The organism is Trichocoleus sp. DQ-A2, assembly GCF_039961915.1.
Taxonomy (GTDB): domain Bacteria; phylum Cyanobacteriota; class Cyanobacteriia; order Cyanobacteriales; family FACHB-T130; genus FACHB-T130.
Genome location: NZ_JAMPKD010000010.1, coordinates 57,672 through 115,342 on the forward strand (window position 1 = coordinate 57,672; position 57,671 = coordinate 115,342).

Here is a 57,671-nt window from a genome sequence, read left to right on the forward strand (position 1 = left end):
CGCCATCAAGTTCATGCCAGTTTTACCGGCATTGAGATCGAGAAATTATCAGTTATTTTTTGCCGGTCAGGGGCTTTCACTCGTTGGAACTTGGATGACGCAAATCGCCACGATTTGGCTAGTTTATAGTCTCACGAATTCAGCCTTGTTACTGGGTGTAGTTGGGTTTGCAGGGCAATTTCCCAGTTTTATACTGACTCCATTTGGTGGGGTTGTAGTCGATCGAGTCTCTCGTCATCGGCTCTTAGTCATTACTCAAAGCCTCGCCATGCTCCAGTCCTTAGCGCTAGCTTTTGTAGCGCTAACCGGAATCGCCCAAGTCTGGCATCTAATTGTTTTGAGTATATTTCAAGGAATCATTAACGCCTTTGATGCCCCCGCTCGTCAAGCTTTCGTACCAGAAATTATCGAACAAAAAGATGATTTAGCGAATGCGATCGCGCTGAATTCTTCCATGTTTAATGGGGCGCGATTGATTGGCCCTGCCATTGGAGGATTGCTTGTTGCCTCAGTTGGAGCGGGTTACTGTTTTTTAATTGATGGTCTCAGCTATATTGCCGTCATTACTGCTTTATTAGCAATGAAGGTAAAGCCCAGTAAAATAGCAGTCTCTCACGCTCATCCTTGGCAAAGATTGAAAGAAGGATTTGTGTATACCTTTGGCTTTCCACCAATTCGTTCTATCATCTTGCTGCTAGCGTTAGTTAGTTTTATGGGAATGCAATATACCGTTCTCACACCAATATTTGCCACGCAAATTCTTCATGGCAACGCTGAAACCCTGGGCTTTCTGATGGCGGCGGCGGGAGTAGGAGCGTTAATTGGTGCAGTTCATTTAAGTACGCGGAAAAATGTTTTAGGCTTAGGCAGATTGATTGCTTATTCTCCGGCTTTCATGGGGATGGGATTGATTGGTTTTTCTTTGTCTCGCGTGCTGGGACTTTCTTTACTAATGATGTTACTAGTTGGCTTGAGTTTTACTTTGCAATTTACATCTAGTAATACAGTTCTCCAAACGATTGTTGAGGATGATAAGCGTGGCAGGGTAATGAGCATCTACACGATGGCTTTTTTTGGCGTCGTTCCCTTAGGAAATTTATTTGCGGGTTCTTTAGCAAGTCAAATCGGTGCGCCCAATACGTTAATGATGGGGGGAATCTTTTGTATTCTCGGTTCTTTCCTATTTACAAAACAGCTTCCTGGCATAAGACGCTTGGTTCGCCCTATTTATACGAAAATTGGCATTCTTCCCCAGCGTTCTTAAAAAGAGTGTTATTGAACTGCAAAGGCGCGTTGGCGTAGCCTGCGCGTTAGCACTTAGTACACGAAAGAAAGAAAGAAAACTGGAGGAAACCAGTGGCTGAACCTGATGCAGTTCGTTGGAACAACGTCATGCACCTCTCGCCCGATCTGCCTTGTCGAGTCTTCAATCCAATCAAGTATCCCTAAAAAACTGGATTGGCGTTTTTGGAACCATCTTGTGCAAGGTGCGAAATCTCGGCGGTTCGATTGGGATTGCCGCGATCGCTACCTTAGTCACCCAGCGAGAACAATTTCACTCAAATCGTTTAGGGGAGGCGTTTTCGCTCTATAACCCGGCAACGCAGCAGCGACTGGAACAGCGGACTCAATTTTTTGTCAGTCGGGGTGCGGATCTGAGTACCGCTCAAAATCAAGCGCTCGCTACGATTACGAATACCGTCCGCCGAGAAGCTTATGTGATGGCTTTCAATTAGCTCCAAGTGAATCGGAACGTTGCTCCAGCGCCTGCTGCGGACTCCACCCACACCCGTCCACCGCGACTTTCGACGATTTTCTTAACCACCGATAGACCGATGCCAGTGCCTTCAACTTTGTCCCTCGCTTCCAGTCTTTGGAAGATGCCCCAAATCTTCTGATGGTATTTGGGTTCGATTCCTTGCCCGTTATCAGCGACTGAGAACTCGTAGTATGTTCCCAGTTCCCGAACACTAACCTGAATACACACATCCGAGCGATTTGCGTACTTGATGGCGTTGCCGATCAAGTTCATAAACACCTGCTGTAGTGGCACCCGTTCGGTTTGCAACGTTGGCATAGACTCTACAAGAATCGCCACTTCCGGCGGTGGATCGAGCAGTTCGATGACTTCCGATAGCAAGGAGGACACATTCACCGCCTCTATCTGTTGTTGTACCCTACCCGCCCGCGAATATTGCAGAATGCCGTTAATTAAAGCTTCCATACGGTGAACTCGTCCCCGCAATAAATTCAGATGTTCGCGGGAGTCTTCAGTCAGTTTATCTGCGAGGTCTTCTTCAATCCATTCTGAAAGCGTAGCGATCGCTCTTAGGGGTGCTTTTAAGTCATGGGATGCAATGTAAGCAAACTGGTCTAAATCCCGGTTACTGCGTTCTAGCGCCTGGGTCATTTGAACCAGTTCTTCCGCCTTTTTCTCAATTTCCTGACGCGATCGCACTTGTTCTGTCACTTCCACGGCGTGGGTCATAATGCCGTTGACTTTACCATTAGCATCTACTAAGGGTTGGTAGACGAAATTCCAAAAACTCTCCTCCAGAATGCCATCGCTGTTGCGGTCGAACATCGCCCGCATCTCATTGCCGACAAAAGGTTCGCCACTGGTATAAACCTGGTCTAACAACTCGAAAAAGCCTTGCCCTTGCAAGTCCCAGAACGCCTCGCGCACGGGTTTACCGACGATATCCCGCTTTTCCACAATCTGCATATACAGTGGGTTCACCGTTTCCGTGACATGGTTCGAGCCACGGGTGATGGCAATTGCCGCCGGTGCTTGCATGAAGACTCGCTGTAGTTCAGCACGCGCTGCTTGGGCTTCGGCTAAAGCGCGATCGCGAATCTCCCGCTCTTGCTTGCGTTCGCTGATGTCGCGAGAAACCCCTACAATCTCCACAACGTTGCCGTTGGTATCGAAAATTGGGGATTTAATCGTGTGGAAGAAGCGAGTTTCACCGTCAGCGCGGACATTCGGCTCTTCCAGAACTTCGATTGGCTGACCTGTTGTGAAGACTTGCAGATCGTCTTGCAGGTACTGCTGAGTGTAATCGAGTTGATTGTAGGGGACATCCGTGATGCCGTGCAGCTGCTCAAGGGTCATTCCATAATATTCGCAGGCAGCTTTGTTGGCATACACCACAACTGAGCCGGGAGCCTTGCAGAACACCATATCCTGCACGGAATCGAGAATCTGGGCATAGCGGTGTTCGCTCTGTTTAAGCGCTTCCTCGGCACTTTTGCGATCGCTAATATCGGTGTGAACGCCAATCCATTCCCGAATGCTGCCGTCCGCTTCAAATACGGGGACGGCGCGCACGCTCATATATTTATAAATACCGTCGGAACGCCGCAGACGATGCTCGATTTGGTAAAGGGTGCCATTGGCAACCGCATTCGACCACTCTTGCACGGTATGCGCTTGGTCATCTGGGTGAACGGCATTGAGCCACCCCCAGCCTTTTAGCTGTTCGTAGGATTGCCCGGTAAACGCACTCCAACCCGGCTGTGGAGTGACAAATTCTCCCTCAGCTTTGGTGTCCCAGATAATTTGAGCTGTGGCTTCTACAAGCGAACGGTAGCGTTCTTCACTCTTGCGGAGTGCTTCTTGCACCGTTTCCACCTCGATTCGTGCTGCCTGTTCGCGCAATAAAAGCTGAGTTTTTTCCTCAGCTTCCTTCTCCTTGGTGATATCGACCATTACGCCGCGCAGCAACTTGGGGCAACCTTGTTCATCGCACACTACACGCACCACATCTTTGAGCCAGACAAGGCGACCATCCGATGCGATCGCGCGATACTGGAATTCGTGGTCTTTTGCTTGATTGGTTGCACTCACGCAAAAATTAACGCACCAGTCGCGGTCTTCCGGATGCAGCAAGTAATCCTGCCAAAACGTCGGCTCATCTAACCACTGACCGATCGGATAGCCGAGAATATCTTGAGCGCGATCGCTAACAAACGTGAATTTCCACGTCACAGCGTCCATTTCCCAGACAATCGCATCCAGTCCTTGCACTAGCTCGACAAAGCGTCGATGTGCCTCTGCTGCACTTCGTGCCGCTACTTCCTGCTCAGCTGCTTCGCTAATGCTAACAGCCAGCGCTGTTGCTGATGCCTCAGCCTCTCGGTGTGCCGCTTCTAACTCCGTCTCACTCATCCTCAAGTCTTCTTTTCAGTACGACCAGCTCAAGATGCCCGACTGTTTGCCCAGGCTCCAAACGTTCCAGCAGCTTACTTTTGAGTAAATTCCGGGGCAATCCGATCTGTCTTTGCCGCCATTATAAAATCGTTCCGGTGCAAACCAGAAATCGCGTGAGTCCACCAGCTCACCGTCACCTTCCCCCACTCCGTCAGCAACGCCGGGTGATGCCCTTCCGCTTCCGCCGCTTCGCCCACTTTATTGGTGAACGCTAGCGCCGTCTGAAAATCTGCAAACTTGTAGGTGCGCTTGAGCCGCGATTCTCCCTCCTCTTCCACAATGTTCCAATCTGGAATCTCTGGTTTGAGTTCTGCGATATCCGCCTCAGTAACGCGCGGCGCATCTTTATGACAGGCAATACACTTTTCTTGTGTCAGATTTGCCATATTTCCCTATTTTCGGCACTTAAGTTGTCCGATTTTACCCAAGTGTCTGTTTTTGCACGTCTGCCGTAATGCGGATTTTGAAGGGAAGGATAGGTGGGTGCGATCGCGCTAAGCCGTCTTTAACCACTTCAGCAAGGCGCTTTAATAGCATTGATGTAAAAAAACTGGTTGGATTCTTCAATGTTGCCAATCACCAGAAAGCCAGCGTTCATAATCTGAGCAAGCAAATCCGACTGTTTCTCTAGCCAGCGGTTTATAGGTTCAGAAATTTTCAATAAACCACCGAACTTAAGCACGCGATAGGCTTCCTTAAGATAATCTGGATAGTTGATGCCCATTAGAGAAAGAGAAAAGACAGCAACATCAAGTTTTTCGTCTTCTAAGGGAGTGTGAGCAATATCGCAGGCGATCACGGTTTCATTGATGGCAATGTGATCGAACGAGTAAACCTTGTTCGGCACAGATTCAGCAAGTTTGGCTTCACCGCAACCAAAGTCACCTACAACCCAGTCAGGACGTTTTTCAAGGGACTTAGCGATCTTTTCGTAGGGGATTTCAGACCAAGTTTTTCGCGCCTCACGGTAGAGTGTGTGATACAAGTACCATTCCTCTGGATTCTGATTTAGTCGTTCATGGGTAGTTTGGCTGTAGGCGCTGTTGAAGCGACTGTTCATCATAGAGAAATCGCCAAACCGACGCAGAGCAATTTGTGTCTCGAATTCTGGCAAGGGGACTTTTAACTGGGTACGCTCGAAGACGAAAACCCCATCTTTTTCCACCCGCGAAATCCACGCTTGTAGAGCCTCATTTGCCTTCTTTTGCATGGTTTCGGGTGATGCCAGTTCCCCTCCAGGAATAACCCCATCTATAGCAGCATCAGCGAGAGTTTTTTTCCACTGAATTCGATGCCACCGCATTTTATCCCAAGACCAGATATCATCTTTGTACGAGAGAACAACCTGCGGGATGATTACCTCAACTTTCTCGAAGGCTGAGCCTTGTCGGTAGAGTCGTCCAATGAGTTGTTCGTACTCGGCGCTAGTCCAAGGCAAACTGACAACAATTAAGCGGTTACAAACATATTGCAGTCCATCAACGCCAGTGCCAACAGGCGCGGTTCCAATTAAGACATCAACATTCTTTTTGATGAACTGCTCTAATTGAAATTGACGTTGTTCGTTATTCTCATTGCCTGTGAATAAGCCAACAGTAAAGCCAGCATTTTGAATGGCTTGACGCAGAGGTTCAACCAGTTCAGTTACGTAATGGGTGTAAACGAGGGTTCCTTTTCGCAATGCGCCAATAATTGTGTCGATTTTGGCATTGAGTAAAACCCGTTCTTTATCGAGTAGGCTACCTTGAAATGCTTTTACCAATTGGGGAAGACATGACTCGCCAGGGATTTCAGGACGAGTTGTTTCAATATCCTGTTTATAGTTCGGTTTGTAGCGAATGCCATAAAGAATTAGCTTTTCGTGCATGGTGATCGCATTCGCAATACTACTAAATGTCTTGAGTTCGCTAAACTCCACACCCTTAATCATCTCTAGCAGTGCTTTGGCTTCGTAGAGGTTGTTAATTACAGGTGTGGCACTCATGCCAAGAACACACAAATCGGGGTTTTTCTGGCTTGCCTCACACAGTAGACCATTGACTACTTGCCGCCGTTTGCTTTCTTCTTTGGGAATGCGCTGTTTAACGTTCTGGATTTCGTCCAAAACGATGAAGTCAATTTGATGGTTATCGACCAGTTTCCGTGCCATCTTGTCTGAATTTAGCTGCTGGAAGGTTTCAAAGTTCAGAATCAGGTAAGTATGCTTTTCTGGATTAACTTGGATATCGCCACGCTCTTTGACGATAACGATACTGTCCGGATAGACGGATGCGATCGCGTCTTTCCACCCTTTGACGGTACTGTTGAAGGCGATAATAATTGTCAAACGCGCATCAATCACGCGGCTTGTGAGGATGGCGGATATGGTCTTACCTGCGCCAACACCTGACCAGTTGCCAACTCGTCGTTCTGTGAGTACGCGATAGGCGGTGAGCTTCTGCATCAGCTTGGGTGGTGCATGGAAGCTGTAGCCAGGGGGAATTGGAAGATTATTTGCTCCGTCGTACTGGCTTAAGAAGCGGCTGCGGATTTCGTTGAAGTAGGCTCCACCTGTTTCGGTACGGAGGCGATCGAGGTCAAATTTAGGGTCATTATTTAGGCAAGCTTGCCAGAGTTCGCTGACTCGGTTACAGACAAGAAATTCTAGGGTTTCCTCATCTGAGGTAATTCCTGCATCAACTAAGAGGTCAACTGCTTTGAGTGCTGCAAAGGAGCGAAGTGTAGGTAGTTGATCAGTCGTTTCTTCCTGGCTAGGAACTACATCGGAGGCTATTTCCTCATCATTGCTAAGTTCTTCGTTATCAACTGCGGCGTTTTGCTCTTCAATTCCAGCAACAAGCTTCTCAAAATCAGCTTCAGGATTAGGTGAGGAGCATAAGTTTTGAATGCTCTTGATGAGGTGAGCATTGCTGTTTCTTCTGTCGCTCAGTGAGCAATTAACCATGCCATTCTGGCGCATGATAGCGTAAAGTTCCGCAGGTTGAAGCTGTGGCAGAATAGGTTCAATGCTACGTAGGAAACTCAGAACACCATTTCGGTTCCATACGTTAAGGACGCCTAGCCAATCACCCCAACCTATCCAACCTTTGGTTTTATAAATTTGGTTTGGATTAAAAGGAATATCACTAGGTCTGGCATCACTTTTAGCCCATGCTTGCCATTTAGCTGTGCTTTTCAATCCCAAACTGCGAACGTAGTCACGAGCTTCCTCAAAAAGTCGATAAGACTGCTTTTGAGAGGCAATTGTCCCAGTTCCTAACCAATCTCCCCAGTCAACCCAACCCTTGTTTTTATAAGTCCTATCAGGATTTGCCGGAATATCATCTGGTTTGGCATTGCTCTTAACCCAGGTTCGCCATTTACTCGCACTCTTTAAGCCCAAACTACGAACGTAATCACGGGCTTGCTCAAACGGTCGATAGATTAAGTTAAAGTTAGCGATGGTTCCAGTTCCTAACCAGTCTCCCCAGTTAACCCAGCCTTGATTTTGGTAGACTTCGTTTGGATATATCGGAATTTCATTTAACTTGGCGTTGCTTTTAGCCCAGAGATGCCATTCAGAGCTGCTCTTTAATCCCAGACTGCGGACAAAATTACGAGCTACATCAAAAGGTCGATAAATTCGATTCTGATTAGTTGCAGCTCCTGTTCCTAACCAATGACCCCAATTAACCCAACCGTTGTTTCTATATATTTCATTAGGATGTGCCGGAACGTCATCCGGTTTAGCATTATTCTTGAGCCAATTTCGCCATTCAGCAACACTCTTCAATTCAAGGCTGAGGGCAAAAGTGTGGGCTTCCTCAAAAGGTCGCCAGTTAGCTCGGAGTTTTTTCTTAGCGTATCTCATTCTATGGGTATGTCCCTTGCCTAAAAACCTTCTGGCAGTGGATACATTGATTCATATTCTTCTAAATTAAGTAACCTATATTTTCCTCTATGAAGAGACTGGTATACTTCAATAGCTTTATTGGAAACAGATGAGCTTTCTGGTCGCGCAATAACGTAACCTTGATGGCAACTTATTATCATGACTATAAACATCCCAATTGAACTAGCGAGTTGACCGTTCCTGATTTCAATTCTTTGACAAACTTGGAGGCTGCTGTTAAAGTCGGCAACTTTAAGATAAAGGCGTGGTGATTTGTGCGGCTCTATTGGTGTTAACGGAAGAGCTAAATGTATTTCTGTCATGACAAGTTTGGGCGTAGTTCCAGTTATTGGTACAAATATACTGTCTAAGAATAAGGACTGCAACTTAGCTCGTGATGTCATCTCATCTGGCATATTTCAGGTGATTGACATCCGCCTCAGCTTCTCCTAAAACACTATTCAGTTATACTGACCGCTCCCACTCCTTCAATAAATAACTGGTTTGTGATACTTAGCGCGATCTCATTCTTCCAAACACAACAAGCGCGATCGCATCTCCCAGCCTCGCCTCCAATTAACAAAGCTCACCGCTAGCTATAATCGAACCATCAAAGTGTTTTTGAATCCAAATGACAATACCTCTTCCTCCACAACTTCGTAGCCTACCAAATAGCCTGCCAGTAGAAGGTGCTGTCCGAATCGAACTGGAAGAAGGAGTACCTATTTTTCGGGCTTCAAGTTTTGTGCAAACTCGAATAGAAGAGTTACTGTCCAAACAACAAGATTCCCTTCTTAGTACAGCAGAAGAACAAGAACTTGATAGCTACGAAGAAATTGATGATTATCTAAGTTTTCTTAATCGTACTGTTCGGAATCTTTTTCTAGTTCAAAATCAAGGAAATCTATAAAGTTGCCTCCTCATCGTAAGATAAGCGAAGTTGTTCGGCAGCAGGTACGTCAGCGAGCCAGGAGTTTGTGCGAGTATTGTCACGCATCAGAACAATGGCAATACGTGCAATTCACAGTAGATCATGTAATTCCAATTGCTCAAGGCGGAGCGGATACTATTGAAAACTTGGCTTTAGCTTGTTTTCATTGCAATCGAAGAAAAGCCGATAAAATAACAGCGATAGATCCTCAGTTTGATCTACAAGTTCTACTGTTTAACCCCAAACAAGATATTTGGAAGGATCATTTCATTTGGTCTGCTGATGTACTCTCAATCGTTGGTATAACACCCACTGGCAGGGCTACAGTCGTTGCATTAGGATTAAATCGCGAATGGGTTATAAATATTCGTGCCGCCGATCGAGCAATCGGGCGGCATCCACCAATAGGCGATCCAATTCAGCAAGCCGAGTAAATGATAAACGCGATCGCATTCTTCCCAACATAATGAGCGCGATCGCATTCTTCTAATTTTTTCTCTAATTCCTTGATACCTTTAGATCGCAAACCCCAAAACCACATTTAAACTAAAGCGAATCTGTTCCCAATATTCTTCCTCCAGCACACCCACTAAACCCAAAACGCGACGATGATCGACAGCACGAATTTGCCCGACATCAATAAAATGGTCTTGGTCTAATCCATTGGAGGGTGTTGCTTTGACATTTACAACGTAGGGGGCTTCCTTCTTTCCCGGTCGAAACGGCATCACAATTGTCAGAAGCCCATATTGGTTCATAATGTCATTTTGCACAATCAAGCAAGCGCGGGTTTTTTGCGCCTCAGCCCCTACGGTTGGATCGAGTGTGACCCAACGGATTTCTCCCCGCCGATAAGTTAAATTACTCGCTGGCATTCATGCCATCCCCAGCGACACTATCCCAAGCTGCAATTTCAGCTTGGTACTCTGGATCTTTAGCATCCTGTTGGAGGGCAGTGATCATTTGTGCTTCCAGAATACGGCGGCGGTGTTCTGCCAGCAGTTCGTTAATATAGGCGCTGCGGTTGCCTTTTGCCTGCAAATCTACAAATCGTAGGATGTCATCTTCTAAAGAGATTGTGACTTTTTGCATTAGTATGACTTCTGGGTATGGTAATTTTATCATACTCAAAATTCTCCCAGTTCATTTCAGGCATCGTGTGTGAAGCGAACAAATTAAATCCAGTAAATCGCACTCTTCGTGAATACAAAGCGCGAGCGCTTATGTTCGCCACTGGTTCAGCCAGCGTACTTGCCCGATCCACTCAGATGCGTGTGTCTCTGACAGCAGGCGATCTAGAGCAGCAATTAAATCCGAGAGTGTCCAACTGCTTTGAGCCGCCAGGATAATGCCGCCATGTTGGGGGTATTCGGCTAAAATCAAAAAATCGCGGATGTTAAAGGTAAAGATACACCGTCCTTGTGCCGTAGCCCCTAATAACTGAGCCTCATCGCTGGCATCTAAAGGCATCCAATCAGTTGGTGTTCGGGTGACATCGTGACCGCGAGAAATTAAGGCTTGATGTAGGGCTTTAATAGATGTATCGGCATCAAGGTGCAACAGCGGTTTAGACATTTGCCGCTTCAAGAGTTTCTTCAGATGCGATCGCCATCTCTATTTCCGCCGCGTGCGCTCCAAAGTAAGCTAGAGCCTGCTTCACCTGAGCCTCACTCAACCCATACTCAGCAGAAATTTCCTTCGGGGATAAACCCCAAAGTTTCGCAGCAACTACCACTGTCTGCACGCGCAAGCCAGTCCCGCGCAGAAAAGGCATTGGCTGACCGCTAGCGCCGCGACGGTATGTAATTTCAGGAAATGCCGGATCGTCGAGTTGCTGGCTTAGCGCCCCTACCTTCTCTGCCACAGCCCACAAAATGAATTGATTTAGCGAAACACCTTGGGAAGCTGCATATTTTTCGGCATCTTGCTTTAACTGAGTTGGTAAGTTCAAGGAGTAACGTGCCATTGATTCTTCCTCAGCGTGCCAATATTATAACACATCATATATTACGTCGTATGATATGTCATTTAATCCACAAGCGTCGTCAAGACAACTGTTTGGCTATCCTAATTTGTATCGGCACACGATCGCATCCTCGCTCCGTCACAGCCAAAGCGATCGCATTCTCCCCAGCAAAAGAAACGCCATCGCGCTTTATCGGGTCGGTTAACCATACTGGGGGATTCGCGAGTTCTATGAGCAAAGTAAGAATAAGGAGATCGAGTAGTAAGAGGTAAAAATGCAATCAACCATTGAGCGATCGGCAACCCAACTACCGCCGCTGATTCCCCGTGAGATTCTTTTCGGCAACCCAGAACGTACCAGTCCGCGACTTTCACCGGATGGTAAGTATCTGGCGTACATCGCCCCCGACGAGAAGAATGTCTTGCAGGTGTGGTTGCGGACAGTCGGACAGGAAGACGACCGCCAACTCACCGCCGATAAGAAGCGCGGTATCCGGATTTTCTTCTGGACTTATAACGCCGACCAGCTGATGTATATGCAAGACTCAGATGGCGACGAAAACTTTCACCTCTATGCAGTCAATATTCACTCCAATATTGTCCGCGACTTAACGCCATTCCAAGGGGTGAAAGCACAGCCAGTGGATCTTGACCCCAAGTTTCCCGATCAAGTGTTGGTGGGGATGAACTTGAAGGACTTACAAAAGTTTGATGTTTACCGCATTAACCTGGCAAACGGTGCGGTTGACTTATACGCCGAAAACCCAGGCAACGTAGTTAGCTGGACAGTGGACGCCCAATTCCAGGTACGTGCCGCTACCGCAGCAACTCCTGATGGGGGTTCTGACCTGTTATTCCGGGAAACAACCCAAAGCGATTGGGAAACGCTGCGTCACTGGGGACCAGATGATGAAGGCGGTGCCGTTAGCTTCTCGGAAGATGGCAAAACCCTTTATATCAGCGGCAGTCACGATGCCAACGCCAGTCGCCTGATTGCTTTCGATGTCACTACTCGCGAAGAAACAGTCATTGCCGAAGATCCGCAATACGATCTAGGCGGTATCGTCATTCACCCGATTACGCGAGTTATCCAGGCAGTTTCCTTCTACAAAGAGAAACAAGAATGGCAGGTACTTGACCAAAGTATCGCCGCAGATTTTGAAGCGATCGCCCAAATTCGTCCCGGAGAATTCGGCATTTCTTCTCGCGACCTTGCCGACAAAAATTGGCTAGTTGCTTTCCTCACCGATGATGGCCCAGTCTACTACTACGCCTATAATCGAGATTCCAAGACCAGCACCCTCCTGTTCAGCAACAAACCCGTATTAGAAGGGTTGTCGCTGGCATCCATGCAACCAATTTCCTACCAAGCCCAAGACGGCTTGACGGTTCACGGCTACCTGACAACACCTGTAGGAATCACCGCCCAAAATTTACCGACCGTGTTGTTGGTTCACGGTGGCCCTTGGGCGCGAGATACTTGGGGTTACGACCCGCAAGCGCAGTGGCTAGCGAACCGGGGTTATGCCGTCCTGCAAGTAAATTTCCGGGGTTCCACCGGCTACGGCAAAGCCTTTGTCAACGCTGGCAACCGGGAATGGGCAGGGAAGATGCACGACGATCTCATTGATGCCGTCAACTGGCTGGTGCAGCAAGGCATCTCCGACCCGCAAAAAATTGCTATCATGGGCGGTTCCTACGGTGGTTACGCAACCCTAGTCGGATTAACTTTCACGCCGGATGTGTTTGCCTGCGGTGTAGATATCGTGGGTCCCAGTAACTTGATTACGCTAATGCAAAGTATCCCACCCTACTGGGAACCGCTGAAGGCAAACTTCTACTATCGGGTTGGCAACTTGGAGACGGAAGAAGAATTTCTCAAATCGCGATCGCCCTTATTTTTCGTTGACCGGATTACCAAACCACTGCTAATCGCCCAAGGTGCTAACGATCCACGGGTGAAGCAGGCGGAAAGCGAACAAATCGTCGAGGCGATGCAAAAGGCAAATAAACCTGTAGAATATGCCCTTTACACGGACGAAGGACACGGTTTCGCCCGTCCCGAAAACCGATTGCACTTTTACGCGATCGCAGAAGAGTTTCTCTCTAAATACTTGGGTGGACGCTGTGAACCGCTAGGAGACATCCCCGGACATTCCGGCGTACTAAACCCATAGTCCCCATCCTCACCAATCAAGGTACGCAAAGAAAGTCTAAACTTTGCGTACCTCTGCGCGTACCTTTGCGTTGAAAACCGAACCTTTTGCACAGAAAAGCAGTATTCTAAAACAAACCAAATTGTTGACAATCAAACTGTTATGGACGACTTTATCAAAGACGCGATCGCCGAAGCTAAACAGGGGCTCAGCGAGGGGGGAATTCCCATTGGTTCAGTTCTAGTTAAAGATGGGCAAATTGTCGGGAGAGGACATAATAAGCGCGTCCAAGACAACGACCCTGTTACCCACGCAGAAATCGATTGCTTACGCAATTCTGGCAGAATCGGCAGCTACAAAGATACAACGCTTTATTCTACCTTGATGCCTTGTTACCTCTGTGCGGGTGCTGTTGTCCAATTTGGGATTAAAAAAGTCATCGTCGGTGAATCTGCAACTTTCTCCGGTGCCAAGGAATTCATGGAATCTCACGGCGTTGAAGTGATTGATTTAAACCTGGATGATTGCAAGCAGTTAATGAGCGATTTCATCCAGAATAATCCCCAGTTGTGGAATGAGGATATTGGCAAGTAATTTCCAAATAAATTACTTCTAAATTTAACTCTACAGGGAATTTTTTTTGTTTTACCCACTAGAAGTTATTAATTTTTTTTGATATAATAAATTTGATAAGGAAGAACTAAGCTTTAATATTTATTTGAGATAGATTTCCATTTTTTAAGTATACCTTGAAAAGGTGGAATTCTTGTTACCAAATACGCCATTTCTCATAAAAATCTAGTTATTCTATTCCCCTGTTCCACTTAGAGATAGAATCCCTCGTTCTCTGAGAAATGTGTCGAACGTCTCTCTATCGGGCAAAGAAGGCTGGGCACCGGCAATAGTTGCCGAAATCGCACCAGTGGCAGCACCCCAGACTACTGCCTCCCGCAGAGGACGCCCAGAAGCCAAAGCTGCTGCCAATCCCCCATTAAACGCATCCCCAGCCGCAACAGTATCAACTGTCTGAACGGGAAAAGCGGGGACGAAGAATGTTTCCTCCGGTGTGGCACAGAAGACACCGCGATCGCCTAGTTTCACAATTGCAGTACCGACGCCCTGTTGACGTAAAGCTGCGGCTGCTTTGGCAGCGGTTTCTTGCCCATCCACCGCAAAACCCACCAATTGCCCCGCCTCAATTTCGTTGGGGGTGATAATGTCAACCAACGGATATAAAACAGACGCAAAATCTCCCATCTCGATAGCAGGTGCGGGATCGAGAATCACCTGGACACCGGCTTGTCGGGCTGCCCTAGCCGCGGCTACAACGGCTGGCATCGGAATCTCGAATTGAAGGAGCAATGCAGCAGCACCGGGTAACAAATCGCTAAGGCGTCCGACATCCTCCTGGTTCACGCGCCCATTGGCACCGGGGACGATGATAATGTGATTTTCTCCCCTCCCACCCACAGCGATCGCTGCGACGCCAGAATGAGCCGCCTCATCCACCAAGACAGCCCCAGTCTCGACACCAGACGCTTGAAGATTGGCGAGGAGTTCGCGTCCAAAATTGTCGGCACCCAGACGCCCAACGAGCTGAGTCGGAATCCCCAGCCGCGCCACTGCTACCGCTTGATTCGCCCCTTTTCCACCCGCAGCGGTAAAAAAGTCATGACCCCGCAGCGTTTCACCAGCAACTGGCAATCGAGGCGATCGCGCCACGAGATCCATGTTAATGCTGCCGAAGATGATAACTTTGGTCATTGGTCGCTCTTGAAAGTTTTGAATTTTGAGTTTTGAATGAAAGGGATTCCTAACTCAGAACTCAACATTCACTACGCTTCGGACTCGCTTACTGCACCGTAACCGCCGGTTCTAAACCCAAAGTCGCCATTAACCGCTCAATATCGAAGTTTTCAGCCATCATCTGGCGAACGCACTCGACCTTAATCGGTTCGTGGAGCCGCACTTGACCAAAGGCACGGTCAATAATTCCTACAGTCGTCAGCGTATCCAGGTCAACCGACAAAATCGGAATCTCTAAATCTTCAGCGCGGCTGAGGATAAAATGTTGTGGCGGCAATTGTCCAGTCAAGATCAGGCACTGAGTAGAAGTTTCCAAGGCGGCTAGCTGGATATCCGTGCGATCGCCTCCCGTCACCACCGCCATGTTCGTTCCCTTACGGAAATACTTCAGCGCAGAATTTACATTCATTGCGCCAATTGTCAAGCTTTGTACCATTAAATCCAGCCGATCTGGACGGCACAGAACTTCTGCTTTCAACTGGCTGACCAGTTCCCGAACGCTGACACTCCGCAGCAACTCGCTTCTTGGCAACATTCCCAACACAGGAATCCCCTGCCGCTCTAGAAAAGGTCGTACGAGCGTCTCAGCGGCTTCCAGATTAGCTGCGGGAATATCGTTTATCAAAACACCCGTTAAGCGATCGCCCAGCCGCTTTTTGGCTGACAACAGCGCATCCACCAATAGAACCGAGTGAAAACGAGCCACCAGTAAAACAGCCGCATCAACCGCCTCAGCAACCTGTCCCAGAGACAAGTCGAATAAGCTGCCTTCTTCCAAAGTTCCTGGCCCTTCTAATAAAACCATTGGGGCACCAGGCACCCGTCGATACTGCTCCAGAGACAGACGGTAATCCGTCTGGTCTTCTCCAGAAAGGCGTCTTTGAATCGTCTCTTCATCCAGAGACAGCAGAGTCGGTCTGATTCGATTTTCTGGTAATTTCAATACCTGAGCGAGTAACCGGACATCCTCCTCCATCGCATCTGTTTGCGATTCACTTAAACAGGTGCCCAGCGGTTTCCCATAGGCGATATCCAGCCCCTTTTCTTTCAGCTGATGGGCAATCCCCAAGATCGTTGCTGACTTGCCACTGTAAGCTTCTGTTGACCCGATAAGCAAATATTTAGCCGCTTTTGGCACACCCTCACTCCTCATTTCTACAGTGTTCAACCATCTGCTCGTAGCAGCTTACGATAGAACGCGTGGGAAAAGTCGATTGTGCGAGTGCGCTTGAAATTCATAATTACATCGATTAAAAAATCGACTAACTCTGAATTTGCCATCATCACTTCGTAACTCAGTTCCGCATTTCCATCAAACTGCAACCGACAACGGGTCAAATCCAATGGGAGCCTAGACACATACCAGGTGGCAACAAAAGGAATGCTATCGCCGCCTTCTATTTTGCGATTCCCTTCTAAAGACCCTTTTTGATACAGGCTAATTGCCAAGGGCAACATATTCCGCTTATTGCCCTGGTAGTAGGGCATGTAGACACTGACATCCCCTTGGTTTGCAGGCTGAAGTTGGTCAATTGACATTGTCTTAAATCTTCCTCAATTTCCGTCTGACTGGCAGTAGGGCGTTGTCCCTAATTTTCTGCGCTCTGACAGCCGATTGGGAACACAATAGCTTAGAGTTCTAGCCTTGGACGGTGGAGCTAATGGTGATTCTACCTTAATATACAGGTTCCCGCGTCCTCCCCAGGATAAATTCATTCATTAAAGGAATTAAGGACTATGTGGGAGGGAGAAAGAGCAGGAAAGAGTAGTAGAGAAATTTTCGTTTTCCTTCCCCTTTTTTCCCTTTGTAGCGAATTTTTTTCCCCTTTTCCCCGATTCCTGAGTAAAACTTCCTATCTGTTGCCGATTAGTTTACGCTGACTGAATAAAGTTAGGGAATTATTCACGCGAGAAATCTATGCCTCCTTTAGTTGCTAATTACTACTTAACTTATCGCTGCAACGCCCGATGTCATTTTTGTAACATCTGGGCATTAGAGCCACCCCAAGAAGCTGACTTTGCCACGATTCAACACAACTTAAAGGACTTGCGCCGGTTGGGTCTGAAGTATATAGACTTTACGGGTGGCGAACCCCTGCTACGTGCAGATGTTGGTCAGATTTACGCTGAAGCCAAAAAGCAGGGATTCTGGACCAGCATGACGACGAATACAATTCTTTACCCGAAAAAAGCCAAAGAAATTCAAGGATTAGTTGACTTCTTGAATTTCTCGCTAGATGGTGCAGATGCTGAAACCCACGACCATTCGCGGGGAGTGAAAATTTTTGACACCCTGGTTGAGTCGGTTGCTCTAGCACAAGAACTCGGCGAACAACCCGTTCTCAACCACACCGTCACCGCCCAAAATTATCAGCACATTAACGAAGTCGCAGAACTCGGTCTGCGCCTAGGCGTCAGGGTATGGCTCAACCCAGCTTTCACCGCCCACGACCACTACAATTCCAACAAGAATCCCACCCCAGACATGGTGGCAGCAATTCAAGCCGCCGCCAAGAAATATAAGAATGTCGGATACAATAAGGCTGCACTGGCGTTCATTGAAGCTGGGGGGAATGATACGAAAAATCCCCGCTGTAAAGCGGTAGATGCAGTAATTGCGATTTCTCCCGACGACAAGCTACTCCTACCTTGCTATCACTTTGCCCAAACCGGCGTTCCCATTAACGGTAAGCTTTACGACCTCTATCGCCAGTCAGAGGAAGTAGAATCCTACCGCCAATCTCAGGGCAAGCTGTCCGTGTGCGAAGGATGTACGGTATGGTGTTACCTGATCCCCAGCTTCTTTATGGGTGTAGATAAGTATTGGTGGTTGAATCAAGTAACCTATGCCGGAGAATTCCTGGCCCGAAAAAGATTCTTACAACGAGCTTGAACCGCTCGATTCTCTGTTGTCTGAATGTAGAGACGCAATCAATGAAGTTTCTACAGAAGAATTTGAGAGCGACTTTTTTCAGGGACTGGCAGGACGCCGACGCAAAGCGGCGTTCGCCTTAACGGTGATTTGGGGCAGCATCATTGCCCTACATCTGTTTGTTTGGGGTTCGTGGTTAGTCCTAGGACTGACCGGACTGTTGGTGATTCAAGCGTTCCGCGTCGTATTCGCGCGACCCCGACCAGTCCCAGCGCCGTTGTCGGAAGCAACAAAAGACCAATGGCCTTCTGTTTCCCTACTGGTGGCAGCTAAAAATGAGGAAGCTGTTATTGGCAACCTGGTGAAAATGCTGTGTAATCAGGACTACCCAGTAGATCGGTATGAAGTTTGGGTGATTGACGACCACAGCACCGATCGAACCCCCCTCGTGTTAGAGCATCTGGCGAAGGAATATCGCCAGTTAAAAGTCCTGCGCCGAGGTGCGAATGGGGTTGGCGGCAAATCGGGAGCGCTGAATCAAGTGTTGTCCCTGACGCGAGGAGAAATTGTCGGGGTATTTGATGCCGACGCCCAAGTGCCACCAGATATGCTGCGTCGGGTTTGCCCAAGTTTTGAGCGGCAACAGGTGGGAGCCGTGCAGATGCGAAAAGCGATCGCAAACCCATCGTTGAATTTCTGGACTCGCGGTCAGATGGCAGAAATGGCACTGGACTCCTATTTCCAGGAGCAGCGCATTGCCATTGGCGGCATCGGGGAACTTCGAGGCAACGGTCAATTTGTCCGCAGAGCTGCCTTGGAGCATTGCGGTGGGTGGAATGAGGAAACCATCACGGACGACTTGGATTTAACGATCCGCTTACACCTGGATCGGTGGGATATCGAATTTCTGATCTTTCCCCCCGTATATGAGGAAGGCGTCACCAGTGCTAGGGCACTGTGGCATCAGCGCAATCGATGGGCAGAAGGGGGATTCCAGCGCTATCTGGACTACTGGCGTCTCCTGGTGTCAAACCGGATGGGCACCCTCAAAAGCATTGATGCGTTCTCGTTTTTGCTCACCCAGTATATTCTCCCCGCCGCTGCCGTGCCCGACTGCCTAATGGCGATCGCGCGGAATCGTCTGCCGATTCTCAGCCCCATCACCGGAATGACGTTCATTCTGTTTCTGATGGGGATGTTCGTCGGTCTGCGCCGCACCCATAAAGAAGAGAAATTGACTGCATCGGTCTTTTTCGTCACCCTGTTGCAAACCTTACGGGGTGTCCTTTATATGTTGCACTGGATGGTAATCATCGCGGCTACTACCGCCCGGATGTCCGTGCGACCGAAGCGGCTGAAATGGATTAAAACGGTGCATCAAGGCAATAGCGAGGAAAGTTTTGAGTTTTAAGTTTTGAGTTTAAAAAAAAGGGACACGGTACTGCCGTGTCCCTTTTTTTAAATAGGACGCAGCACTGCCGTGTTCTTACTCTAAAACCCTACATCATCATCTTCTTGCCACTCATTGAGTAGCTCGTCGGCAGAATGAATCATCTCTTCGAGTGGCAAGCGCGTCGGCATCTCGGAAAGAGACGGTAAATCTAAAGTCTCCAGATTTTCCTCTCGCTCATCAGCCAGCTTGACAATTTCCCCTTTAAAAAAGTCCGCGAGGCGTTTGGCAGCGATCGCGACTTCATCGTCCCACTCTAAATCGGGCGGTGCGGGTGGTTGGGCAGTAGCGGCTGGAGTTCGTGAAGCTGTAGAACTGCCGTTCTTCACCTCATGCTTCGCCTGCGGTGGCATCTTTGACGGCGGCGGGCTGGTTGAAGGGGGTGCTAAATCGTTACTAGCGCCATTCCCTGTCTTGCCTTCCCCAGAAGGCTGTACGGGCGGTGCTTGAGGAGTCGGTATCCCAGATGCGATCGCTCCTACGGAATTTTTACTGGGCAATGTTCCTAAAGAATCAGACCTTTCAGCGTTTGGCGGTTTTGAGGCAGGATGAGACTTCACCTCAGCCCCCCCGCTAACTTGAAAGCTGACTTTTACCTTAGATTGAAAGGTTTTTGAAAAAGCTGCTTCCACATCTGGCAATTTTGTCTGGGCTAACTTTAACAAACCCGTTGAACTGACACTCAGGATGGCTTCCCGACCATTAAAGTTTAGTAAGCGACATCGTTGACGCAAAAATTCTTGCGTCCCAAATAGCTGGACGTGATTAATCACCTGTTGCCAAACTCGATCGAGTTCGACACTTCGATCCGTAGCCTCTTCCGGCTGAGAAACTGGCGCATGAGGTTCGGTCGATTCTCTCGGTTCTGGTGGTGGTGCCGCCGCGGAGGGCGTCTTTGGTGGCGCTTCCTGCTGAATCTGCGGAACGCTAGGGAGAACGGGTTCAATGACTGGCTTAGCGGGTTGGGCAGGGGTTGAGTGTTGAGTGTTGGGTGTGGATGCCCGATCGACTCTTGCCTCTTGCGGCTCGACACGCGGGCGACTCAGATTCACACTACCCGCTCCCTGGGTCTGCTGACCGCTATTGGCTAATGGCAACAAGCCTAACAGCGTCACTTCTAACCACAGGCGCGGCTGAGTCGTATTTCTAATTTGAACTTCGCTGTCCTTAAGGTGCTTTTGCCCCTGCAAAATTGTCGGGATGTCCAGATCCTCAAATTCGCACAACTGAGTCCAGGTAGGCGCGGTCACGGCTACCAAATCCGGGCGTTTGGGGGCAGTTTTGGCGATCAGTAAATCGCGGTAGAAACTGGCAAGATTTTGGAGGACAATCAGCGGTTCTCTGCCTCTGTCCATGAGGTGACGACCTTTTTCCAGAACTGCTTCGGGATCGGAATGAGCGATCGCCTTCAACAACTCCATTAAATCTCGTTCTGGCACCGCTCCCACTAAATCCCAGACCGCCTCTACCGTCACTTGACCGGATAATAGGCTGAGCTGGTCGAGCAGGCTTTCCGCATCCCGCAAGCCTCCCTGAGCCACTTGAGACACCAAGGTAATCGCCTCGGAAGTAATGTTGATATTTTCCAACTGGGCAATTTTTCCCAGATGCTCCACCATCGCCTCTAAGGGAATGCGGCGAAAATCAAAGCGTTGACAGCGAGAAATAATTGTCGGTAACACCCGCTGCGGATCGGTGGTCGCCAGGACAAAGACAACGTGCTTGGGTGGCTCCTCTAGCGTCTTCAGCAAGGCATTGAACGCAGCTGAACTGAGACTATGAACTTCGTCAATCACATACACTTTGTAGCGGCACTGAACGGGGGCATATTGGGCGCGTTCGATGATCTCCCGGATATTGTCCACGCCGGTGTTGCTAGCGGCGTCGATTTCAATTACATCCAGCGCTGAACCTTTGGCGATTCCTTGGCAAACAGGACAAACACCACAAGGTTGTTCTGTCGGCTGACTATTCTGAAGACAGTTCAGCGACTTTGCCAGAATCCGGGCGCTGGAGGTTTTGCCCGTTCCTCTGGAACCCGTGAATAAATAAGCGGGGGCAATCCGTTCGGTACGGATGGCGTTGCGGAGTGTGTGGGCGATCGCTTCTTGTCCCACCAAATCCGCGAACGTCTGAGGGCGATACTTGTGATGTAGGGGTTCGTAGGTCACGGCAGGGTTTCGTCAGACAGATAAGCGACAGAGGTGTCGATAAAAGTGTAACGTGTTGCTCTAGTCGAACCGGATGCGATCGCCTTCTGGTTGTCTTTAGAGAATTGGTGTGGTTTTCTGGAAAGCAAACATTACGGTTAACCGATCAAAAGCTCATAATAGCCAGTAAACTGTTCAAGCCCGTTAGATAAAATCTGAGAAAGTAAGGGCGGGGGGACTCTAGCAAATGCTCAAGCAACTATGGCGATCGCTGGTAAGGTGGTTTCAGCGTTTATTTGGAACGGGCGGCAGGCGAAACCCAACACCCGCCTCGGTTCGCTCGGAACCCCCTAAACCCCTGACGGATACAGATTATGAATTTTTGTACAGCCAACTGCTCGAAGGTGTCGCACATGGCTGGCAGCAAGACCGGGTTTTACGGTTTTTTGAATCTCTGGGCGATCGCGGTCAATCATCCCTCTGGGTGGGGTGGCTGAACCGCTTTGGGGAAAGATTATTGGCTTCACCCGCCCCTAATAATGAGTTAGCGGCACGAATGGTACAGCTCGGTCAGGTGGGCTGCGGAGAAATCGGGGAAGTTTCTTATGATATTGGGATGCAACTGCTGACGAGAAACGCTCCGGCACGAGCAGTAAACCCCCCACCCGTCTCTTCTATCTATGAATACGAGGAGTTCGACACGCCGGAGGAGGAAGTCCCCGCAGTTAGTGAGGAAGGGGAGGAAGGCGGAGAACTCAAAACAGTCACCCTGGATGAGTTGTTGGTAATGTTGCAGCAGGATAGCGGTTTACTTCAGCAAATTTCCGAGCAACTGCAAATTGAGACGACCGATCCACAAGTCATTGTGCAAGCATTGATGAATCAATTCAATGCGGCAAATCCATCCAGTGCCGAGGAAGCAGAAAATCCATCGAGTGCAGAGGAAGCCGAAGCTTGGTTTAATCAAGGCAATCAGCAAGCCAGTGCTGGAGAATTGTCAGATGCGATCGCTAGCTACGATCGTTGCTTGGCGATTAGCCCAGATAACTATATCGCCTGGAACAACCGAGGCGTGATGCAGAAAAATTTAGGACATCTGCAAGATGCGATCGCCAGCTTTAGCAGGGCGATAGAAATTAAACCCGACTTTTACGAAGCTTGGAACAACCAAGGCAATACTTTCCAGGACTTAGACCGTTTAGAAGAAGCGATCGCTAGCTTTGACAAGGCAGTAGAAATTAAAGCAAACGACCCAGAAGCCTTCTACAATCGGGGATTAGCGCTAGAAAACTTGAACCGCTATGAGGAAGCGCTGGCGAGTTTTGACCGGGTTCTGCAACTCCAACCCAACTATTCAGAAGTCTGGATGGTAAGAGGCGAGACCCTACACCGCTTAGCTCGATATGAGGAAGCGATCGCCAGCTACGACCAAGCTTTGCAACTCAAACTGGATGACTGGGACTCCTGGATCGGTCGCGGCAAGTCGGCGCTTCTTTCAGCGAGTTTGGACCCCCTACTGAGTTCCTTAAGTAAGGTCGCTCAAAATAATCCCGCCTTGAACCAGCGCGGCGATGAAGGGCAATTGGCAAGCTATGAGGAAGGGTTGAAGTACGTTTCTCAAGACACTCACCCAGAAGGTTGGGGTAGATTGCATCAGGCAATCGGCAATGCTTACTATGAGCGATCGCAAGTGAATCCAGAACCCAATCCGTTGCGCCAAAAAGCCATAATCGAGTACGAACAGGTGCTATCAAGCCTCCCCGAAGCCGATTTTCCAGAGTTGCATCAAGAGATTTTGCAAGACCTTCTGCAACTCCAGCAATCTTTAGGACAACCCTCTGAAGAATCCTGAATAATCTGACAGGGCAGCTTTTCCTCGCTTGGGGCTGCCCGTTTTTTGTACAATAACCATTCAACCTCGCAAAACCACTTTCATGCCCTTGACTCGGACAATCCAAAGTATCTATACCGATGGTGCCTGCGTCGGCAACCCAGGTCCTGGAGGCTGGGGTGTTGTTGTCTATTTCACCGATGGTTCGGTCTATGAAATGGGCGACGCCGATCCGGCAACCACTAATAATCGAATGGAAATGCAAGCCGCAATCGGCGCATTGAAACTCGTGAACGGCCTCGGACAACAAGAACCCATCACCCTCTACACCGATAGTGAATACCTGAAAAACGGTGTTACCAAATGGGTGAAAGGTTGGAAAAAGAAGGGTTGGAAGACAGCAGAAGGGAAACCCGTCCTCAACCAAGATCTCTGGGAAATACTCGATGAACTCAATCTTCCCCGGATCGAGTGGCGGTATGTCCGGGGTCACGCAGGAAATGAGGGGAATGAGCGCTGCGATGCGATCGCGCGGGCTTTTGCGACGGGGAAGACTCCTTCGCTGCAACAACCCATAGCAGAAGAGTCAATTGTTTCACGCGCCACTAATTCTATTGATAACAAAACGATACAATCGAGTGACTTATCTTCTGACCCTCCTAACCTCGGCCTAGTCATGGTAGATTCTACTACTCCATCTGCTCTTGATTCTCAGGACAATCTGCCCCGTGAGGTGAGAGTCGCCCAGCTGCGTAATCTGATAGAAACTCTCCACGTGGCTGACGAAATTGCTGCTAAAGGCTACCTAATTACTAGCTCTGAATTAGCTGACTTGATGGATGTCAATGCCAGCGCTGTCACCAGTCGCGGAGACCACTGGGGGTGGCGTAACTGGATTGTGTCGCGGGTTCGCCGTGAGGGCAATCAAATTCTTTGGCAGCTAGAACGGGTAGATGCCGTCAACAGTAATTTCGATTCTTAAACGAGTTTTAGTTTTGGGGAATTGGGAAAAAGTTTTGAGTTTTGAATTAAAGAACTCTCTGATAACTCAAAATCCAAAACTCATCGCTCTCATTCCCCGTTTGCTTGAAAACTCAAAACTATCCATAACTCCGACCGCGCCACTGCTTAGGAGTACGGATAGCAGACAGAAAAATCCGCAGCACGGCGAAAGGATCTGCCAGAGGGGAAAGATAAAAGTAAACAGGTAAAAGTAAAAAGTCAAAGTTCCTTTCCCGTTTACCTGTTTCCGATCCCCGAAAGCCGGGGGATTGTACTTTGCTTTCATAAGACGGCGCGATCGCGAGTAGCAATGCAAACCGAATCAATAGCAGAAATAAATTTAACCCGACAGTAGCCACCACTGGGAGTGTCGAAGTTCCCATCACCAGCCAGCTGAGTAAAACCAAGGACGCGGGTAGAGGTAAACCCTGAACGGCGAATAGCAGCCACAAGTCCCCCCATATCTGACCCCTGGAAGCAGCGTCTTTTAGGTCAAGCGATCGCCCCCACTCTTTCCAAGTTTCGGCTGCCCCCTCATACATCCGCACCTTCAAAACCTTGGCTCCATCCAGAAAGCCCACCTTGAACCCACGGGAGGCAATATTGCGGGCAAGGGTCACATCGTCGCAAAAAGAACTCCGGGCGCTGGTATAACCCCCTACAGCCTCCAAAACAGAGCGACGGCACAGGAAACACTGACCGTTCGCCATCACCCGCTCCGGATCTTGAGTATTTGTACCCGCCGGATCGAATCGGTAAAGCAGGGTCATCAAGAGTGCTGGTTGCAGCCACCACTCGCCTGGATATTTCAAGATAAACTGCGGCGACAGGGAAATCAGGTCATAACCCTCTTCTTTCGCTGTCCTGAGCAAACCGGCAACTAAACCGGGAATCGCCTGAGTATCGGCATCCATTCCCAAAATCCACTCGCTCTGTTCGCTACTGTGCAAAAATCCGGTATGTAAAGCCCAAGGACGCCCCACCCAGCTAGGCGGTAAAGGATCGTCCGTCATTAAGCGAAACCGGGGATCTTGCTGCTGTGCCGCTTTAACTAACTCTGGAGTTCCATCCCGGGAACGACTATCAACAACGATAATTTCACGGACTTCGTAGCTTTGGCGGGTTAGCCCAGCCAGCGCTGGGCTAATTCGCTCCGCTTCATTTAAAGTCGGAACCACGACACTGACAGCACCTAAGAGTTCGGGCGTGGCAGTATCGGGTTGAACGGGCGATCGCCGAGACGGCCCTTTCAATAGACGCGAGAGCAGGATCGCTACTGCTGGTGCCTGAACGAGTAGCAGCAGTAGCGATAGTGCGCTCTGGAGTGTTAACCAATCGACGTTCACTTCACCGCCACTTTGACTTGAGTCACTGGAATTTCTGGCTTCAAACTCGCAGGAGTTTCCGTTGTGGATTCGCGAATCTCTGCGGGTTGTGCCATTTGCCAGAGGGTCAAAGTTGGAATGACACCGACCAGAACGCCCAAGGAGACGGGTATCCAATACCCAGCTGCCAAGCTCAATCCGGCTGCATAACCAAAGTTACTTAGATAGATGATGAGCGGGAAACCTAGCCCAGAACGATCCAATAAAATTGGCGTCTTTCTCCACAATATTCCTCCCACACCGATAAAGAGCGAGCTAGTGCCAAACCAACCGGCATAGTTTCCGTAAGGTGTGCCAAAGAAGGCTCCTGGCTGTTCCCAATACCAAAAAGGTACCATTGTTTGACTCATCGCTGGCTCCAGCGCAAAGTCCCAAGAGGTGAACATCATAGCAGCTACAGCGATCGCACCTACATAGCGAACCAAGCTCGGATTTTGCCGAGTTTTTAGACCCGCGCAGGCAATTAAATAAGAAACCAATCCCATATAAAACCAGGACAAGGGAATGGTAAAAGGTACCAGTCCACCAATCTTATACCCCAAGCCGTTCAGGTAGCTGTAGTCCCCAAATGGAAAGCCTGTACTGGTTCCCAGCAATTCGCTTCCCAAGGACAGGCACACCGCAGGCAACATGAAAGTCAGCCAGTGCCACAGTCCTAACTTTCTATAGGCATAAATGGCAACGGCGACCGTTCCCAAGACGATATTCACCACTCCACCCCAAGCCATACTCCACTGGAATGCAGTCTGCCCAGTCTCCCCTAAACTCATAATTATTTCAGGATGGGGTACGACCAGCACCAGCCCCGCCAGTCCAAAAACCATCGTTACAATATGACCAATCAGGCAGAAACGCTCGACAGTGACAAGTTGCTTCATTGCAGAATTCTTACTTCTGTATGTTCTTAATAGTAGTTTACAAATGTTTGTCAAATAACCCCATGCTTGTGCGGCTGTCGTCGTTAGTCGTGGCTTAAGAGTCCAAATTTAGTTGGAAGTCTCCCAATCTCGTGTCAGAAGTCCAATTCACCCGTTAGCACAGCGACCTCGATCAACCTTTGGAATATTCCGAAGTTCAAGGCTGCTGCTGGACTCCAGACTTCCAGAGAAGGACTTAGAAAGAAAAAAACGACAATTAAATAAATTCTTCGCCAGTCGGCTTTTGGCTCTTCCTGGTCGGCGGTCAGTAGGGGAAAGCAGTTAAGATATTGGCAGCAACACTTAAAAGGCTTTTTCACTAAAAACCTATTGGTTGCGTTTTTAAGCTGGGCTTGCTCTCCAAGAGCAGCTCGCTCGACCCTATCGGCTTCATGGCGCATGTACTTAACATGACTTCATTTCTGCCTAAAGAAACCAAAATTGCGATCCGTCCCGTTCAATACCGCGATCTAGATGCGCTGGAACGGCTAGCCGCAGAAGATTTTGACGCAGGAGACCAAATTTACTCAACGGACAATCTGGGTAGAAAAGTTCATCAAATTCGACCCTGGTTTGGCCCGCTGAAGTTCTTGAGCTGGTTTCCCAATCCTTGTCAGCACACTTTTTGCGTTTATGTCGCGGAGCAGGATAACCAAGTTCGCGGTACGATCCAGGTTTCACCGTTCAACCGCACGCGCAGCACTTGGCGGGTTGAGCAGGTAGTTTTGGAGACAGGGGTACCGGCGGAAGTTGGCTCGCAGCTTTTACGTTATTGCTTCGAGTCAATCTTGGAAGCGCGTACCTGGGTGTTGGAAGTCAATGTTAACAACAAAGCAACACTGGCTCTCTACCGCCAGAATGGGTTTCAACCTTTGGCTCAGCTGACTTATTGGGCGATCGATCCAGAGCTGCTTTCGTCACTGCAAGAGCGCGAACCGGATTTACCCAATCTTCTCCCAGTCAGCAATGCTGATGCCCAGTTACTCTACCAACTCGATACGGTGTCAATGCCGCCGCTGCTACGCCAAGTTTATGACCGTCACATCCATGACTTCAAAACTAGCTTCGCTGGCGGGTTTCTCACCAGCTTGAAGCAATGGATTGGCAAGACAGTTAGCGTTAGTGGTTACGTATTTGAACCGCAGCGCAAGGCAGCAATTGGCTATTTTCAAATTTTTCTGTCCCGCGATGGCTCCCAACCCCATGTCGCTGAGTTGACCGTACACCCAGCCTACACTTGGTTATATCCGGAGCTACTTTCCCAAATGGCTCGGATGGCTAAGGATTACCCTTCCCAGTCCTTACAACTGGCTTCAGCCGACTATCAGCCAGAACGAGAAGAATATTTGGAACAATTGGGGGCAGAACGAATTTCCCACTCGCTCCTGATGTCTCGTTCTGTGTGGCACAAGCTACGGGAGGCAAAGCCCATTTCCCTAGAAGGGCTACAGTTGGCGGAAATGCTTCAGGGTCTCCAACCCGCTCGCAAAGCAGTACCGGGGCGGATGTCTTGGCTGAAGTCAAAGCATAAGAAGCCGCAGGTAGAACCGCAGAAGGATTTATCGTCCTCTGTAGCGTTGCCTCCAAAAGGGGGAATCGTGCTAAATTCCCAATCCCTTGATGCCACGAAAGCTAGCCGCACAGAGCGGGGAGAAGAGAATGGAGAGAATCTCGGCACTGGGTTTGGATGTCGGTAAAAAGCGGGTTGGGGTAGCTGGTTGCGATGGCACTGGATTGATTGCCACCGGAATCGCTACGATCGAACGCACTTCCTTTGAGCGGGATATGGAGCAACTGCGACGCCTGGTTGAGGAGCGACAAGTGCAAGTTCTGGTCGTCGGCTTACCCTATGCGATGGATGGAACCCTAGGATTTCAGGCGCAGCAGGTGCAGAAATTTGCGACAAGAGTGGCAGCGGCTCTCCAGTTACCGCTGGAATATATGGATGAGCGGCTCACGTCTTATGAGGCAGAGGAACTGCTGAAAACAGAAAGGCGATCGCTCTCCCAAAATAAACCTCTAATTGACCGCAAGGCGGCAGCTTTGATTTTGCAACGCTGGTTAGATGAACGTCGAGCCGCAAACAAAGTCGCAAAGCAACTTGTAGAAACAACCTATATCGCGTCTGGCGCACAGATACAGACACAGGCAGAGACATCGGAAATTCCCAATTGATTCGCAATTCCCGATTCTCCATCACCGATTTCCAAATCAGATGATAATATGAGAGATTGCTGCATTCTAAAAATAGACTTTATCCATGACTCTGCCGCAACAGCGTAAACACGAAATTATGACGGAGTATCAGGTTCACGAAACTGATACTGGCTCGACGGATCTCCAAATTGCGATGCTGACAGAACGCATCAATCGTCTCAGCACTCACCTCAAAGCCAACAAGAAGGATCATGCTTCCCGGCGAGGTTTGTTGACAATGATTGGTACCAGAAAGCGTCTCCTGTCTTACCTGCAAAAGGAAGATAGACCCCGCTATCAAGCCTTGATTGGTCGCCTGGGTATTCGCGGTTAAACCGCCGATAAACTTATGTCTTCAGAAGAATCCCAACGGAATCGCTTACCGTTTGAACCCGCTAAGAAGAATCGCAAAAAACCAGCGAAAAACCAACCAACAGCCCCAAGCACTGCCAAAGCGGAAGGTCAAGCGCCTTCTCCAAGAAAGCTCGAATCTTCGGCAGTCCCAGAGGTGGTGAGCAAACGCATGGCTCGCCGGATGGCTCTTTTTTGTGGGATTCCTAGCGCTTTAGGCATTTTGACTTTTATTGTCAGTTATGTCGTGGTTAGCCAGCACTGCTTCAAGTTGCCCAACGCCGCAGTTGTACTTGTGAGTATGGGCTTCTTTGGGTTGGGCGTTCTGGGATTAAGTTACGGGGTTCTCTCAGCCTCCTGGGACGAAGAGAGACCGGGTAGTAAAATCGGCTGGAACGAGTTCACCACGAACTGGGGACGGATGACAGCAGCATGGCGCTCTGCTGGGCAAAAGGATTCATAAATCCCGCGCAAATACCAGCAGTTCAAAGGTGAGTTTTACTTATAAGTTGTTTAGAGAACGATTGCCATCGGTCTCGCTCTTTCCTGGGGTTTGAACCCCAGGCTATTTTCATTTTTTGCTGGAGAGATAAACTCGGCGGTCTATCTAGGCAAAGCTAGAGAAGTATTATCTCTGGTGACTTTTGAAAAAGGAGATATTCGGCAGATAAACAACCGAATTATGGATTTGGAAAAATGATTGTAGTCATGAAAGCTGGCACTCCAGAGGTTGAGATTGAGCGCGTTAGCGCCGAACTCGGTACTTGGGGACTGACACCAGAAAAAATAGTTGGGAAGCACAAGGTGGTATTAGGTCTGGTTGGTGAGACGGCTGACTTAGATCCCCTCCAGATGCAAGAAATTAGCCCTTGGGTTGAACAGGTTCTGCGAGTTGAGCAGCCCTTTAAACGGGCAAGCCGCGATTATCGTCACGGTGAAGCTAGTGACGTTGTGGTATCAACGCCTAACGGTAATGTCACTTTTGGCGAACACCATCCTTTAGTGGTTGTGGCTGGCCCTTGTTCGGTCGAAAACGAAGAAATGATTATTGAAACCGCACGTCGAGTTAAGGCGGCGGGAGCGCAGTTTTTGCGCGGCGGTGCCTATAAGCCTCGGACTTCGCCCTATGCTTTCCAAGGACACGGTGAAAGTGCCTTGAATTTGCTAGCGGCGGCGCGGGAAGCGACAGGCTTGGGCATTATTACGGAACTGATGGATAGTCCTGAATTGGATGTGGTGGCAGAATTTGCCGACGTGATCCAAATCGGTGCCAGAAATATGCAAAATTTCTCCCTGTTGAAGAAAGTAGGGGCGCAGGAAAAGCCTGTGCTGCTGAAGCGGGGAATGGCGGCGACGATTGAAGATTGGTTGATGGCGGCGGAATATATTATGGCTGCTGGCAACCCGAACGTGATTTTGTGCGAACGCGGTATCCGCACCTTTGACCGTCAATATGCGCGGAATACGCTGGATTTATCGGCAATTCCAGTTCTGAGAACTTTGACTCACCTACCGATTATGATTGACCCCAGTCACGGTACTGGTAAGTCTGAATATGTGCCTGCGATGGCGATGGCATCTATCGCTGCTGGTGCTGACTCGTTGATGATTGAAGTCCACCCCAACCCGAAGAAAGCCCTTTCTGACGGTCCTCAATCTCTGACACCAGAGCGTTTCGACCGCCTGATGCTAGAAATGTCTGTAATTGGCAAAGCGGTAGGTCGTTGGCCTGAACCTGCTGTTGCTTTAGCTTAGAGTTACAAGGGTGGGCAAATGCTCACCCTTTTTTAATGGATGCGATCGCAATTTGATTCGTGATGGAATGCGATCGTTTTGGAAGAACAGCAAGCATGATACTCTATGCCGAAATCCTCCGAATAGGAGATTTGGATGTATTACTCCATCGACAATTTCTCCTAACAAACATCGCCTTTTACAACAGCTTGCCCATAATCATATCCCTTGAGACGAATGGAGCGACGATGGTGTTTGTCTGGGTTATAGGACATTTTACTGCTGAGGCGCGACGCGATCGCATCGCTCCGCTATTCTGTCATTACTCCCATAAAAAAATTACCCAGCTCTAGTTAGAGCTGGGTGATAGGAAAAACGGGCTAACCTAAAGTTGATTAACCCGATAGCTTGGGAACGCGCACACAAATTACTTTTGCACAACCAACTTGACGTTGGCATTTTGCAGACCGCGTTGCTTGACTTCAGCCAAGGTCTTGTTCACGGCATACTTCTGATTAATCGAGTTAATCAGTTCGGTTTGGTTGTGCTTCTTGGCGACGCCCCACAGGTCAGCAATCAGGTCGAAAGAACCGTCGCTGTTGCGAGACCAACCGAGGTCATACTCGCCTTCCAGAACTGCAACGATGTCAGAACGAACCCGCTGACCGTTATAACCCCGAACATCTGCTTCGGTCTTAACACTGATACCCAGGTCGCGGAGAGAAGCTTTCAGGATTTCGGCATCGGTGATTTTGGTACGCAGAGTGCTAAAGTGAGACATTTGGATTTCCTCCAGTAGAGAGTTAAGAGAAACGACAACTTGTGGATGTGAGTCTGCCGCCTGGACACATTACTGGGCGGCTTTTTTTGTCAAACTGCTAGCAAACTGCTAGCCTTTCCTCCTGTTGGGAGCAGGAGAAAGCTTTTAGAACTCCAGTCGCTGATACTCGGCGACGGAGGACGCAGCAGGTCGCGCTCGCTGTCTGGCCCAGTCCCTCAGGGCCGTTACCTGCTCGTTCATGGTTCGGGAAAGCGGCAGAGTAGCTTTTATTGCCGCGATGATATCAAGCTGGGTAAATTCTCGGTCTTGGGCAAAAGCTTCGTACATTGCCGCGACCAATCCCTGCTCAATTTCTGCCCCGGAAAATCCATCGGATACCTTAGCCAGCTGGTCGAGGTCAAAACGAGAAATGTCTCGCTTCCGCTTGCTAAGGTGAATATTGAAAATCTCTTTGCGTTCTTCCGCAGTCGGCAAGTCTACAAAGAAAATCTCGTCGAAGCGTCCTTTGCGGAGAAACTCACCCGGTAGACGTTCAACCCGGTTGGCAGTTGCCATCACGAACACCGGAGACGTTTTTTCTTGTAACCAGGTAAGGAAAGAACCAAAGATGCGGCTGGAAGTACCCCCGTCTGAGTCAGCAGACCCAGAAGTACCGGCAAATGCTTTATCCAGTTCATCAATAAAGAGAATCGCTGGGGAAATTGATTCAGCCGTTTTCAGGGCATTCCGCAAGTTAGCTTCTGAGCGCCCCACCATTGAGCCGTCGTACACTCGGCCCATATCTAGGCGCAGAAGTGGCAGACTCCAGAGGCGGGCAGTGGTTTTGGCAATGAGAGATTTGCCACATCCCGGTACCCCTAGGATTAACATCCCTTTGGGTTGGGGCAGACCGTATTCCCTTGCTTTCTCTGTAAAAGCATTGGAACGTTGTCTCAGCCATCGCTTTAGCTCTTCTAAACCGCCAACCGAATCAATGGTTTCATCTTCTTCGATAAATTCCAAGATGCCGTTGCGGCGGATTAGCTGCTTTTTCTCAGAAAGAATAATATCGACTTCTGTTTCCGTCAGACGCCCGGTTTTGACGAAAGCTTTCCGATAAACTTTTTCGGCTTCATCCCGCGTCAGACCCAAGGTTGCTTTTAGCAGTTTTTCCCGAACTTCAGTTGTGGTGCGGCGAGAACGGGTTTGCTCTAACTGGCTAGATAGCACTTGGTTCAGTTCTGCCAAATCTGGCAAAGGATAGTCTAGAACGACGACTTCCTTTTCCAGCTCAATGGGGATTTGCTGAACGGGTGACATGAGAATGATAATTTTCTGTGTCCCTTTGAAGCTGGCGATCGCATCCCGCAGCCACCGCGTTGTTGCCGGTGAGTCAATAAAGGGGTGTAAGTCTTTAAAAATAAAGATACCAGGCTCTCTTTGGCGTACTACCCATTCAATCGCTGCCTCTGGGGAGACGGTGTTGTGCTGGGTAATATGGCGGGGTTGACCGTACTCGACTATACCGTGGGTGACAGTCCAAATGTAGACGCGCCGAGCCAGGGATTTTGTCTGAGCAATATTGGCAATTGTTCGCTCCGCCCGCTCTTCTTCGGAAGTTACTAGGTAGATGAGGGGGTATTGAGCTTGAACCAGAATATCTAGCTCTTCTTTCATATCTATCGACCCATTAGAGACGGCACAACCACTAGCCAAACATTTATCAACCGCAACCAACGTGAGCAAGCGAGGAATTCAAGCAGTCTGGAGGATTTGGAACTTTAACAGGGAACCAATGCCTCTTCTCCCTGAGAATCCGTGCCGAGTTCACCTCTGGCATTTTCAAGGGTAGTCAGCTCTTCAGCGATTACACCTGGTTGACTATCCAGGGAAACCATTTCTCCATCTCGCAGTACCACAGAGCTAGTACACTCCGGACAGGAATAGACTCGATGAGTCCTTCCCTGGATTGCTTCTACCTCATCAACCACTTCTGGGTTAGCCAGGTAGAAGACGATCGCTCTTTCGACAATTGTTGACATGGGTTCCGTGTCAACAGCTGAGCGAATTTTGAGCTGGCGATGGAGACCTGGAGGAAGATACAACGTAACCTTTTGCTTGTCTTGCATATAACTTTTCAGTTGTTCTACCCGGGTATATTTCACAGGTTATCTGCCTTATTCCGGGCTGTCAAGACATCATGCCAGCATGACGGCAATATTGTTACATCGCTTAATACTTTCCGGCAGAGTCGGACGAACTGGTGTAAGGAATATAAGCAAGCAGAACGGAGATGGGTTTCGGCGGTGTCCATTGCTAAATAACGTTCCCAGAGGCGTCCGGCGTCCTAGATCGGTTGTTAGAAGTCAGAGAGTCGAAGCTTGTTGCAACTGGCGTGTTGTTGTTTATGCGATCGCACTCTGTGTAATGCTGTGGAGTTGTCGCGCCTCAAATACCCAGTCGCCAACCTGGAAAACGTATAGAAATCCGCGTTATAGCTTCGAGTTTCCTTATCCCAGTAACTGGATTGCTGCGCCAATGCCAGACAATCGGGATGGAAGAGCTTTTAGAGATCCTCAAGACCCAGAGGTGGAAATATTAGGAGTGGCAGGCGATCGCTTGCCAGAAATTGAACTTGCGCCATCAGGGCAAAAAACTCCCCATCAATTCACGCAGAAGAACTTTACTACCCAACAAGGAGTTACCGGAAAACTTTATGTAGAACTACGTTCAGATATCAGTTTGATGCGATTGACACTGATTCAGGGAAGGATACGCTACTACTGGCAGGGGCGATCGCCCTCTAAACAATTTCCCAATTATTATCGCTTCTTCTATTATGTTGCCGGACAATACCGCATCCCCTTGCAAGTGGAAGGAAGAGAGGGAGAGAGGTTAAAAGAGGGAGATTCCAGGCAGTAATCAGCGCGAAATCCTATAAAACCTCAAAATTCTCTAAAAATATAGGGTTTTGGCAATTTTTAATTTTAACTTTTACTTTTTAAATTCTGGAAGGGTTTAGGATTGGTCTGAGGAAATCCGCTTTATCCGAATTACTTGCCAATCCGCGTGATTCTACCGTAAGTGTAAAGTGCCATTTAATTCCATGCCCTCTGAAACAGAATCACCCCAGAATCTACCAACCGAGTCAAAGCCATTGCGGGTTTTGATTGTAGAAGACGATCCCATGATGCAGCTGGGTTTGGAGCAGTCATTAGCCGCTCATCCGCAGTTCACGATTGTCGGACAAGCTGAAGATGGCTATTTAGGCGTTGAAGCTGCTCTTAAACTGAAACCGGATCTGGTGGTTATGGATATTGGTCTGCCAAGACTAGATGGAATTGCTGCCACCCAGCAAATCAAGGCAGCGCTTCCTGATATCCGGGTAGTGGTATTGACCTCTCATACCACAGAAACCGAAATTATTGCCGCCCTTTCTAGTGGTGCGGATGCTTACTGCATCAAAGGTGCCAGTGTAGAACGCTTGCTCTCTGCGATCGCTGCCGCTCAAGAAGGTGCTACCTACCTCGATCCGCAAATTGCACGACGAGTAATTGACCATCTTAAACCGCCTTCAGTGACCGGCACTGTTTCGACGCTATCGCAGCGCGAGTTAGAAGTATTGAAATTAATGGTAGAAGGCAAAAGCAATCCGGAGATTGCTGCCGCTCTCTACCTCAGCCCCAATACAGTCAAAACCCATGTCCGTGGCATCATGAACAAGCTGTCTGTAGATGACCGGGTTCAGGCAGCTGTCGTCGCGCTTCGTTCTGGACTGGTGTAAAGCAAATTCTGTAGAAATGCGATTCATCGTATTTCTACAGAAACGTCCGACGCTCCAAGTGATAAAGTTGTGCGATTTGATGTCTACTTTCCGTAAACTGACCTGACTGTTGATGCGTCGAAACCTGTGGTTTTGGTTCCATTAAAGACTGTCTGCTGGTCAAACGGGGAGTTTTTGTAATCGCCTCTGGCTGAATCACAATAAGCCCCGTGCGCCGAGCGTATAAGTAAAATGACAACATGACCATGCACCCTTGAATTCAGTGTCAGGTCTCAGGTTAAGACGATTAGAAGCGATCGCACTTCATCCGCTTGTCTCACCCAACTGGGTGAACATCAATTCTGTCTTAAGCTAGATGAAAGATTGCCAAGCCAAGGTTAGGCCGGCTAACTCACAAGTCTTTAGTTTAATTGTGTCCAGCTACTTAGATGGTCAACAATACTTTTAAAAAATCCTTTCCCTACAATTTAACTGTTTCAAAAAACAGTAATCATCTAAATCATATGATTTATTTTATCTACCTCATGCTCTTGATTCATCCTAATGGATGATTTTAAAAAAGGACAAACATTAGCAATTGATAAAAGCTTTTTTAAAAGGTGATAAGAATCAATATCATCCAAAAGAATGAGCTAGTTGGGTGAAGTGGAAGCTGAGAGCTAAACATTACCTTGGTAAGTGTAAGGAACACCAAATCACTTCAAGGAACACTAACCATGCAAGCTCCAATTAATACTCAAGCAAATGCTAACATCCAGACCAACAAACCTGTACTTCAGCGCGGTTCCCAAGGAGCATCGGTTGAAGAACTGCAAAGACTTTTAACTCGCTGGGGAACTTATAACGGTGACATTGATGGAATCTTCGATATCGTCGTTGAAAATGCAGTGAAATCTTACCAGCACCGCGTCTTTTTGAAAGAAGATGGAATCGTGGGAAATCTAACTTGGCAGGCGCTTTACAAGGGTGCGCCCGTCAATATGCCGGTGCTGCAAAAAGGTAGCAAAGGTCAAATCGTAGTCACGCTTCAGCGTCTTTTACAGACAACTGGCGATTTTACTGCTGCAACTAGCCCAAACTTCGGCCCAGCAACAGATGCAGCGGTGCGCTCTTTCCAAAAGCGCTCTGGTTTAATAGCGGATGGAATTGTTGGCGATCGCACTTGGCACGCTTTGAGTAAGATTCCTCACTAAAGAAGGAACTTCCCTCTCTAGACGCCGCTCCGTGAATGGAGAGGCGTCTAGAGATTTTTCTATAAGGTTGATGAATTAACCGGATTCGATATAACTTCAAAAACTAAAAGGTTAAGAAGCAACCCGATTTAGGGGTAATGTAAACCATAACGTTGTCCCCAATCCAGGACTGCTATTCGCCCCAATTTCCCCGCCGTGGGCTGTGATAATTTGCTTGCAAAGATACAATTTCAAACCAGTGCCAGTTGAGCAACTGGATCTGGGATCGCGGATATAAAGATCGAATAAGCGATCGCACTCTTGTTGGCTCATCCCGCTACCGTTATCCTGAAGCGTACAGCGCAGTTTTTGAGTCTCAACGGTGGCGCTCAGCTGTAGGCTCAGTTTAGGGGGATTATGCTTCAAAATATGGTTGAATAAGTTTTCTAAAACTCGCTGTAACTGAGCCGGATCGACTATAACCAAGGGTAAATCAGCGGAAACGAGATTCGTTAGTGTCGCTTGATTTTGCGACAGCATTGGCTCTAAGTCTTGGAGAATCTTTGTAAACAGAGTCTTTATTTGAACAGACTCGCGATGGAGGACAATGCCCTCTTCCTCGCTAGAGTGAGTTTCTAACAAGGAATTAATCATTCCCAATTGCCGATCGTTCCCTTGAATCATGCGCTCGACAATTGAGCGAGAAAGAGTGATTTTTTCCGATGGCTGATTGAGCAAATTTTTTAGCACCATCACAGTTCCAATTACCGAAGTCCGGAGTTCGTGGGAAACTGTATGTAAAACAACGTCCTTGAGTTGGTTCATTTCTTGGAGTTCTGCCACTACCTGCTGTAACTGGGCAGTGCGCTCCTCGACAGTGCGCTCTAGACAGGTATTCAGAGTGGATACTTGTTCGTAAAGTTGTGCTTGTTGGATAGCGATCGCGACTTGGGTTGCTAGCGAACAGAGCAATTCAATTTCAAACTGCTGCCAATGACGCGATCCGCTGCATTGATTGGCGATCAACATTCCAAAAAACTCATTTCCCACCAGAATAGGAACGCATAAACTGGCTTTAATTTGATATTGAGCGTAGTAGGCAGTATGAAAGCGAGATTTAACGACTTTCTCTGTATCATCAATTGCCTGAACCTGACCTTGTTTAAAGAAAGATTTAAGTTCTCTGAGGTAACGGTCACTCGTCACCCAGCCGAGAATCGATCGACAATCCGGTGCCACCGATTCTGCTACAACTTTGCCTTGAGAATTGGCATCTAAGTGAGCAATAAAAACCCGGTCAGCTTGCAGAAATTGCCGAACTTCCCGAACGGTGTTGTTGAGAATTTGATCGAGATCCAGCGAGCGCCGAATTCTCAGCGCAATCTCTCCTAGTAAGCGAGCCGCACTCAGAGCGCAGATGCTAGCGCGATCGCGTTCTCCCGCAGCCTGGAGTTGGACTTCCGCTTCCTTTCGCTTGGTGATATCGAGAATATATCCTTCGTAGTGGGTGATGTTCCCTTGGTCATTGCGGACAACGCTGGTGAATTCATAAACCCATCGCACCTCACCATCAGAGCGAATCAGGCGATAGTCCTGTTCCTGAAAATTTAAGCCAGCCGCATCATAGGCTTGAGTCTGAGCCTCGACTTGAGCTAGGTCATCGGGATGAATAACGCTACCATACGTCACCCTGCCACTAATAAAGTCATCCGGTTGATAGCCCCACTGACTGATGTTGGGCGAGACGTATTCCACGGGTCGATTTTCTTGGGCAACCCAGCGGAAGACCGTAACCGGCCCTCTGATAAATAATCTGCGTTCTCGCTCTAGTGATGCTTCGGCTCGCTTGCGTTCTGTCACTTCCATCAGCAAGCCATCCCAGAGAATATCACCGTTCGCCTGCTTTTCCGGACGGGAGGCGCATTGTACCCACTTAATTTTGCCAGTAGGCGTGATGATGCGACCTTCCCAAGCCCAAGGTTGTAGTGTGGCGGCAGAAATATCTACAGATTCTTCATACCCTTTGAGATCGTCGGGATGAATTAAATCCTTAAGCAGTTGAAAATTCGCCTGAATATTTTCTGGTTCTAACTCAAACAATTCTTGGTAGCCGGAACTGGCACAGACGATGGACTCACGACCATCCGGGCACCGCAGGTACTGGTAAATCATGCCCGGTATGTTGGCAACCATTCTTTGAAATCTTGACTCTTGCTGTCTGAGCTTGTCTGTCGTTTTCTGAATCGTTTCAATCTCGCCGTCAGCCAGAATTTGTTTGAGCTTTTCAAAGGCGGCTTCGTCCCGACAACACTCCCGGATGGCTTCTAGATATTCAGGCATTAGCAATTACTTCACTTCTTTTTAACTCAACCATTTTTCAACAATTTCACCAGATTAACAGGCTGAAAACCCTGAAAAATGAAGTCCGAAGTGTGAAAAGCTACGCTTTGGGGTAACTTTCAACTTTTCTGGTTTTTCATTTTTTTATAGCCTTTATCCTTTAGTATTCCCATCCCTACTTCAAAAATGCAGTCCATAGGTGATTGTAAGAAAACTGGCACAGAAAATGTAAAGGCTAATCTCTTTCTTCTATCAAAAGTAATATTTTTTTTGCCACGATAACAAGCAAAACTTGATTTTCACCGATTGAGCGATCGCTCAAAGGTTTATTTTCTAATTTAAGAGGGAGTAATACATTTAACTTTCTTTTAACGAATCACCCAATCGGGTGATTTTTAACCATGCTTTAGTTATTGGTTAGTAGCCATCGCTAAGGATGCACCAGGATTCATTCATCTGACATCTTTATCTAGTCAGCATAAGAGTCCTATTATTGTGTTTCTCGGTTGGATTGAAGACGAAATACCCAACTTCTTAGAGAAGTTGGGTATCTAAAGGACTAGCATCTTATAAATTCAATCAGATTGGTCTAGTAAGCAGGCATAAAACAGCTCTTAGACTAATAACATCTTTCTGTTTATGGTGACATTGCAAAAGGTAAAGTAAACCAGAAGGTTGCACCAGCTTTTGGAGAACTAGTTACGCCAATTTTGCCACCGTGAGCTTGTACAATCTGCTGACAAAGATATAATCCCAAACCAATACCAGTGGAGCGTCGTGCTTGCGAACCACGGGCATAAAGTTCAAAGGCGCGATCGCATTGTTCTGGATTCATCCCAACACCGTTATCTTCAATAGTGCAGCGAATCGTCTGTTCTTCAACGGTCGCCCTAAGAATCATCCTGAGTCCGGGTGGGTTATGGTTAAAAGCATTCGTGAGTAGATTTTCAAACACACGCCGCATCTGAAGCGGATCGGCGTTCACTGTGGGCAGTTCAGAAGGAATTTGATCGATCAGAATTGCCTGATTTTTGACACACAACGGCTCAAAATCCTCAACAATCTCTTGAATGAGAGAGTTAAGTTGAACTGGTTCGCGCTGCAAGACAAAACCTCGCACTTCGCTGGTGTGAACTTCTAACAGGGAGTTAATCAAGCGGAGTTGGCGATCGCTACTTTGAATCATCCGCTCTAAAATTGACCGAGACACTGGAATTGTCTTTTGTTCATTGCCATTCGCTGTTAACAAATTCTGCAACACCAGTAACCAGCCGGTGAGCGGCGTCCGCAGGTCGTGGGAAACGGCATGGAGGAAGACATCCTTCAGTTCGTATAGTTCTTGAACTTCCTGGATTTTTTGCTCTAGTTGAGCGGTACGTTCCCGAACTTGGCATTCTAAGTTGGTATTGAGTTCCTGTACCTGTTGGAAGAGGCAAGATTGCTGAATGGCGATCGCAACTTGGGTTCCCAATTGTTCTAGCAAATCAATCTCGATCGGTTCCCAGCGCCTCGCTCCACTGCATTGATTAACAATTAATGCACCCAATAACCGATCGCCTTTCACGCGAATTGGGACAGCCACGGCGGCTTTGACGTGATAATCGCGGTAATAGGATGCGATCGCTGGGTGAACGGTCGCTTGAGTTGTATCCTCAACGACTCGAACCTGATTCGCCTCAAACAAGGTTCGCATCTCCTCCAGGGAACTTCGATCGTCAAGTACCCAGTTCATAATCGGCGGGTAATTGGGTTCTACGGATTCAGCCATTACCCTGCCTTTTCCCGTCGTATCGGAAGCGATGAAGACGCGGTCGGCTTTCAGAAACGACCGGACTTCTGCCACGGTAGTGTTAAAAATTTCGTCCAAATCCAGCGATTTGCGGATTCGCAGCGCCATTTCTGCCAACAAGCGATCGCGTTCTTGCACCAAGCGCTGCCTCATTTCCGCCTGCTTGCGTTCAGTGATATCGTTCCCAATTGTCAGCAAACACGGCTCACCCTCCAAGTTGATGATTTCGGCACAGAAAAGCCCTATTATTACCCTTCCGGACTTGTTGCGAAACTCGCATTCCTGATTGCGGACAGCACCTTCTTCCTGTACCTGCTGGATAACTTTGATGCGGTCTTCTGGATTCACCCAGATATTTAATTCCAATGTCGTATGACCAATAATTTCATAGCGTTGGAAACCTGAAAGATTGAGGAAACTTTCGTTGACATCAATGTATCGTCCTTCTTTGAGGGTGGTAATCGTTATCGAGTCAGGACTGAAACGAAAAGCGGATGCGAACTTCTCCTCTGAACTTCGCAGCGCCTCCTCAGCCTGCTTTCGGTCGGTAATATCCATTACCAACCCATCCCAGAGAATATCGCCATTGAGTTGCTTCTCTGGTCGGGAAGCGCATTGAATCCACTTAATTTTGCCGCTGGGAGTCTGAATTCGACCTTCCCATTTACAAGGTTGCTGTGTCGCAGTTGAAACCGCGATGGATTGTTCGTAAGCCTCGCGGTCATCGGGATAAATGAACTCCCTCCCACAATTTGCCTGAATCGTCTCTGGTTCTAATTCAAACAATTCCCGGCAACCGGAACTGGCATAGGGCAAAGCCTGAGAACCATCCGAACGCTGAAGGAACTGGAAAATCATCCCCGGTACGTTAGCGGTAATTTGTTGCAGGCGTAATTCTCTCTGGCGTAAAGTTTCAGTTGTTTGCTGATGGGCGATCGCTTTCCCGAAACTTGCCGCCATCGTTATCAAACAAGCTTCCTCATCCTTTGACCACTGGCGATCGTAGCGGCGATCGCCAAAGCCAATTAAGCCCCAAAGTTTGCCATTGCAAGAAATTGGGACTATTAATATAGAACAAATTTGCTTGTTTGCCAAAACTTCCCGTTTGCCATTTGGAAGTTCGCGAATTAAACCCCGAATTGCCTTCCCAGCTTGCAAATCGTCGTACCACCGACTGATGCGACAAGCCGCCAATGCCTGGTTTTGTAAATTGGGATTGTGAATTTGAGGCGTTACAAACTCTTTTGTCCATTCAAATCGATGGCTAAAGGCTAATTCACAGGTTTCTGGATGAGGATGAATCTCAAAAATATAAGCTCGATCTACTCCCGTTACTCTGCCTAAAGTTGCTAAAGCTTGATTCAGGCCGACTGCAAAATCGCGATTCGTCAGCAGTTGGTGAGTCGCTTCCGCCACACTTTGTAGGAGATTAGAGCAATACATGGGGCTAGTTTTCGCATACAGTCTAGTAGAAACACGCTCTTCTGAATAGGAAATTTTTTGACTCTGACTTATGGTTTTGTTCACTTTTTAACCCTTTTGTTCGATTGCAGTGGAGGCTTTCATCCTTCGCGCCGATAAAAGTCTTTTGATGGGTTGAAAGCCAAAGGCAGTAGTCAGAAGAATGAATTTTCCAGAAGCATCATTAAAAATGATGAATTGGGAACAAATTCATCATCTAATCTTCAAGATTTATCTTTCCGATTTCCGAAAAAATACGGATCTATCACCCGATCGGGTTAACCAATCTGTAGGAGGGCGATCGCGCCTGCGCCAAGCGATCCTATTTATAGAGGCTCTTCACTTGAGACGCTGGCAGGCACTTCAAATGGCACTAACGACTTTAATTCCCCAAAAACTCCTCTCCAAAATTCCCCATTTTCAACCCGTACAATTCGCGACCACTTTAGGAATTTTGTCTGCGTTGCTGCTGAATACATCTACTTCGACGTTAGCTCAGCCAGCATCCGATGTGTCTTCAGAACAACCCAACCAGCAATTGACTGTAGAACAGCAATCAGGAACGTGTCCTGCATCAGTCGGACTTTGGACAGTCTTGTTGCCTTCTGAAGGTGCCGCCGATCATACAGTTGTCGCTGACACGAAAGCGATCGCTAGTAATGGGAAAATTTCGTCTTCAGGCAATACGTTTGTGGAATATGAAGCTCCACTGCAAGAAGCTTATGCCTCCTGCGTCGGTCAGGCAAGTTCTCCAGATTTACACTCCTATAGCTTCGAGTTTCGCAATGGTAAAGTCTATTTTCGCGTGAATCTCGATTGGGTTCCTGGCTATACCAAGATTGTTTCTAAAACCGTGGCATCTGGGCGTCCTTTCGTGCATTGGCAAGCCAGCGAATAAACTCCTGCAAAATCGCTCAAAATTGCTTTATCTATCAGTTTTTGAAATATCGATCGTTTTAGTGAAGTCGAGTAGTAAGTGCTAGTTGCGTGCCTTTGTCACTGGAGATTAATAATAAAGCGATCGCTTCCTGTCAAATGGGAAGCGATCGCTTTCATGAATCTTATCAACTAATTTTATTAATCCTTGCCGAACCACTCTTGCATTTTCTGCTTTGCAGCTTCTTTTACTTCAGAGTTGATATTCCAAACAATCATACCTAGGGCAGTCGTTAAGGAACCTATATCATCCCCAAATCCTACAGCAGGAAGAAAATCAGGAACAGCATCTACGGGCAATATTAAGTAAGCTAATGCTCCATATACAATTAGTTTTTGGTTAGGTGGAGTGTTTGGATGCTCAGCAGCATAGAAAAGAATTAAAGCGTTTTCAACAACATTTTTTCCAGCTTGCACTGCAAAATTTCCAAGCTTTTCCCAAAACAGATCATCTGAATAAGTAGTTTCAAAACTTGTCTGGGTATTTGCTGTTTCTGATGAAGAGAAGGGGGTGACGGGAATACCTGCTTTTACGAGAACTGAAGTTGCTTCTTTCATGGCATTAACTGCATAATCATCATTTAATCCACGTTCTCGAATCTCTCCCATCTTCTGAACAAATGCCTGTATAGCTTGCACCTGCTCATCTGTGATTTTCAGTTCTGCTTGAGCTAGCTTGATTGCTTTTGCTTCACCAGGGTTAAGAACCTTATCCACCCAAACAAGGTTCAGAATATAGAACATTAAACCAAAGCGAAGCGTATCATCTGCCTTAGACAGTTTTTTTAAAGAGTCTTCTAAGGTAGGCGGATTAATAGCATAAGACTGCACCTGACGCTTTGCAGATTCAGACATATTATCCAGATCGGGAGTATTTAAAATTAGGTTCAACTCCTCTGGATCAATTGAGCCATCTGCTGCTGCAACTGCAAAAAGCACACCATAAAAGGCTAAGCGATCGTCCTCAGACGTTTGGGGTAAACTTACTGGCTTTCTGGTAGTTTTTCCAACCGCCATAGCCGTTTCTGTTACTGCTTTACTCGCTTGTGATACAGCACTGCTAACAACTCCCCCAAAGCCTGTCGCTGTTTCTGCTGCGGCTTGAGTTGCTTGCGATGCAGTGTTGCCAACAGCTTCTCCAAGATTTATTGCTGTCTTAGTAAGTGATTCCCAAAAATTTGGTGGTGTCATGAGTAATAGGGGAGTAGAGGTGGGATGTAACCTTTGACTCAAAGGATATCCTCCTCTCAGCAAATAACGGCTCAGTGTTTTCACCCATGTTGGATACGATCGCGCAACTGTTGTCAGTAAAAATAATCGCTTGGAAACGCGATCGCGTCAAAAAAAACCCGCTTTCTTCAAGAAAACGGGTTTTTAAAAATACCAACTTCTATCCTAATAACCAGTAGCTGCCAAATCCAACTCATGCGCGTAAGCAACCCGTTCCACCCTAGTTTCAATCCTGCCATCTGGATACAGATTAAATAAACGAAATCCTGGCGCTTCCTCATCTAAGGAAAACTGGTGGCTATGCGGTTCAAACTGAATTGACGTAGAGGGACTACCCAAGTAATGAACCTCACCGCGCCGCCGATAAAATTCTTGATGAATATGACCAAAAACAACCAACCGCACCTGAGAATGGCGATCGATGACAGCAAATAGTTCCTCTGAATTTTGTAATGAACTGCCATCCAGCCAATCGGAATCGACAACAAAAGGGGGATGGTGTAAAGCAATTAGGGTAGGACGTTTATCTGCACGCTGTAGCTGCTGGTCTAGCCAAACTAAGCTTTCTGAAGATAGTTTGCCATAGACGCAACCTGGTACGTGAGAATTGAGCAATAAAAACTGCCACCCTCCCGCTTCAAACGACTTCTCCGGACAAATCGGAGCCTCATTTAATACCTCTTGCATGACCAATGGCTGGTCATGGTTGCCTGGTAGCCAGTAAGTAGGAATTCCCAGAGGACTCAGCAGTTCTGCCAACCGCGTGTAAGATTGCGGCTTACCATCTTGGGACAAATCTCCTGTTAGCAATAGCAAATCCGGCTGAGGGCACATTCGGTGCAATTGCTCTAAAACTACATCAAAAGACTTGGCAGTAGGAAGCCCTAGCAATTCCTTTTTGGTATCTGCGAACAAGTGAATGTCTGTAATTTGAGCAATCAGAAGCGGGTTGGCTTGAGTCATAGTTTCTGTAATGAAAAGGTATTCTGGTCGCTGCTCAAAAAAATACTTAGCAAGTCAGTACACCCAGATGGCTGTTTTTGGTCAAACCAAGGCGATTCTCCGCTTAGAGATAACCAAAGCTGACGAACTTCCCCAGCAGTAGGCGAACGTCAACCATTCCGTAAATCCACTTACATTTGGAGATTCGTATTAGATTAGCGTTTCAGATCATCAAAGACTTGCGATCTAGGAACCCCGTTCCTGTGATCGTCATCACATCAGATAACCTGCATCAGCTTTGAATATAGCGACTAGTCTTCCAATTCGTACAGAGTCAATGCGTCCGGAAAAAATTTTGGTATACTAAGAATCTGCAATCGCGGCGGCATAGCCAAGTGGTAAGGCAGAGGTCTGCAAAACCTTTATCCCCCGGTTCAAATCCGGGTGCCGCCTTTTTAATCTGGGATTCCAATCAGACCCCCGCTACCAGCGATCGCTTTGCCGATGGCATAGGCGGGGATATTCTGCGATTCAAACCAGCTGATGGTTTGGTCGGCTTGGTTTGGGGGCACAAGGACTACAAAACCGATGCCCATATTGAAAGTATTAAACATATCGGCGGGTTTGACTTCACCAGCGTCAGCAAGCCAATTAAAAATAGGCGGAATTTTCCACGATTGAAGATCGATCTGGATAGATAAATCGGCACCAATACAGCGAGGTAAGTTTTCTGGCAAGCCGCCACCCGTAATGTGAGCCATGCCATGAATGTCAAGCCCAGCCTTCCGTGCTGCTAAAACGGGTTTGACGTAAATCCGGGTGGGAGTTAATAAAACTTCCCCAAAATTCTTACCGTCTAAGGGCGCAAAGCCTTCCCCCCTAACATCGGTTGGGGAGGCGTGCAAGTCAACGCCGCTACGTTCAACAATCTTCCGCACCAGACTAAAACCATTGCTGTGGAGACCTTGGCTCGCAAGCGCGATCGCCACATCTCCCTCTTTCACCAGAGAACCATCCAATATCTGGCTCTTTTCTACAATCCCCACACAAAAACCCGCCAAGTCATACTCGCCCAGTTGGTAAAAACCCGGCATTTCTGCGGTTTCTCCTCCCAGGAGGGCACACCCCGACTCGCGACATCCCGCAGCGATGCCATCAACCACCTGAGTCAGCTGCTCTGGGTTTAGTTGCCCTGTGGCTAAATAATCCAGAAAAAATAACGGTTCTGCGCCACACGTCAACACATCGTTGACGCACATTGCTACAAGGTCAATTCCCACGGTGTGGTGAAAGTTGAGCTGATGGGCGAGTTTTAGCTTGGTGCCTACGCCATCCGTCCCTGAAACCAAAACCGGCTCTTTGTATCCAGTTGGCAACTGAAACCAACCACTAAAGCCGCCTAAACCACCCAATACTTCTGAGCGGTGCGTACTTTGCACCAAACTGCGGATTTTCTCTACAAAACTCCGCCCCGCCTCAACATCTACACCAGCGTCTCGATAATCCATGAATTCAAACCTGTTCAGCAGCGATCAAGAGACGTATTTTACTTGGCTAACGCGACAGATAGGACAGCGATCGCAATTTTGTACCGTTGGGCAGCACTATGCCCCGATTGCTTCACCAATTATTCACAAACTGGCTTCCTCGTTTGTGAAGTTCTGATAAAGTTCCGGAAACCTGATTTTTGTCTCAAACCATATTGACTTCAACATCATAACCGCATTTTTTCGGAAATTACTGTGTGAAGGTTTCATAAAGTTGTTGCTTCCTAGAGGAAATCCCCGATCCCCTTTTCAAAAACTTCATGGTAGTCTGTTGCAGTTCCACAGACCAGGGTGAACACAGAACGAGTACGAGTTATCGATTGGGCAAATGAGCCGTCTGGCGCTACCACTGGCATTTGGCTCTAAGCTCGACCTCCCAGTACTTTTCACAAGGACTCTATGAACCAAAGATTTTGTTTCGGAATGTTTGCAACCCTTTTAACGACTGCCCTCCTGGGTACGACTACATCTAGTTATGCGGAGTCAATCAAGGGGGTTAACCAAGCTTCCGAATCCCGTGTTTCTCAGGCGCAACAGACAAGCAAATCGAGAGTGACTAAAAATAACCTTCGGCAAGCAGTCTCGTCGCCCTTACTCTCAACACCGTCAAACCTTCAGCCGACTGACAGTGTCAAATTGGGAGAATACCAGTCCCAAGCCGCGCTCCGTTGCTTAGTAAAACCTTGTCCAAGCGCAATGGATCGGGCGGTTGTTGCTAAAATTCTTCCCCATGACTTAAACGGGTATCAGGCAGCAACACTCTATGTCCGCAGTATTCCAGTCTTAACCTTTCTCGGCTCCCGTCAAGCTCCCGCAGAAAGCACGAAAGTAGGGGAAACCCAGAGAACTTCAGACGGGTCGCGTCAAGCGGATGCCAACACTTCTCAAGACGATCCGGTTTGGCGAGCCACTACTGTTGCTGCGAAGCTGAATCAGTTGAGCCGAGAGCAAGTGGATGCGAAAGCGATCGCGGTCGTTTGGAATGGTGACAAGAGCAACTACAGCATTAAAGTGAATGGCGAGGAACTGGTGGAGGTAAACGGGAAAACAAGATTGCCCGACACCACTCGTAACGTTGCCACCGATGCCTTACAAGCAACCAATCGGCTGAGACGCCTGATGGGGAACGCGCCGCCGCTACGGGCAATTGCAGGTGTACCCACATCTAAGCCCAAGCCGCGCCAGATTGCCAAGCGCCCTAGCGCTTCCAGAGTCGCGAACGAGCGATCGCGCATCGCGCAACAACCAACCAATGCCATTGCCTACAGACCAGTCATCTCCGAGCTTAAGGGCATGGCATCCTGGTATGGTTACGCGGGCAATGGCACTCAAAGTGCCAGCGGTGAAAGATTCAATGAGAATGCAATGACCGCGGCTCACCGTACCTTACCTTTCGGAACCCAAGTGCGCGTGACTAACACAAACAACGGGCGTTCTGTCGTCGTGCGAATCAACGATCGCGGGCCTTTTATCCGGGGTCGGATCATTGACGTGTCAGCCGGGGCTGCTAGAGTTCTAGGCATGATCAGCAGTGGTGTGGCACCCGTGCGTGTAGAAATTCTGGGCAAACCGCAGAAGGTAGCAGTTGATGACAACTAAACTTTTAGCCACAAAGGTGTTAAGCCCAGACTCTTGACATTGAACCTCCTGTTCACCTAAAACGCCCAATCCTCTTTTCTGGAGATAGACTACTGGGCAGAGAGTAGTGTTAGTGGTTAGTAGTTAGTTGCTCGAAAACCAATTACTAACCACTAACAACCAAAAAAGGGGGGTTTGGTGCGCCTGTTTACGACAACTGCTGGATTGCACTGCTACTTGGATTTATACCGGCATCCCTTGAAAATCGGTTTTGTACCGACAATGGGAGCATTGCACGCAGGGCATCTTAGCTTAATCCAACACGCTCGACGCGACAACGATCGGGTCATCGTCAGCATCTTCGTAAATCCGTTACAGTTTGGCCCGACAGAGGATTTTCAACAATATCCTCGTCGGCTAGAGCAGGATTGGCAATTGTGCGAACAAGCGGGGGTAGATGCGATTTTTGCTCCCGCTCCTGAAGAAATGTACGGAATGAGGAATGTGGAAAGGACGCTTGCGCCTGTTCCCGATTCCCAATTACCCATTCCCAATGACTTAACTCAGGTAGTTCCACCGGAGAGCATGACCTCATTGTTGTGCGGTCGCTCTCGTCCCGGACACTTTCAGGGAGTGGCGACAGTGGTGGCGAAGCTATTGAACCTGGTACAACCGACTCATGCTTATTTTGGCGAGAAAGATGCCCAGCAACTGGCGATTATCCGGCGTCTGGTGGCGGATCTCAATTTGCCGGTAGAGATTGTTGGGTGTCCAATCGTCAGGGAGGCGTCGGGACTGGCACTCTCGTCCCGCAATCAGTATCTAAGTGCTGAACAGAAAGAACAGGCGTCTGTCTTGTATCGCGGCTTACAGCAAGCGCAGAAGAAATTTAAATCGGGAGATCGCGATCGCATTGTTCTCATTGAGGCAGCTCAAAAGGAATTTGCACTCGTCCCAGAGGTACAGATCGAGTATATTGAACTGGTTCACCCAACAACTCTCATGCGATTGGAAAAAGTTGACGAGGCGGGACTGTTAAGCATCGCGGCGCGGCTAGGAACAACCCGTTTGATTGATAATGTAACTTTGCGCGATCGCCAGCCGATTCTGGCGATTGATGGCCCTGCCGGAGCAGGAAAATCGACCGTAGCCCGCACGGTTGCCCAGTCTTTAGGACTACTTTATTTAGACACCGGGGCGATGTACCGCGCCCTGACTTGGCTGGTTCTGGAATCAGGAACCAGCGTCAAAGATGAACCCGCGATCGCCGAATTAGCGAGCGGTTCTCAGATTCAGCTAAGCACCAGTGACGACCTCCAGACGCCAGTGCGGGTTTGGATTCACGATCGGGAAGTCACCCAGGCAATTCGCTCGCGAGAAGTCACAGCTCAAGTATCAGCGATCGCTGCTCAACCCTACGTCCGCCGAGAACTCGTAAAACAACAGCAGCGCTGGGGAGTAAAAGGAGGCGTCGTCGCCGAAGGACGCGACATCGGCACCCACGTTTTCCCGGATGCGGAACTCAAAATCTTCTTAACCGCCTCCGCTCAAGCACGGGCGCAACGCCGTCAGCAAGACCTGAAAAACCAAGCTCAGCCAGAAGTCAGTTTAGAGCAGTTAGAGCGGGACATTCAAGAACGCGATACCCGCGATAGTACCCGCGCCTTGGCACCCCTGCGAAAGGCAGCCGATGCCATCGAGATCCAAACCGACGGTCTGAGCATAGCCGAAGTCACTGCACAAATTGTCAGCCTTTATCATCAAAGGCTGTCTGTGCCTGTCTAGCGGCTGCTTTCTGAACGTACGGTTTAACAAAAATACAAGGTCAGTAAAAACTAACTTTAACCCGGATTAACTTCTGGTTGGTGAGTATTCTGCTGTAGCCTGCAACAGGGCAGACTTCACTGCCCTGTACAAAAAATAAGCAATTTAACGATAAATGATATAGTTTCTAGCTTTTAGCGCTCTAGACAGGGATTCTAGAGACGAACAAAGGACAGTAGACGCACGTCCTCTAGCTAGCAGTCTTGCTCGCGCAAGTTGCGCCGCTAGTTGTGAAAAAATTTTTGAGAAGCATGGTGTCTGGAAGTGGCGGCAGATGAATTGCCGCCCGGATGAAAGGAGGAGTGGAGGGGACTTAACGTGGCAAAGTATGACAGATTTCTCTGGCGGGAAAAAACAACATTAATTGCTCTGGCTGCGGCTGCTAGTAGTTTTATTGCTGGTCTCATGTTGCCAGTAAACCCACAAGGTAGCGATCCAGAAATTCTTCTATCCCCTACTGAAAAAATGGGGCATCACACCCCCGAAAAAAGTGGCATTGATATCCAAGCTTTAAAGGCACAGCGAGATGAGGCATTTGTAAAGGTATTCTCTCGATTGGAACAGGAGGCACAAGACAGACGCCTGATGGTTTCTGTACCTACGCAATTTCAGGGCAAAACCTTTCAGGAAGTAACACTCAGCAGCAAAGAGAAAGTTATCGCCCTGACATTTGATGACGGACCTTGGCCTAAAAGCACGTTGGAAGTGCTGGAAATCCTCAAGAAAAATAACATCAAGGCAACGTTCTTTATGGTGGGGAAGAACGTGAAAAATTTTCCCCACTTGGCGCGTCAAGTTTCCCTAGATGGTCACGCGATTGGGAATCACACTTGGAGCCACCTTTACCATCGCTTCAACGAAACTGGAGCTTCCAGTGAAATTGACCGTACATCCGACATGATTTATCAAACTACAGGCATCAAGACAACTCTATTTCGTCCACCCGGTGGTCATCTTAAAAACGGATTAGCTGCCTACGCCCATAAGAAGAATTACGCGGTTGTGATGTGGTCTTCTGATTCAAGAGACTATAGCCGTCCTTCGGTGCCATTATTCATCAAGCACGCGCTAACTGGAATCACACCAGGCGGAATTGTCCTGATGCACGATGGAGGTGGCAATCGAGACCACACGGTGCGGGCTTTACCCCAATTAATCACCGAATACAAAAAGCGTGGCTACAGGTTTGTCACGGTGCCAGAACTGATGGAGATGCAAGACAAAGAAGTTAAGTTGGCAGCCGCTGCTAAACGAGTTCCTCCAAAAGTTCAATCGGCTGTTCCAAAACCTGAATAAGGGAAGAGAATATTTCCTCTTTTCAGGTGCGATACAAAGGTGGCTGGTGATTGGGAAAAAGTTTTAAGTTTTGAGTGGTGAGCCTTGAATTAAAGAAATTTATTTTCACTCATCAATCATCACTTTCATTACTGCTGACCTGTACGATGTAGCGGCATTTATAGAATTTATAGAGAAAATTTCTTCTCTATGATGCTGGTAAGGGGAACCCGATAGTTCCCCTTGACTTTTTAGTGCTTACTGCACCGAGCTAAGCACCTTTTCTGGTGTTGCTTCAGGATTGGCTTCTGGAGAATCAGCCTCGGAAGGAGGCACAACTTGCCAGAATTTGGCTAGAGACTCAGCCCAGTTGGCTAAAATATCTTTCGCTTTCTGGCTACCTGTACGTTCGGCGTGCAGCTCAATCAGCTCTTTGAGTTGTTGCTCACCGGCAGGTGTCCTGACTCGTTGCAGCTTGACAATTTCTGGGTTTACCTTCGATGTAAAGCTGCCATCCTCATCGAGGAAGTAAGCTAAACCCCCGGTCATCCCCGCGCCCACATTGCGTCCGACTCTGCCCAAGACGACAATCGCGCCGCCAGTCATGTATTCGCAACAGTGGTCGCCTGCACCTTCGATCACCGCCATGCCCTTGGAATTGCGAACGGCAAAGCGCTCACCAGCTTGACCATTGGCAAGCATGATGCCGCCCGTGGCACCGTAGAGACAGGTGTTGCCGACAATCACGTTTTGGGCTGGATCGTAGGTGGCTGACTGGGGCGGCTTGATGACAATTTCGCCACCATGCATCCCCTTGCCTACGTAGTCATTTGCCTCACCTTCCAGGTTGAGAGTGATGCCAGGGAGGTTGAAGGCACCAAAACTTTGACCCACACTGCCTTGGAAGTTGAGGGTAAGACTGCCACTCCAGCCGGTGTTTCCATATTGAGACGCGATCGCTCCCGCAATCCTTGCCCCAACCGTCCGGTCTGTATTTACTACGGTTACAGCTTTGGTCACGCTCGACTGATTTGCGATCGCATCCTTAACTTCCGGGTCGTTGAGCAATTGATCGTCCAAAACCGAGCCATTGCTATGAACGGCCTCGTGAACCAACCAGGAACGGTCTTCGCGGGTATCGGGAAGACGGGTCAGGCAATCTAGATTCAGCGCCTGTGTCTTGGTGAGTTTCGTTGGGCGCACCTTCAAGAGGTCGGCTCGACCAATGATGTCGTTGAGCGACCGATATCCCAACCGTGCCAAGAGACTCCGCACTTCTTCTGCCGCAAAGTAGAAGAAGTTGACGACGTGTTCTGGCATTCCGGGGAAGCGCTTCCGCAAGTTTTCTTGCTGAGAAGCTACGCCTACAGGGCAGTTATTGGTATGACAAATCCGCGCCATAATGCAGCCTTCGGCAATCATAGCAATTGAGCCGAAACCGTATTCTTCTCCGCCCATTAAAGCGGCAATAACGACATCCCAGCCACTCTTAAAGCCACCGTCTACTCGCAGAATCACGCGATCGCGCAAGCTGTTTTCCATGAGGACGCGATGCACTTCGGTTAACCCCAGTTCCCAAGGGCTTCCGGCGTGTTTAATCGACGACAGCGGAGAAGCGCCCGTACCCCCATCGTGACCGGATATCTGGATAATATCGGCATTTGCTTTGGCGACCCCAGCCGCGATGGTACCGATGCCAACTTCTGCTACCAGCTTCACCGATACTCCCGCTTTCGGGTTAATTTGGTGCAAGTCAAAAATTAACTGCGCCAAATCTTCAATGGAATAGATATCGTGGTGCGGCGGCGGCGAAATCAACGTCACCCCAGGCTTGGAACGGCGCAGCATGGCGATGTAAGGGCTAACTTTTGTCCCCGGTAGCTGACCGCCTTCTCCCGGCTTGGCACCTTGAGCGATTTTGATTTCAATTTGCTTGGCGCTCATCAGGTACTCAGGGGTGACGCCAAAGCGACCGCTAGCAACCTGCTTAATCGAAGAAGAAGCCGTATCCCCATTCCTTAATCCTTTCAGATGCGGTAAGACCTGGGAATGACCCATTTCATCGACATCATCGAGAACTTTGTAACGAACTGGGTCTTCGCCGCCTTCTCCAGAGTTGGATTTACCGCCGATGCGGTTCATGGCGATCGCGAGGGTTTCGTGCGCTTCCCGCGACAATGCCCCTAGAGACATCCCACCTGTAGCGAAACGCTTGAAAATTTCCTCGACTGGCTCTACTTCTGCCAGTGGAATGGGGGCGCGATCGCTTTCTAGATCCAGCAAATCTCTGAGCGCCGTTACGGGTCGCCCTTGCAAGTGCTTTTGATAAACTTCGTAGTGGTCGTACTGCGGATTCTTCACCGCCTGATGCAGCGACTTGGCAACTTCTGGGCTGTTCATGTGGTACTCGCCCCCCGGACGGTACTGCACAAAGCCACAGTTCTCCAGCTTTTTGCGCGGCACTTCTGGGAACGCCGCCGAATGGAAGGACATCACTTCTTGGGCAAGTTCTGCTACGCTCAAGCCACCGAGGCGCGACGCCGTCCCCGCAAAGCCGAGCTTCAGTAAATCTCCTCCAATGCCAATTGCCTCAAAAATTTGTGCCCCTTGATAGCTAGACAGCAGAGAAATCCCCATTTTTGAGAGAATTTTCAACAACCCAGCTTCTACGGCTTTGCAGTAATTTTTTTGAGCCTGCTCTAAGCTAATACTCTTGATTCTGCCCCGCTGCATCATATTTTGGGTTTTGCTATCGCTCCACCAATGACGCACGGTTTCCAGAGATAGATAAGGACAAACCGCAGAAGCACCGTAGCCAATTAGACAAGCAAAGTGGTGGGTACTCCAGCACTGAGCGGTATCGACAATTAGAGATGCCCTCGTCCGCAGACCCTGCTGGATCAAGTGGTGGTGTACTGCCCCTACAGCTAAGAGCGGTGGAATATAGCTAGATTCAGCGCTGATACCACTGGCGATGCGATCGCTTAGAATGATTATTTCTTTCCCAGCACGGACCGCTTGAGCTGCTGCTTCGCATAAGCTTCTAACCGCTGCCTCTAGCCCTTCTGGCCCTTTCTCAATTTCAAACAGCGTTGAGAACTGCTCTGTCTCGAAAGAAGAAGCGCAGATTTGCTCTAGTTGTGCTTCATTCAGAACCGGAGACTCTAACTTCAGCAACCGGGCATACTCTGGTTTCACTTCCAAGAGATTTCCCCGCTTACCCAGAGAAACCGATAGCGACATCACCATGCCTTCGCGCAGGGGGTCAATTGGCGGATTTGTCACCTGGGCGAAGCGCTGCTTGAAATAGTCATAAAGCAAATGCGGCTTTTCTGACAGCACTGCGAGGGGAATGTCATCTCCCATGCAAAATGTCGGTTCTTTTCCAGAAGACGCCATTTCCTCAATGACCATTTCCACATCTTCAGTGGTGTAGCCAAAGGCAATTTGCTGGCGCAGCAAGGTTTGATTATCCAGCTTTGGTTCTGGTGCAAAAGGCTCCGCTGCTAGATTTTGTCGGTGAGACGCTAGCCACTCTCCATAAGGATGGGTAGCGGCAATCCGTTCCTTAATCTCCCAATTTTTTTGAACTTCGTGGGTTTCCAGGTCAACGGCGATCATTTGACCTGGCCCCAAGCGACCTTTTTCCAGAATCTCTGCTTCGGGCAAATCGACTACACCGGCTTCGGAAGCGACGACGACGTAGCCATCCCGCGTGATGCTGTATCGAGCCGGTCGCAGACCGTTGCGGTCGAGGGTCGCCCCTACTTTTTTCCCGTCGCTGAATACTAGCAGTGCTGGGCCATCCCAAGGTTCCTGAAGCCCGTTGTAATATTCATAAAAATTAACAATTTCTGGACGCTCCAACAATTCCGGCTGATTTTGGTACGCCTCTGGCACCATAATCGTCAAGGCTTCCAGAGGACTCCGACCCGTGCGTACCAGTAACTCTAGTACGTTATCAAGAGTTGCCGAGTCGCTATTATCGAGATGAACGAGTGGCTTGAGGTCGTTGATGCGTTCTCCCCAAAGCGGGTGCTTCAGCTCTGCCTCTCGTGCCATCATCCAGTTAATATTTCCCAACAGCGTATTAATTTCGCCGTTATGCCCCAAAAGCCGCATTGGTTGGGCTAGAGGCCATTTGGGCAGGGTGTTGGTGCTGAAGCGTCGGTGATAGACCGCAAAGGCGCTCTTATAAACTGGATTTTTTAAATCTGTATAAAATTCTCCCAGCACGGCGGAGCGCACCATGCCCTTATAAACGATGGTGCGGCTAGAGAACGAACAGACGTAAAAATCTTCCGACCATTCTAGATCGAGGTCGCTATTGGCCTTGAGTGCCTTGCTGATACGGCAGCGAGCCAAATACAACTTTCGTTCCAGTTCATCGCCCTGTAAATGGGTCGAGGTACAGATCAGCTGCTCGATTCGTGGCTGGTTCTCTTTTGCCTGTATCCCAAGCACCTGGGGCTGTACTGGCACCTCTCGCCATCCCAAGACAGTTAATTCTTCCTGTTCGAGAGTTTTCCGAACAATGTCCTTGGCTCTGCTGGCAGCTTCGGTATCTTGGGGTAAAAATACCATTGCCACCCCTGTCTGCTGAGTCGGGGGCATTTCTATGCTTTGAGTTGCCAACCATTCACCCAACAGTTCCCACGGAATGGCGGTCATCAAACCGGCTCCATCCCCAGAATCCTGGTCAGCACTACAACCGCCCCGGTGTTCCAGACAAGCCAGGGCAGATAAAGACTTCTCGACTAATTCATGCTCTGGCGTTCCCTGCGGATTGGCGATGAAGCCGACGCCGCAGGCATCGCGTTCCTCTACCAACCATCGCGGGCCAGGAGAGGTTTCTGCCCCCTTTAGCGTTCCCTGTAATTGATGATTATCATTCACACTCCTGTTCTCCATGAGCTGATCCACGTTTTTCCTTTACTTACTGATACAAATTTCCCGTTCTCAGGTTGCTAACCCTGTGGCAAGACTTTACTAAACAACAGGATTAAAAATTGTCAAACGATGACAAAACTCGTCGTCAATGTATTTAAACACTCATTTCAGTCTTCTCTCGCCGAGACTAGGTGATGCCTCCAAAGCCTGACTTATCTAGATATAGTTGCCATTTGACCATGAAGGCTGCAACTGAATGACATTACTACTTTTTCTGCTTTTTTTGCGCTAGAGGCAAGGGTGACAAAACTGGGTGTCAGAGCGATCGCTTCCCGCAAGGTGCTGTTAAGAACCTCGTTCTAACCCGATTCCTATACCAGCAGCCTGCAAGAGTGACGGATTAGACATCTTATCATTTTTTAATGACGCCTAATATAAATCCCCGACGCTGGTCAAGGGACTGGTAAGCGACCCCAAGACATAGAGCCAGGACAAACAAATTGTAGGGGCTATCGTCAACACCAAGTCTAGACTGGGCTATGTTTTTAGCCGCTACTTTGAGAGCGAATGCTTCGCCCTATTGAGTTGTTGAATAAAGCGTCTTGCCGAACCCTGCGGTTATGCTTTTTATTATGAAGCTAAAAAAGCAGGCTTGAGAAGATAAAGTCATTGTTTTTTGATAGTTGTGCTGCTGACGCGCTGAGTTATTTTAGAAGTCTTGACTCTGTAGACACGCATCCAGCGTTATCCAGGTGTATGGCAAATACGCCCCTACAGAAGAGCTGCCCTATTTTATTGATGTTGTCGAATGATCAGGAGAACGACGTCACAGAGTGAGACGTTCGATGGTGTGGCGGGCATAATTGCCCCCGGTCGCCTAATCGCTTTCTCGCTCCCGTCCATTATTGCCCTCTCAGTTTACATGGCGACTTCTTCCCCGGTCGGAAGCACTAAAGAGCCAGTGTTAAAGGCACGGGAGAGCGAAGAAAAGAGCCAGATAGCACCACCGACTGCCAAGCAGATACCTGTAGCCCCCCACAAGCTCCCCCCCAAAGGATTACAGTTTTATGCCGCTCTCAGCAGGCCCAACAAGTTGCCCAGTCAAGCGTTGCCTGTTGCAGCTCCCACTGGGAAGCTTCAAAAATTACCGGCACCGGAATTGCCCCTAACCACACAGGCGTTGGTGCCTTCAGCATCGCCTCAGATTTCTCGGTTGGGTTATCAAGTTTCTATCAACGGTCGCACGTTGCCAGCCACTTGGAGTCAGTGGCGGGTGGGAAAGTCTGTCCGTACCGGAATTAGCGACGCCGGGA

Annotated in this window: 50 protein-coding genes, 1 tRNA gene and 1 pseudogene (2 of these 52 cut by a window edge); 28 read left to right on the top strand and 24 right to left on the bottom strand. The window is 48.5% G+C overall.

The features are described from left to right. Positions 1 to 1,264, top strand: the 3' portion of a protein-coding gene (locus NC997_RS11780) for an MFS transporter (protein WP_190525623.1). 11 nt of this gene lie to the left of the window's left edge; only the last 1,264 of its 1,275 coding nucleotides appear in the window; the start codon falls outside the window, past its left edge; the stop codon is at positions 1,262 to 1,264. A 223-nt stretch (positions 1,265 to 1,487) separates the two neighbouring features. Next, positions 1,488 to 1,733, top strand: a pseudogene (locus tag NC997_RS11785) (EmrB/QacA family drug resistance transporter); the annotation flags it as partial. Here NC997_RS11785 and NC997_RS11790 read toward each other — a convergent pair. From NC997_RS11790 to NC997_RS11805, 4 genes are all read right to left on the bottom strand, one after another. Further along, on the bottom strand, positions 1,733 to 4,171 hold the full coding sequence (locus tag NC997_RS11790) for a PAS domain-containing sensor histidine kinase (RefSeq protein ID WP_190525624.1): 2,439 nt from the start codon (positions 4,169 to 4,171) through the stop codon (positions 1,733 to 1,735). The pseudogene NC997_RS11785 and the gene NC997_RS11790 overlap by 1 nt on opposite strands. Positions 4,172 to 4,245: 74 nt before the next feature. Beyond that, the gene (locus NC997_RS11795; protein ID WP_190415292.1) at positions 4,246 to 4,599 is read right to left on the bottom strand and encodes a 4a-hydroxytetrahydrobiopterin dehydratase; all 354 of its coding nucleotides are present in this window, start codon (positions 4,597 to 4,599) and stop codon (positions 4,246 to 4,248) included. A gap of 128 nt (positions 4,600 to 4,727) precedes the next feature. Beyond that, on the bottom strand, positions 4,728 to 8,063 hold the full coding sequence (locus tag NC997_RS11800) for a helicase-related protein (protein ID WP_190525625.1): 3,336 nt from the start codon (positions 8,061 to 8,063) through the stop codon (positions 4,728 to 4,730). Positions 8,064 to 8,083: 20 nt separating this feature from the next. Beyond that, positions 8,084 to 8,500, bottom strand: coding sequence for a hypothetical protein (locus NC997_RS11805; protein ID WP_190525626.1), 417 nt, complete (start codon positions 8,498 to 8,500; stop codon positions 8,084 to 8,086). 215 nt (positions 8,501 to 8,715) lie between these two features. Here NC997_RS11805 and NC997_RS11810 point away from each other — a divergent pair, with 215 nt between their 5' ends. Further along, positions 8,716 to 8,994: a hypothetical protein gene (locus NC997_RS11810; RefSeq protein ID WP_190525627.1), complete on the top strand. Its 279-nt coding sequence runs from the start codon at positions 8,716 to 8,718 to the stop codon at positions 8,992 to 8,994. Positions 8,995 to 8,996: 2 nt separating this feature from the next. After that, the gene (locus NC997_RS11815) at positions 8,997 to 9,449 is read left to right on the top strand and encodes an HNH endonuclease signature motif containing protein (protein WP_190525628.1); all 453 of its coding nucleotides are present in this window, start codon (positions 8,997 to 8,999) and stop codon (positions 9,447 to 9,449) included. 81 nt (positions 9,450 to 9,530) lie between these two features. Here the strand turns inward: NC997_RS11815 and NC997_RS11820 are convergent, their stop codons facing one another. From NC997_RS11820 to NC997_RS11835, 4 genes are all read right to left on the bottom strand, one after another. Next, positions 9,531 to 9,890: a type II toxin-antitoxin system PemK/MazF family toxin gene (locus NC997_RS11820; RefSeq protein ID WP_190525629.1), complete on the bottom strand. Its 360-nt coding sequence runs from the start codon at positions 9,888 to 9,890 to the stop codon at positions 9,531 to 9,533. Next, entirely contained in the window at positions 9,877 to 10,107 is a 231-nt protein-coding gene (locus NC997_RS11825) for a CopG family transcriptional regulator (RefSeq protein WP_190525630.1), read from the bottom strand. Before NC997_RS11825 ends, NC997_RS11820 begins: the two co-directional genes overlap by 14 nt. Before the next feature lie 129 nt (positions 10,108 to 10,236). After that, positions 10,237 to 10,590, bottom strand: a complete 354-nt coding sequence (locus NC997_RS11830) for a DUF5615 family PIN-like protein (RefSeq protein ID WP_190415305.1) — start codon at positions 10,588 to 10,590, stop codon at positions 10,237 to 10,239. Next, a complete protein-coding gene (locus tag NC997_RS11835; RefSeq protein WP_190525631.1) occupies positions 10,583 to 10,981 on the bottom strand; it encodes a DUF433 domain-containing protein in 399 nt (132 codons plus the stop codon). The genes NC997_RS11830 and NC997_RS11835 overlap by 8 nt, the downstream gene beginning before the upstream one ends. A 55-nt stretch (positions 10,982 to 11,036) precedes the next feature. On the opposite strand from NC997_RS11835, the gene NC997_RS11840 reads away from it, so the two are divergent. From NC997_RS11840 to NC997_RS11850, 3 genes are all read left to right on the top strand, one after another. Beyond that, entirely contained in the window at positions 11,037 to 11,186 is a 150-nt protein-coding gene (locus NC997_RS11840) for a hypothetical protein (RefSeq protein WP_190525632.1), read from the top strand. A gap of 69 nt (positions 11,187 to 11,255) precedes the next feature. Next, complete coding sequence (locus tag NC997_RS11845; RefSeq protein ID WP_190525633.1) at positions 11,256 to 13,157, top strand: S9 family peptidase; 1,902 nt, start codon at positions 11,256 to 11,258, stop codon at positions 13,155 to 13,157. Positions 13,158 to 13,298: 141 nt separating this feature from the next. Continuing rightward, positions 13,299 to 13,730, top strand: a complete 432-nt coding sequence (locus NC997_RS11850; RefSeq protein ID WP_190525634.1) for a nucleoside deaminase — start codon at positions 13,299 to 13,301, stop codon at positions 13,728 to 13,730. A gap of 213 nt (positions 13,731 to 13,943) precedes the next feature. Here NC997_RS11850 and rbsK read toward each other — a convergent pair whose 3' ends face one another. The 3 genes from rbsK to ebsA form a co-directional block, all read right to left on the bottom strand. After that, a complete protein-coding gene (rbsK, locus tag NC997_RS11855) occupies positions 13,944 to 14,900 on the bottom strand; it encodes a ribokinase (protein WP_190525635.1) in 957 nt (318 codons plus the stop codon). A gap of 88 nt (positions 14,901 to 14,988) precedes the next feature. After that, a complete protein-coding gene (locus NC997_RS11860; RefSeq protein ID WP_190415704.1) occupies positions 14,989 to 16,080 on the bottom strand; it encodes a DRTGG domain-containing protein in 1,092 nt (363 codons plus the stop codon). Positions 16,081 to 16,106: 26 nt separating this feature from the next. Then, positions 16,107 to 16,481 carry a type IV pilus biogenesis protein EbsA gene (gene ebsA / locus NC997_RS11865; RefSeq protein ID WP_190415317.1) on the bottom strand — a complete coding sequence of 125 codons (375 nt, stop codon included), beginning with the start codon at positions 16,479 to 16,481 and terminating at the stop codon, positions 16,107 to 16,109. A 379-nt stretch (positions 16,482 to 16,860) separates the two neighbouring features. Here ebsA and NC997_RS11870 point away from each other — a divergent pair, with 379 nt between their 5' ends. Beyond that, on the top strand, positions 16,861 to 17,835 hold the full coding sequence (locus tag NC997_RS11870) for a radical SAM protein (RefSeq protein WP_190415319.1): 975 nt from the start codon (positions 16,861 to 16,863) through the stop codon (positions 17,833 to 17,835). Then, the gene (locus NC997_RS11875; protein WP_190525636.1) at positions 17,789 to 19,225 is read left to right on the top strand and encodes a glycosyltransferase family 2 protein; all 1,437 of its coding nucleotides are present in this window, start codon (positions 17,789 to 17,791) and stop codon (positions 19,223 to 19,225) included. Before NC997_RS11870 ends, NC997_RS11875 begins: the two co-directional genes overlap by 47 nt. A gap of 80 nt (positions 19,226 to 19,305) precedes the next feature. Here the strand turns inward: NC997_RS11875 and NC997_RS11880 are convergent, their stop codons facing one another. Further along, positions 19,306 to 21,435 (bottom strand): DNA polymerase III subunit gamma/tau, encoded by a 2,130-nt coding sequence (locus NC997_RS11880; protein WP_190525637.1) that lies wholly within the window; start codon positions 21,433 to 21,435, stop codon positions 19,306 to 19,308. A 226-nt stretch (positions 21,436 to 21,661) separates the two neighbouring features. Here NC997_RS11880 and NC997_RS11885 point away from each other — a divergent pair, with 226 nt between their 5' ends. Beyond that, complete coding sequence (locus NC997_RS11885) at positions 21,662 to 23,266, top strand: tetratricopeptide repeat protein (protein WP_190525638.1); 1,605 nt, start codon at positions 21,662 to 21,664, stop codon at positions 23,264 to 23,266. Positions 23,267 to 23,348: 82 nt separating this feature from the next. Then, a complete protein-coding gene (gene rnhA, locus NC997_RS11890) occupies positions 23,349 to 24,227 on the top strand; it encodes a ribonuclease HI (protein WP_190525639.1) in 879 nt (292 codons plus the stop codon). Positions 24,228 to 24,345: 118 nt separating this feature from the next. Here rnhA and cruG read toward each other — a convergent pair whose 3' ends face one another. Together cruG and cruF are read right to left on the bottom strand one after the other, a co-directional pair. Next, on the bottom strand, positions 24,346 to 25,593 hold the full coding sequence (gene cruG, locus NC997_RS11895; protein WP_190525640.1) for a 2'-O-glycosyltransferase CruG: 1,248 nt from the start codon (positions 25,591 to 25,593) through the stop codon (positions 24,346 to 24,348). Then, positions 25,590 to 26,510 carry a gamma-carotene 1'-hydroxylase CruF gene (gene cruF / locus NC997_RS11900; RefSeq protein WP_190525641.1) on the bottom strand — a complete coding sequence of 307 codons (921 nt, stop codon included), beginning with the start codon at positions 26,508 to 26,510 and terminating at the stop codon, positions 25,590 to 25,592. Before cruF ends, cruG begins: the two co-directional genes overlap by 4 nt. A gap of 449 nt (positions 26,511 to 26,959) precedes the next feature. On the opposite strand from cruF, the gene NC997_RS11905 reads away from it, so the two are divergent. The 6 genes from NC997_RS11905 (at position 26,960) to NC997_RS11930 (ending at position 31,183) form a co-directional block, all read left to right on the top strand. After that, positions 26,960 to 28,246 (top strand): GNAT family N-acetyltransferase, encoded by a 1,287-nt coding sequence (locus tag NC997_RS11905; RefSeq protein ID WP_190525642.1) that lies wholly within the window; start codon positions 26,960 to 26,962, stop codon positions 28,244 to 28,246. Continuing rightward, the gene (ruvX, locus tag NC997_RS11910; protein WP_242031288.1) at positions 28,209 to 28,724 is read left to right on the top strand and encodes a Holliday junction resolvase RuvX; all 516 of its coding nucleotides are present in this window, start codon (positions 28,209 to 28,211) and stop codon (positions 28,722 to 28,724) included. Before NC997_RS11905 ends, ruvX begins: the two co-directional genes overlap by 38 nt. An 85-nt stretch (positions 28,725 to 28,809) precedes the next feature. Further along, complete coding sequence (rpsO, locus tag NC997_RS11915; RefSeq protein WP_190415339.1) at positions 28,810 to 29,079, top strand: 30S ribosomal protein S15; 270 nt, start codon at positions 28,810 to 28,812, stop codon at positions 29,077 to 29,079. Positions 29,080 to 29,094: 15 nt separating this feature from the next. Next, the gene (locus tag NC997_RS11920; protein WP_190525644.1) at positions 29,095 to 29,559 is read left to right on the top strand and encodes a PAM68 family protein; all 465 of its coding nucleotides are present in this window, start codon (positions 29,095 to 29,097) and stop codon (positions 29,557 to 29,559) included. 233 nt (positions 29,560 to 29,792) lie between these two features. Next, the gene (aroF, locus tag NC997_RS11925) at positions 29,793 to 30,851 is read left to right on the top strand and encodes a 3-deoxy-7-phosphoheptulonate synthase (protein WP_190441324.1); all 1,059 of its coding nucleotides are present in this window, start codon (positions 29,793 to 29,795) and stop codon (positions 30,849 to 30,851) included. A 95-nt stretch (positions 30,852 to 30,946) separates the two neighbouring features. Beyond that, on the top strand, positions 30,947 to 31,183 hold the full coding sequence (locus tag NC997_RS11930) for a hypothetical protein (RefSeq protein WP_190525645.1): 237 nt from the start codon (positions 30,947 to 30,949) through the stop codon (positions 31,181 to 31,183). Positions 31,184 to 31,257: 74 nt separating this feature from the next. On the opposite strand, the gene NC997_RS11935 is transcribed toward NC997_RS11930, so the two are convergent. The 3 genes from NC997_RS11935 to NC997_RS11945 all read right to left on the bottom strand — a co-directional run bounded on the left by NC997_RS11935 (position 31,258) and on the right by NC997_RS11945 (position 33,719). Continuing rightward, positions 31,258 to 31,611, bottom strand: a complete 354-nt coding sequence (locus NC997_RS11935; protein ID WP_190415354.1) for a DUF1257 domain-containing protein — start codon at positions 31,609 to 31,611, stop codon at positions 31,258 to 31,260. A gap of 144 nt (positions 31,612 to 31,755) precedes the next feature. Continuing rightward, positions 31,756 to 33,267 carry an AAA family ATPase gene (locus NC997_RS11940; protein ID WP_190415355.1) on the bottom strand — a complete coding sequence of 504 codons (1,512 nt, stop codon included), beginning with the start codon at positions 33,265 to 33,267 and terminating at the stop codon, positions 31,756 to 31,758. 104 nt (positions 33,268 to 33,371) lie between these two features. Then, the gene (locus NC997_RS11945; protein WP_190525782.1) at positions 33,372 to 33,719 is read right to left on the bottom strand and encodes a hypothetical protein; all 348 of its coding nucleotides are present in this window, start codon (positions 33,717 to 33,719) and stop codon (positions 33,372 to 33,374) included. A 79-nt stretch (positions 33,720 to 33,798) separates the two neighbouring features. On the opposite strand from NC997_RS11945, the gene NC997_RS11950 reads away from it, so the two are divergent. Further along, entirely contained in the window at positions 33,799 to 34,512 is a 714-nt protein-coding gene (locus NC997_RS11950; protein ID WP_242031289.1) for a hypothetical protein, read from the top strand. A 184-nt stretch (positions 34,513 to 34,696) separates the two neighbouring features. Then, on the top strand, positions 34,697 to 35,374 hold the full coding sequence (locus NC997_RS11955; protein ID WP_190415358.1) for a response regulator: 678 nt from the start codon (positions 34,697 to 34,699) through the stop codon (positions 35,372 to 35,374). A 34-nt stretch (positions 35,375 to 35,408) separates the two neighbouring features. Here NC997_RS11955 and NC997_RS11960 read toward each other — a convergent pair whose 3' ends face one another. After that, a complete protein-coding gene (locus NC997_RS11960; RefSeq protein WP_190525646.1) occupies positions 35,409 to 35,615 on the bottom strand; it encodes a hypothetical protein in 207 nt (68 codons plus the stop codon). Positions 35,616 to 36,090: 475 nt separating this feature from the next. Between NC997_RS11960 and NC997_RS11965 the strand changes: the two genes are divergently transcribed. Further along, entirely contained in the window at positions 36,091 to 36,567 is a 477-nt protein-coding gene (locus NC997_RS11965; RefSeq protein WP_190525648.1) for a peptidoglycan-binding protein, read from the top strand. A 111-nt stretch (positions 36,568 to 36,678) separates the two neighbouring features. Here NC997_RS11965 and NC997_RS11970 read toward each other — a convergent pair whose 3' ends face one another. Continuing rightward, positions 36,679 to 38,886: a PAS domain-containing protein gene (locus NC997_RS11970; protein WP_199306092.1), complete on the bottom strand. Its 2,208-nt coding sequence runs from the start codon at positions 38,884 to 38,886 to the stop codon at positions 36,679 to 36,681. Between the two features lie 637 nt (positions 38,887 to 39,523). Beyond that, complete coding sequence (locus tag NC997_RS11975; protein ID WP_190525650.1) at positions 39,524 to 42,202, bottom strand: GAF domain-containing protein; 2,679 nt, start codon at positions 42,200 to 42,202, stop codon at positions 39,524 to 39,526. A gap of 97 nt (positions 42,203 to 42,299) precedes the next feature. Here NC997_RS11975 and NC997_RS11980 point away from each other — a divergent pair, with 97 nt between their 5' ends. Further along, positions 42,300 to 43,034: a hypothetical protein gene (locus tag NC997_RS11980; RefSeq protein WP_190525652.1), complete on the top strand. Its 735-nt coding sequence runs from the start codon at positions 42,300 to 42,302 to the stop codon at positions 43,032 to 43,034. Positions 43,035 to 43,213: 179 nt separating this feature from the next. On the opposite strand, the gene NC997_RS11985 is transcribed toward NC997_RS11980, so the two are convergent. Beyond that, on the bottom strand, positions 43,214 to 44,263 hold the full coding sequence (locus NC997_RS11985) for a DUF1232 domain-containing protein (RefSeq protein ID WP_348257784.1): 1,050 nt from the start codon (positions 44,261 to 44,263) through the stop codon (positions 43,214 to 43,216). A 204-nt stretch (positions 44,264 to 44,467) separates the two neighbouring features. Beyond that, positions 44,468 to 45,265, bottom strand: a complete 798-nt coding sequence (gene cpdA, locus NC997_RS11990) for a 3',5'-cyclic-AMP phosphodiesterase (RefSeq protein ID WP_190415375.1) — start codon at positions 45,263 to 45,265, stop codon at positions 44,468 to 44,470. Positions 45,266 to 45,275: 10 nt separating this feature from the next. Here cpdA and NC997_RS11995 point away from each other — a divergent pair, with 10 nt between their 5' ends. Together NC997_RS11995 and NC997_RS12000 are read left to right on the top strand one after the other, a co-directional pair. Further along, positions 45,276 to 45,407, top strand: coding sequence for a hypothetical protein (locus NC997_RS11995; protein WP_277877673.1), 132 nt, complete (start codon positions 45,276 to 45,278; stop codon positions 45,405 to 45,407). Between the two features lie 218 nt (positions 45,408 to 45,625). Beyond that, positions 45,626 to 45,697: transfer RNA gene (locus NC997_RS12000), tRNA-Cys, on the top strand. Positions 45,698 to 45,699: 2 nt separating this feature from the next. Here the strand turns inward: NC997_RS12000 and purM are convergent. After that, positions 45,700 to 46,752 (bottom strand): phosphoribosylformylglycinamidine cyclo-ligase, encoded by a 1,053-nt coding sequence (purM, locus tag NC997_RS12005; protein WP_190415377.1) that lies wholly within the window; start codon positions 46,750 to 46,752, stop codon positions 45,700 to 45,702. Between purM and NC997_RS12010 the strand changes: the two genes are divergently transcribed. From NC997_RS12010 to NC997_RS12025, 4 genes are all read left to right on the top strand, one after another. Further along, entirely contained in the window at positions 46,751 to 46,909 is a 159-nt protein-coding gene (locus tag NC997_RS12010) for a hypothetical protein (RefSeq protein ID WP_190415379.1), read from the top strand. The genes purM and NC997_RS12010 overlap by 2 nt on opposite strands. Before the next feature lie 281 nt (positions 46,910 to 47,190). Continuing rightward, a complete protein-coding gene (locus tag NC997_RS12015; RefSeq protein WP_190525654.1) occupies positions 47,191 to 48,390 on the top strand; it encodes a septal ring lytic transglycosylase RlpA family protein in 1,200 nt (399 codons plus the stop codon). A 177-nt stretch (positions 48,391 to 48,567) separates the two neighbouring features. After that, entirely contained in the window at positions 48,568 to 50,154 is a 1,587-nt protein-coding gene (locus NC997_RS12020) for a bifunctional pantoate--beta-alanine ligase/(d)CMP kinase (RefSeq protein ID WP_190525656.1), read from the top strand. A gap of 357 nt (positions 50,155 to 50,511) precedes the next feature. Next, positions 50,512 to 51,489, top strand: a complete 978-nt coding sequence (locus tag NC997_RS12025; protein WP_339380555.1) for a polysaccharide deacetylase family protein — start codon at positions 50,512 to 50,514, stop codon at positions 51,487 to 51,489. Between the two features lie 237 nt (positions 51,490 to 51,726). On the opposite strand, the gene NC997_RS12030 is transcribed toward NC997_RS12025, so the two are convergent. Next, positions 51,727 to 56,379, bottom strand: coding sequence for a glutamate synthase-related protein (locus NC997_RS12030; RefSeq protein WP_190525658.1), 4,653 nt, complete (start codon positions 56,377 to 56,379; stop codon positions 51,727 to 51,729). A gap of 787 nt (positions 56,380 to 57,166) precedes the next feature. Here NC997_RS12030 and NC997_RS12035 point away from each other — a divergent pair. Next, positions 57,167 to 57,671, top strand: partial view of a phosphodiester glycosidase family protein gene (locus NC997_RS12035; protein ID WP_242031292.1) — the 5' portion only. Its footprint extends 1,670 nt past the window's final position; only the first 505 of its 2,175 coding nucleotides appear in the window; the start codon lies at positions 57,167 to 57,169; its stop codon lies off the right edge, out of view.

Excerpts from the sequence above, each read along its gene's own strand:
- NC997_RS12015 (WP_190525654.1), top strand. The coding sequence starts at position 47,191 with ATGAACCAAAGATTTTGTTTCGGAATGTTTGCAACCCTTTTAACGACT.
- NC997_RS11870 (WP_190415319.1), top strand. The coding sequence starts at position 16,861 with ATGCCTCCTTTAGTTGCTAATTACTACTTAACTTATCGCTGCAACGCC.
- NC997_RS11830 (WP_190415305.1), bottom strand. The coding sequence starts at position 10,590 with ATGTCTAAACCGCTGTTGCACCTTGATGCCGATACATCTATTAAAGCC.
- NC997_RS11885 (WP_190525638.1), top strand. The coding sequence starts at position 21,662 with ATGCTCAAGCAACTATGGCGATCGCTGGTAAGGTGGTTTCAGCGTTTA.
- NC997_RS11955 (WP_190415358.1), top strand. The coding sequence starts at position 34,697 with ATGCCCTCTGAAACAGAATCACCCCAGAATCTACCAACCGAGTCAAAG.
- ruvX (WP_242031288.1), top strand. The coding sequence starts at position 28,209 with ATGGAGAGAATCTCGGCACTGGGTTTGGATGTCGGTAAAAAGCGGGTT.
- NC997_RS11935 (WP_190415354.1), bottom strand. The coding sequence starts at position 31,611 with ATGTCTCACTTTAGCACTCTGCGTACCAAAATCACCGATGCCGAAATC.
- NC997_RS11840 (WP_190525632.1), top strand. The coding sequence starts at position 11,037 with ATGTCATTTAATCCACAAGCGTCGTCAAGACAACTGTTTGGCTATCCT.
- NC997_RS12010 (WP_190415379.1), top strand. The coding sequence starts at position 46,751 with ATGAATTCAAACCTGTTCAGCAGCGATCAAGAGACGTATTTTACTTGG.
- aroF (WP_190441324.1), top strand. The coding sequence starts at position 29,793 with ATGATTGTAGTCATGAAAGCTGGCACTCCAGAGGTTGAGATTGAGCGC.
- ebsA (WP_190415317.1), bottom strand. The coding sequence starts at position 16,481 with ATGTCAATTGACCAACTTCAGCCTGCAAACCAAGGGGATGTCAGTGTC.
- NC997_RS11995 (WP_277877673.1), top strand. The coding sequence starts at position 45,276 with ATGAAAAGGTATTCTGGTCGCTGCTCAAAAAAATACTTAGCAAGTCAG.
- NC997_RS11920 (WP_190525644.1), top strand. The coding sequence starts at position 29,095 with ATGTCTTCAGAAGAATCCCAACGGAATCGCTTACCGTTTGAACCCGCT.
- NC997_RS11835 (WP_190525631.1), bottom strand. The coding sequence starts at position 10,981 with ATGGCACGTTACTCCTTGAACTTACCAACTCAGTTAAAGCAAGATGCC.
- NC997_RS11930 (WP_190525645.1), top strand. The coding sequence starts at position 30,947 with ATGATACTCTATGCCGAAATCCTCCGAATAGGAGATTTGGATGTATTA.
- NC997_RS11790 (WP_190525624.1), bottom strand. The coding sequence starts at position 4,171 with ATGAGTGAGACGGAGTTAGAAGCGGCACACCGAGAGGCTGAGGCATCA.
- cpdA (WP_190415375.1), bottom strand. The coding sequence starts at position 45,265 with ATGACTCAAGCCAACCCGCTTCTGATTGCTCAAATTACAGACATTCAC.
- NC997_RS11985 (WP_348257784.1), bottom strand. The coding sequence starts at position 44,263 with ATGACACCACCAAATTTTTGGGAATCACTTACTAAGACAGCAATAAAT.
- NC997_RS11940 (WP_190415355.1), bottom strand. The coding sequence starts at position 33,267 with ATGAAAGAAGAGCTAGATATTCTGGTTCAAGCTCAATACCCCCTCATC.
- NC997_RS11960 (WP_190525646.1), bottom strand. The coding sequence starts at position 35,615 with ATGTTGTCATTTTACTTATACGCTCGGCGCACGGGGCTTATTGTGATT.
- rpsO (WP_190415339.1), top strand. The coding sequence starts at position 28,810 with ATGACTCTGCCGCAACAGCGTAAACACGAAATTATGACGGAGTATCAG.
- rbsK (WP_190525635.1), bottom strand. The coding sequence starts at position 14,900 with ATGACCAAAGTTATCATCTTCGGCAGCATTAACATGGATCTCGTGGCG.
- NC997_RS11970 (WP_199306092.1), bottom strand. The coding sequence starts at position 38,886 with ATGCCTGAATATCTAGAAGCCATCCGGGAGTGTTGTCGGGACGAAGCC.
- NC997_RS11950 (WP_242031289.1), top strand. The coding sequence starts at position 33,799 with ATGACGGCAATATTGTTACATCGCTTAATACTTTCCGGCAGAGTCGGA.
- NC997_RS11795 (WP_190415292.1), bottom strand. The coding sequence starts at position 4,599 with ATGGCAAATCTGACACAAGAAAAGTGTATTGCCTGTCATAAAGATGCG.
- NC997_RS11825 (WP_190525630.1), bottom strand. The coding sequence starts at position 10,107 with ATGCAAAAAGTCACAATCTCTTTAGAAGATGACATCCTACGATTTGTA.
- NC997_RS11800 (WP_190525625.1), bottom strand. The coding sequence starts at position 8,063 with ATGAGATACGCTAAGAAAAAACTCCGAGCTAACTGGCGACCTTTTGAG.
- NC997_RS11875 (WP_190525636.1), top strand. The coding sequence starts at position 17,789 with ATGCCGGAGAATTCCTGGCCCGAAAAAGATTCTTACAACGAGCTTGAA.
- NC997_RS11945 (WP_190525782.1), bottom strand. The coding sequence starts at position 33,719 with ATGCAAGACAAGCAAAAGGTTACGTTGTATCTTCCTCCAGGTCTCCAT.
- NC997_RS12030 (WP_190525658.1), bottom strand. The coding sequence starts at position 56,379 with ATGGAGAACAGGAGTGTGAATGATAATCATCAATTACAGGGAACGCTA.
- NC997_RS11820 (WP_190525629.1), bottom strand. The coding sequence starts at position 9,890 with ATGCCAGCGAGTAATTTAACTTATCGGCGGGGAGAAATCCGTTGGGTC.
- NC997_RS11850 (WP_190525634.1), top strand. The coding sequence starts at position 13,299 with ATGGACGACTTTATCAAAGACGCGATCGCCGAAGCTAAACAGGGGCTC.
- NC997_RS11805 (WP_190525626.1), bottom strand. The coding sequence starts at position 8,500 with ATGCCAGATGAGATGACATCACGAGCTAAGTTGCAGTCCTTATTCTTA.
- NC997_RS11810 (WP_190525627.1), top strand. The coding sequence starts at position 8,716 with ATGACAATACCTCTTCCTCCACAACTTCGTAGCCTACCAAATAGCCTG.
- purM (WP_190415377.1), bottom strand. The coding sequence starts at position 46,752 with ATGGATTATCGAGACGCTGGTGTAGATGTTGAGGCGGGGCGGAGTTTT.
- NC997_RS11980 (WP_190525652.1), top strand. The coding sequence starts at position 42,300 with ATGAATTTTCCAGAAGCATCATTAAAAATGATGAATTGGGAACAAATT.
- NC997_RS11905 (WP_190525642.1), top strand. The coding sequence starts at position 26,960 with ATGACTTCATTTCTGCCTAAAGAAACCAAAATTGCGATCCGTCCCGTT.
- NC997_RS11845 (WP_190525633.1), top strand. The coding sequence starts at position 11,256 with ATGCAATCAACCATTGAGCGATCGGCAACCCAACTACCGCCGCTGATT.
- NC997_RS11965 (WP_190525648.1), top strand. The coding sequence starts at position 36,091 with ATGCAAGCTCCAATTAATACTCAAGCAAATGCTAACATCCAGACCAAC.
- rnhA (WP_190525639.1), top strand. The coding sequence starts at position 23,349 with ATGCCCTTGACTCGGACAATCCAAAGTATCTATACCGATGGTGCCTGC.
- cruF (WP_190525641.1), bottom strand. The coding sequence starts at position 26,510 with ATGAAGCAACTTGTCACTGTCGAGCGTTTCTGCCTGATTGGTCATATT.